At 67.6% G+C, this 55,174-nt stretch carries 56 protein-coding genes (2 of these 56 only partly in view); 35 read left to right on the top strand and 21 right to left on the bottom strand.

The genetic code is table 11. The features are described from left to right. The 3 genes from JLDANKMP_RS13425 to JLDANKMP_RS13415 all read left to right on the top strand — a co-directional run. Positions 1–2,450 carry the 3' portion of an enterobactin synthase subunit F gene (locus JLDANKMP_RS13425; RefSeq protein WP_212561380.1) on the top strand. Its footprint begins 1,441 nt before the window's first position, so only the last 2,450 of its 3,891 coding nucleotides appear in the window; the start codon falls outside the window, past its left edge; its stop codon occupies positions 2,448–2,450. Then, entirely contained in the window at positions 2,441–3,199 is a 759-nt protein-coding gene (locus JLDANKMP_RS13420) for a 2,3-dihydro-2,3-dihydroxybenzoate dehydrogenase (RefSeq protein WP_212561379.1), read from the top strand. The genes JLDANKMP_RS13425 and JLDANKMP_RS13420 overlap by 10 nt, the downstream gene beginning before the upstream one ends. Positions 3,200–3,404: 205 nt before the next feature. After that, the gene (locus tag JLDANKMP_RS13415; protein WP_212561378.1) at positions 3,405–3,851 is read left to right on the top strand and encodes a transposase; all 447 of its coding nucleotides are present in this window, start codon (positions 3,405–3,407) and stop codon (positions 3,849–3,851) included. 495 nt (positions 3,852–4,346) lie between these two features. On the opposite strand, the gene JLDANKMP_RS13410 is transcribed toward JLDANKMP_RS13415, so the two are convergent. From JLDANKMP_RS13410 to JLDANKMP_RS13395, 4 genes are read right to left on the bottom strand one after another with little or no spacing between them, the layout of a single operon-like run. Then, positions 4,347–4,781 (bottom strand): DUF2894 domain-containing protein, encoded by a 435-nt coding sequence (locus tag JLDANKMP_RS13410; protein ID WP_219630332.1) that lies wholly within the window; start codon positions 4,779–4,781, stop codon positions 4,347–4,349. Continuing rightward, positions 4,705–5,343, bottom strand: coding sequence for an OmpA family protein (locus JLDANKMP_RS13405; protein ID WP_005409939.1), 639 nt, complete (start codon positions 5,341–5,343; stop codon positions 4,705–4,707). Before JLDANKMP_RS13405 ends, JLDANKMP_RS13410 begins: the two co-directional genes overlap by 77 nt. Further along, a complete protein-coding gene (locus JLDANKMP_RS13400) occupies positions 5,340–7,604 on the bottom strand; it encodes a DUF802 domain-containing protein (RefSeq protein ID WP_133050452.1) in 2,265 nt (754 codons plus the stop codon). The genes JLDANKMP_RS13405 and JLDANKMP_RS13400 overlap by 4 nt, the downstream gene beginning before the upstream one ends. 10 nt (positions 7,605–7,614) lie before the next feature. Next, a complete protein-coding gene (locus JLDANKMP_RS13395; RefSeq protein ID WP_099498053.1) occupies positions 7,615–8,268 on the bottom strand; it encodes a DUF3348 family protein in 654 nt (217 codons plus the stop codon). A gap of 145 nt (positions 8,269–8,413) precedes the next feature. Here JLDANKMP_RS13395 and JLDANKMP_RS13390 point away from each other — a divergent pair, with 145 nt between their 5' ends. After that, positions 8,414–9,334 (top strand): M14 family metallocarboxypeptidase, encoded by a 921-nt coding sequence (locus JLDANKMP_RS13390; RefSeq protein ID WP_005409936.1) that lies wholly within the window; start codon positions 8,414–8,416, stop codon positions 9,332–9,334. On the opposite strand, the gene eptA is transcribed toward JLDANKMP_RS13390, so the two are convergent. The 11 genes from eptA to JLDANKMP_RS13340 all read right to left on the bottom strand — a co-directional run bounded on the left by eptA (position 9,238) and on the right by JLDANKMP_RS13340 (position 19,153). Beyond that, positions 9,238–11,049 (bottom strand): phosphoethanolamine transferase EptA, encoded by a 1,812-nt coding sequence (gene eptA, locus JLDANKMP_RS13385; RefSeq protein WP_212561377.1) that lies wholly within the window; start codon positions 11,047–11,049, stop codon positions 9,238–9,240. The genes JLDANKMP_RS13390 and eptA overlap by 97 nt on opposite strands. A gap of 73 nt (positions 11,050–11,122) precedes the next feature. Continuing rightward, positions 11,123–11,509 carry a diacylglycerol kinase gene (locus JLDANKMP_RS13380; protein ID WP_212561376.1) on the bottom strand — a complete coding sequence of 129 codons (387 nt, stop codon included), beginning with the start codon at positions 11,507–11,509 and terminating at the stop codon, positions 11,123–11,125. A 59-nt stretch (positions 11,510–11,568) separates the two neighbouring features. Next, positions 11,569–12,801 (bottom strand): HAMP domain-containing sensor histidine kinase, encoded by a 1,233-nt coding sequence (locus tag JLDANKMP_RS13375; RefSeq protein WP_099498049.1) that lies wholly within the window; start codon positions 12,799–12,801, stop codon positions 11,569–11,571. After that, a complete protein-coding gene (locus JLDANKMP_RS13370; protein ID WP_032962486.1) occupies positions 12,798–13,472 on the bottom strand; it encodes a response regulator transcription factor in 675 nt (224 codons plus the stop codon). The genes JLDANKMP_RS13375 and JLDANKMP_RS13370 overlap by 4 nt, the downstream gene beginning before the upstream one ends. 103 nt (positions 13,473–13,575) lie before the next feature. Next, the gene (locus JLDANKMP_RS13365) at positions 13,576–14,106 is read right to left on the bottom strand and encodes a nuclear transport factor 2 family protein (RefSeq protein WP_212561375.1); all 531 of its coding nucleotides are present in this window, start codon (positions 14,104–14,106) and stop codon (positions 13,576–13,578) included. Positions 14,107–14,177: 71 nt separating this feature from the next. Beyond that, positions 14,178–14,525: an RcnB family protein gene (locus JLDANKMP_RS13360; RefSeq protein WP_212561374.1), complete on the bottom strand. Its 348-nt coding sequence runs from the start codon at positions 14,523–14,525 to the stop codon at positions 14,178–14,180. A 134-nt stretch (positions 14,526–14,659) separates the two neighbouring features. Beyond that, on the bottom strand, positions 14,660–16,096 hold the full coding sequence (locus JLDANKMP_RS13355; protein ID WP_212561373.1) for an efflux transporter outer membrane subunit: 1,437 nt from the start codon (positions 16,094–16,096) through the stop codon (positions 14,660–14,662). Then, positions 16,093–16,434 (bottom strand): hypothetical protein, encoded by a 342-nt coding sequence (locus tag JLDANKMP_RS22295; protein ID WP_249336931.1) that lies wholly within the window; start codon positions 16,432–16,434, stop codon positions 16,093–16,095. Before JLDANKMP_RS22295 ends, JLDANKMP_RS13355 begins: the two co-directional genes overlap by 4 nt. Then, the gene (locus JLDANKMP_RS22290) at positions 16,425–16,976 is read right to left on the bottom strand and encodes a biotin/lipoyl-binding protein (RefSeq protein ID WP_249336913.1); all 552 of its coding nucleotides are present in this window, start codon (positions 16,974–16,976) and stop codon (positions 16,425–16,427) included. Before JLDANKMP_RS22290 ends, JLDANKMP_RS22295 begins: the two co-directional genes overlap by 10 nt. A 1-nt stretch (position 16,977) precedes the next feature. Next, the gene (locus tag JLDANKMP_RS13345) at positions 16,978–17,187 is read right to left on the bottom strand and encodes a DUF1656 domain-containing protein (RefSeq protein WP_049471367.1); all 210 of its coding nucleotides are present in this window, start codon (positions 17,185–17,187) and stop codon (positions 16,978–16,980) included. A gap of 4 nt (positions 17,188–17,191) precedes the next feature. After that, entirely contained in the window at positions 17,192–19,153 is a 1,962-nt protein-coding gene (locus JLDANKMP_RS13340) for an FUSC family protein (RefSeq protein WP_249336912.1), read from the bottom strand. A gap of 79 nt (positions 19,154–19,232) precedes the next feature. Here JLDANKMP_RS13340 and JLDANKMP_RS13335 point away from each other — a divergent pair, with 79 nt between their 5' ends. Further along, positions 19,233–20,027 (top strand): helix-turn-helix transcriptional regulator, encoded by a 795-nt coding sequence (locus JLDANKMP_RS13335; protein ID WP_014647399.1) that lies wholly within the window; start codon positions 19,233–19,235, stop codon positions 20,025–20,027. Positions 20,028–20,062: 35 nt separating this feature from the next. Here JLDANKMP_RS13335 and JLDANKMP_RS13330 read toward each other — a convergent pair whose 3' ends face one another. Continuing rightward, complete coding sequence (locus JLDANKMP_RS13330) at positions 20,063–20,884, bottom strand: alpha/beta hydrolase (RefSeq protein WP_212561372.1); 822 nt, start codon at positions 20,882–20,884, stop codon at positions 20,063–20,065. A gap of 1,123 nt (positions 20,885–22,007) precedes the next feature. Here JLDANKMP_RS13330 and JLDANKMP_RS13325 point away from each other — a divergent pair. Together JLDANKMP_RS13325 and JLDANKMP_RS13320 are read left to right on the top strand one after the other, a co-directional pair. Continuing rightward, positions 22,008–22,397 carry a hypothetical protein gene (locus tag JLDANKMP_RS13325; RefSeq protein WP_123958656.1) on the top strand — a complete coding sequence of 130 codons (390 nt, stop codon included), beginning with the start codon at positions 22,008–22,010 and terminating at the stop codon, positions 22,395–22,397. A 10-nt stretch (positions 22,398–22,407) separates the two neighbouring features. Next, positions 22,408–22,743: a hypothetical protein gene (locus JLDANKMP_RS13320; RefSeq protein WP_134709321.1), complete on the top strand. Its 336-nt coding sequence runs from the start codon at positions 22,408–22,410 to the stop codon at positions 22,741–22,743. Positions 22,744–22,788: 45 nt separating this feature from the next. Here the strand turns inward: JLDANKMP_RS13320 and JLDANKMP_RS13315 are convergent, their stop codons facing one another. Continuing rightward, positions 22,789–23,163 (bottom strand): hypothetical protein, encoded by a 375-nt coding sequence (locus tag JLDANKMP_RS13315; RefSeq protein WP_212561371.1) that lies wholly within the window; start codon positions 23,161–23,163, stop codon positions 22,789–22,791. 564 nt (positions 23,164–23,727) lie between these two features. On the opposite strand from JLDANKMP_RS13315, the gene moaA reads away from it, so the two are divergent. From moaA to JLDANKMP_RS13260, 11 genes are all read left to right on the top strand, one after another. Continuing rightward, positions 23,728–24,708, top strand: coding sequence for a GTP 3',8-cyclase MoaA (gene moaA, locus JLDANKMP_RS13310; protein WP_212561370.1), 981 nt, complete (start codon positions 23,728–23,730; stop codon positions 24,706–24,708). Between the two features lie 8 nt (positions 24,709–24,716). Next, positions 24,717–25,712, top strand: a complete 996-nt coding sequence (moaCB, locus tag JLDANKMP_RS13305) for a bifunctional molybdenum cofactor biosynthesis protein MoaC/MoaB (protein WP_212561423.1) — start codon at positions 24,717–24,719, stop codon at positions 25,710–25,712. Next, on the top strand, positions 25,712–26,965 hold the full coding sequence (gene glp / locus JLDANKMP_RS13300; protein WP_212561369.1) for a gephyrin-like molybdotransferase Glp: 1,254 nt from the start codon (positions 25,712–25,714) through the stop codon (positions 26,963–26,965). Before moaCB ends, glp begins: the two co-directional genes overlap by 1 nt. Continuing rightward, entirely contained in the window at positions 26,965–27,225 is a 261-nt protein-coding gene (locus JLDANKMP_RS13295; RefSeq protein ID WP_212561368.1) for a MoaD/ThiS family protein, read from the top strand. Before glp ends, JLDANKMP_RS13295 begins: the two co-directional genes overlap by 1 nt. Positions 27,226–27,228: 3 nt before the next feature. After that, positions 27,229–27,729, top strand: coding sequence for a molybdenum cofactor biosynthesis protein MoaE (locus JLDANKMP_RS13290; protein ID WP_005413670.1), 501 nt, complete (start codon positions 27,229–27,231; stop codon positions 27,727–27,729). A 105-nt stretch (positions 27,730–27,834) separates the two neighbouring features. Next, positions 27,835–28,377: a molybdenum cofactor guanylyltransferase gene (locus JLDANKMP_RS13285; RefSeq protein WP_212561367.1), complete on the top strand. Its 543-nt coding sequence runs from the start codon at positions 27,835–27,837 to the stop codon at positions 28,375–28,377. Further along, on the top strand, positions 28,374–28,739 hold the full coding sequence (locus tag JLDANKMP_RS13280) for a hypothetical protein (RefSeq protein ID WP_005413668.1): 366 nt from the start codon (positions 28,374–28,376) through the stop codon (positions 28,737–28,739). Before JLDANKMP_RS13285 ends, JLDANKMP_RS13280 begins: the two co-directional genes overlap by 4 nt. A 68-nt stretch (positions 28,740–28,807) precedes the next feature. Then, positions 28,808–29,584 (top strand): helix-turn-helix domain-containing protein, encoded by a 777-nt coding sequence (locus JLDANKMP_RS13275; protein ID WP_212561366.1) that lies wholly within the window; start codon positions 28,808–28,810, stop codon positions 29,582–29,584. Positions 29,585–29,607: 23 nt separating this feature from the next. After that, positions 29,608–30,351 (top strand): molybdate ABC transporter substrate-binding protein, encoded by a 744-nt coding sequence (gene modA, locus JLDANKMP_RS13270; protein WP_212561365.1) that lies wholly within the window; start codon positions 29,608–29,610, stop codon positions 30,349–30,351. Between the two features lie 3 nt (positions 30,352–30,354). Next, the gene (modB, locus tag JLDANKMP_RS13265) at positions 30,355–31,038 is read left to right on the top strand and encodes a molybdate ABC transporter permease subunit (RefSeq protein WP_005409908.1); all 684 of its coding nucleotides are present in this window, start codon (positions 30,355–30,357) and stop codon (positions 31,036–31,038) included. Continuing rightward, positions 31,028–31,696, top strand: coding sequence for an ATP-binding cassette domain-containing protein (locus tag JLDANKMP_RS13260; protein ID WP_212561364.1), 669 nt, complete (start codon positions 31,028–31,030; stop codon positions 31,694–31,696). Before modB ends, JLDANKMP_RS13260 begins: the two co-directional genes overlap by 11 nt. A 235-nt stretch (positions 31,697–31,931) precedes the next feature. Here JLDANKMP_RS13260 and JLDANKMP_RS13255 read toward each other — a convergent pair whose 3' ends face one another. Both JLDANKMP_RS13255 and JLDANKMP_RS13250 read right to left on the bottom strand, forming a co-directional pair. After that, the gene (locus tag JLDANKMP_RS13255) at positions 31,932–33,461 is read right to left on the bottom strand and encodes a sulfite reductase flavoprotein subunit alpha (protein ID WP_212561363.1); all 1,530 of its coding nucleotides are present in this window, start codon (positions 33,459–33,461) and stop codon (positions 31,932–31,934) included. After that, positions 33,458–33,886: a PAS sensor domain-containing protein gene (locus tag JLDANKMP_RS13250; protein WP_005409905.1), complete on the bottom strand. Its 429-nt coding sequence runs from the start codon at positions 33,884–33,886 to the stop codon at positions 33,458–33,460. Before JLDANKMP_RS13250 ends, JLDANKMP_RS13255 begins: the two co-directional genes overlap by 4 nt. A gap of 441 nt (positions 33,887–34,327) precedes the next feature. On the opposite strand from JLDANKMP_RS13250, the gene glgA reads away from it, so the two are divergent. Genes glgA through glgX form a run of 7 tightly spaced genes read left to right on the top strand, consistent with a single transcriptional unit; the run spans position 34,328 to position 46,460 of the window. Beyond that, positions 34,328–35,854 carry a glycogen synthase GlgA gene (glgA, locus tag JLDANKMP_RS13245; protein WP_212561362.1) on the top strand — a complete coding sequence of 509 codons (1,527 nt, stop codon included), beginning with the start codon at positions 34,328–34,330 and terminating at the stop codon, positions 35,852–35,854. Then, complete coding sequence (locus JLDANKMP_RS13240; RefSeq protein ID WP_212561361.1) at positions 35,851–38,088, top strand: 1,4-alpha-glucan branching enzyme; 2,238 nt, start codon at positions 35,851–35,853, stop codon at positions 38,086–38,088. The genes glgA and JLDANKMP_RS13240 overlap by 4 nt, the downstream gene beginning before the upstream one ends. After that, complete coding sequence (gene treZ / locus JLDANKMP_RS13235) at positions 38,085–39,803, top strand: malto-oligosyltrehalose trehalohydrolase (RefSeq protein ID WP_212561360.1); 1,719 nt, start codon at positions 38,085–38,087, stop codon at positions 39,801–39,803. The genes JLDANKMP_RS13240 and treZ overlap by 4 nt, the downstream gene beginning before the upstream one ends. Further along, on the top strand, positions 39,800–41,644 hold the full coding sequence (locus tag JLDANKMP_RS13230; RefSeq protein ID WP_114618329.1) for a 4-alpha-glucanotransferase: 1,845 nt from the start codon (positions 39,800–39,802) through the stop codon (positions 41,642–41,644). The genes treZ and JLDANKMP_RS13230 overlap by 4 nt, the downstream gene beginning before the upstream one ends. Next, complete coding sequence (treY, locus tag JLDANKMP_RS13225) at positions 41,641–44,214, top strand: malto-oligosyltrehalose synthase (protein ID WP_212561359.1); 2,574 nt, start codon at positions 41,641–41,643, stop codon at positions 44,212–44,214. The genes JLDANKMP_RS13230 and treY overlap by 4 nt, the downstream gene beginning before the upstream one ends. Beyond that, positions 44,183–44,353: a DUF2934 domain-containing protein gene (locus JLDANKMP_RS13220; protein WP_005413658.1), complete on the top strand. Its 171-nt coding sequence runs from the start codon at positions 44,183–44,185 to the stop codon at positions 44,351–44,353. The genes treY and JLDANKMP_RS13220 overlap by 32 nt, the downstream gene beginning before the upstream one ends. Further along, on the top strand, positions 44,340–46,460 hold the full coding sequence (glgX, locus tag JLDANKMP_RS13215; RefSeq protein WP_212561358.1) for a glycogen debranching protein GlgX: 2,121 nt from the start codon (positions 44,340–44,342) through the stop codon (positions 46,458–46,460). The genes JLDANKMP_RS13220 and glgX overlap by 14 nt, the downstream gene beginning before the upstream one ends. 52 nt (positions 46,461–46,512) lie before the next feature. On the opposite strand, the gene JLDANKMP_RS13210 is transcribed toward glgX, so the two are convergent. Together JLDANKMP_RS13210 and JLDANKMP_RS13205 are read right to left on the bottom strand one after the other, a co-directional pair. After that, positions 46,513–46,827 (bottom strand): AzlD family protein, encoded by a 315-nt coding sequence (locus JLDANKMP_RS13210; protein ID WP_005409898.1) that lies wholly within the window; start codon positions 46,825–46,827, stop codon positions 46,513–46,515. After that, on the bottom strand, positions 46,824–47,555 hold the full coding sequence (locus JLDANKMP_RS13205) for an AzlC family ABC transporter permease (RefSeq protein WP_065177662.1): 732 nt from the start codon (positions 47,553–47,555) through the stop codon (positions 46,824–46,826). Before JLDANKMP_RS13205 ends, JLDANKMP_RS13210 begins: the two co-directional genes overlap by 4 nt. 127 nt (positions 47,556–47,682) lie before the next feature. Here JLDANKMP_RS13205 and JLDANKMP_RS13200 point away from each other — a divergent pair, with 127 nt between their 5' ends. From JLDANKMP_RS13200 to gspM, 10 genes are all read left to right on the top strand, one after another. Then, complete coding sequence (locus JLDANKMP_RS13200; protein WP_005409896.1) at positions 47,683–48,147, top strand: Lrp/AsnC family transcriptional regulator; 465 nt, start codon at positions 47,683–47,685, stop codon at positions 48,145–48,147. 577 nt (positions 48,148–48,724) lie between these two features. Then, a complete protein-coding gene (locus tag JLDANKMP_RS13195) occupies positions 48,725–49,405 on the top strand; it encodes a TonB C-terminal domain-containing protein (RefSeq protein ID WP_111118316.1) in 681 nt (226 codons plus the stop codon). A gap of 16 nt (positions 49,406–49,421) precedes the next feature. Then, positions 49,422–49,952: a sigma-70 family RNA polymerase sigma factor gene (locus tag JLDANKMP_RS13190; protein ID WP_032967204.1), complete on the top strand. Its 531-nt coding sequence runs from the start codon at positions 49,422–49,424 to the stop codon at positions 49,950–49,952. Positions 49,953–50,021: 69 nt separating this feature from the next. Continuing rightward, positions 50,022–51,002, top strand: a complete 981-nt coding sequence (locus JLDANKMP_RS13185) for a DUF4880 domain-containing protein (RefSeq protein WP_005413651.1) — start codon at positions 50,022–50,024, stop codon at positions 51,000–51,002. Between the two features lie 58 nt (positions 51,003–51,060). After that, positions 51,061–51,612, top strand: a complete 552-nt coding sequence (locus JLDANKMP_RS13180; RefSeq protein WP_005413650.1) for a hypothetical protein — start codon at positions 51,061–51,063, stop codon at positions 51,610–51,612. A gap of 144 nt (positions 51,613–51,756) precedes the next feature. Further along, positions 51,757–52,317, top strand: coding sequence for a hypothetical protein (locus JLDANKMP_RS13175; RefSeq protein ID WP_249336911.1), 561 nt, complete (start codon positions 51,757–51,759; stop codon positions 52,315–52,317). A 57-nt stretch (positions 52,318–52,374) separates the two neighbouring features. Further along, complete coding sequence (gene gspG, locus JLDANKMP_RS13170) at positions 52,375–52,812, top strand: type II secretion system major pseudopilin GspG (protein WP_005409890.1); 438 nt, start codon at positions 52,375–52,377, stop codon at positions 52,810–52,812. A gap of 9 nt (positions 52,813–52,821) precedes the next feature. Then, positions 52,822–53,727 carry a type II secretion system minor pseudopilin GspK gene (gene gspK / locus JLDANKMP_RS13165; RefSeq protein WP_212561357.1) on the top strand — a complete coding sequence of 302 codons (906 nt, stop codon included), beginning with the start codon at positions 52,822–52,824 and terminating at the stop codon, positions 53,725–53,727. Then, a complete protein-coding gene (gspL, locus tag JLDANKMP_RS13160; RefSeq protein WP_212561356.1) occupies positions 53,724–54,887 on the top strand; it encodes a type II secretion system protein GspL in 1,164 nt (387 codons plus the stop codon). Before gspK ends, gspL begins: the two co-directional genes overlap by 4 nt. Next, on the top strand, positions 54,884–55,174 hold the 5' portion of the coding sequence (gene gspM, locus JLDANKMP_RS13155; protein ID WP_212561355.1) for a type II secretion system protein GspM. Its footprint extends 237 nt past the window's final position; the window shows 291 of its 528 coding nt (coding positions 1–291); the start codon lies at positions 54,884–54,886; the stop codon falls past the right edge of the window. Before gspL ends, gspM begins: the two co-directional genes overlap by 4 nt.

The following is a 55,174-nucleotide window of genomic DNA, read 5'->3' as shown; positions in this document are numbered from 1 at the left end:
AAGCGCGCAGTTTCGCGCTGGCGGCGCAGCTGCGGGCGATGGATGTCGGCCCGGGCAGCGTGGTGGCGGTGGCATTGCCGCGCTCGCTGGAGCTGGTGATCGCGCTGGTCGCGGTGCTGCGCGCAGGCGCGGCCTATCTTCCGCTGGACCTTGCCCATCCCGATGAGCGGCTGGCGCGTATTCTCGCCTCGGCACAGCCTGTGTGCGTACTGGCTGCGGCCGAGGATTCGGCGCGCATGGCCGGCGTACCGGTGCTCGCGCCGGAGCAGTGGACCGCGCTGAGCTTCGCCGCGCCATGGGCCGATCCGGCGCCCAGCGATGCGGCGTATGTGATCTATACCTCCGGTTCGACCGGCGAGCCGAAGGGCGTGGTCATCGAACATCGTGCCATCGTCAACCGCCTGCTGTGGATGCGCGAGCACTACAGCATCCGTGCCGACGACCGCGTGCTGCAGAAGACCCCGGCCACCTTCGATGTCTCGGTCTGGGAATTCTTCCTGCCGCTGCTGTGCGGAGCCACGCTGGTCGTCGCCGGGCCGGACGGGCATCGCGATCCCACTGAACTGGCGCGGCTGATCCGCGAGCATGGCATCACCACGGCGCATTTCGTGCCATCGATGTTGGATGCCTTCCTCGCTGCACCGGCCTCCGAAGGGCTGCAGCTGCGACGGGTGTTCACCAGTGGCGAGGCGCTGGATGCTTCGTCCCGCGACCGCTTCCACGCGCGTGTGCACGCCGAGCTGCATAACCTGTATGGCCCGACCGAGGCCGCAGTGGATGTCAGCTACTGGCCGGCGTCGGCGCAGGATCGCTCGCGGCCGGTGCCGATCGGATTCCCGGTCTGGAATACCCGCCTGTACGTGCTGGACGCGCGGATGCAGCCGGTGCCGATAGGCGTGGCCGGCGACCTGTACCTGGGTGGTGTGCAACTGGCACGCGGCTATCTCGGTCGCGATGACCTGACTACCGAGCGCTTCCTTGCCGATCCTTTCCTGCCGGGCGAGCGTATCTACCGCACCGGCGACGTGGCACGCTGGCGGCGCGATGGTGCGGTCGAGTACCTGGGCCGCAGCGACCACCAGGTGAAACTGCGCGGCCTGCGCATCGAGCTGGGCGAGATCGAGGCGGCACTGCGCGAGCTGCCTGGCATGGAGCGGGTGGAAGTGCTGCTGCGCCAGGATGCTCCCGGCGATGCGCGTCTGGTGGCCTATGTTCCAGCGGCGCATGCCGACGCCGTGACGCTGCGCAGCCACCTCGCCACGCGTGTGCCGGACTACATGGTGCCCTCGGCCTTCGTTGGTGTGGACCACTGGCCGGTGACCGCCAACGGCAAGCTCGATCGCAACGCGTTGCCGAAGCCACCGCAACTTGAAGTTGCCGGCTTGTCGCCGCGCACGCCGTTGGAACAGGAGCTGGCGTTGCTGTTCGCACAGGCGCTTGGGCGTGAGCCGCCGGTGGCGGTGGATGCGGACTTCTTCAGTCTCGGCGGTGACTCGCTGTCGGCGGTGCACCTGCTGCTGGCGATCGAGCAGCGCTGGCGCTGCGATCTGGGTCTGGGTGCCTTGTTTGCCCAGCCCACCGTGGCCGCGCTGGCAGTTCGCATTGCCGAGCCGCCCGCGCTGGCCGATCACGCACTGGGGCCAGTGATCGCGCTGGCCGCGACCGACGCTGCCGGGCCCACGCCGCTGTTCGTGCTGCACCCGGCCGGGGGGATCGCCTGGAACTACCGCACCCTGGCCCGGGCACTGCAGCCGGCACGCCCGGTGTATGGCCTGCAGTCGCCGGCCCTGGACGCGCGGCTGCCGCTGCCAAGCAGCATCGAGGCGATGGCCAACGACTACGTACAGCGCGTGGTCGCATTGCAGCCGAAGGGGCCGGTGCATCTGCTGGGCTGGTCGGTGGGTGGCATCCTCGCCCAGGCGATGGCGGTGCGCCTCCACGAGATCGGGCGCGAGGTTGGCGAGCTGGTGCTTCTGGACGCCTATCCCAGCGAGTGCTGGCGGACCGAGCCGGAACCCGATGCCATCGCTGCATTGCGGGCACTGCTGGCGATTGCCGGTCATGACCCGGATGCGCATCCGGAACTGGACAGCCGTGAACGCATTCTGGCGTTCCTGCGGCGTGGTGGCAGTGCACTCGGCAGCCTGCCGGATGTGGTGCTCGACGGCGTGGTGCGCGCGGTGACCGGCACCAATCGATTGATCCGCGAACACATCCACCAACCGTTCGATGGCACGCTGGTGCACGTCCGCGCGGGCCGGGATCACCAGGCGCGACCACAGCTGCAGTCGGCGTTGTGGCGGACCCACGCGCGCAAGGTGCAGGCCTTGGAACTGCCGTTCCTGCACGCCGAGCTGACCGGCCGCGATGCGGTGGCGCAGCTGGCGCCGTGGTTGTCGGCGCGGTTGCGCCAATGGGACGAGCAACAGGAGATCGCAACATGCAGTTGACCGGTTTTGAAGGCCGCGTGGCGTTGGTGACCGGTGCCGCCGGCGGCATCGGCGAGGCACTGGTACGGCTGTTGGTCGAGGCCGGTTGCATCGCAGTGGCGACTGATCGCGAGGCACCCATGTTCGCGGATGCACGTGTGCAGGCGTTTGCTCTTGACGTGACCGACAGTGCGGCCGTCGACGCCTTGGTGGATCAGGTCGAATCCAACATCGGGCCGATCACGCTGGCGGCCAGCGTGGCCGGTGTGCTGCATGTGGGCGGCGTGACCGAGACCGGCGATGACGACTGGCGCCGGGTGTTCGCGGTGAACACCGACGGCGTGTTCCATGTCGGGCGTGCCTTGGCGCGGGTGATGTCGCCGCGCGGGCAGGGCGCGATGGTCACCGTCAGCTCGAATGCGGCCGGTGTGCCGCGGCATGGCATGGCGGCGTATGCCGCGTCCAAGGCCGCCGCCACGATGTTCACCCGCTGCCTCGGGTTGGAACTGGCGCCGCTGGGCATCCGCTGCAACATCGTCGCCCCGGGGTCCACGTTGACCCCGATGCAGACCGGCATGTGGCAGGACGAGCGCGGTGCCGAGCGGGTAATCGCCGGTAACCTGGAGACCTACAAGGCCGGCATTCCACTGCGCAAGCTGGCCACCCCCGAGGACATCGCGCACTCGGTGATGTTCCTGCTCTCCGACCAGGCCGGGCACGTGGCGATGAGCGACCTGTACGTCGACGGCGGCGCCACCCTGCGCGGCTGAGCCCCGACCGCCGCCTGCCGGCAATGGTAGGGCCGGCCGCTGGCCGGCAACCCACAGCTCCGGTAGTGCCGGCCGCTGGCCGGCAATCCATAGTCCCGGTAGTGCCGGCCGCTGGCCGGCAACCTCATTCAACTTCAGACATCTCCCAACCTCCATCGAGGCATGGCCCGACAGCCGACGCGCAATGATCGACCCAGCATGGCGCATGAGCAGCCATCGCCTCCGTCTGGGCCGTCACTCGATCATCGGCCAGTCCTACGTTCTGACAACCACGACACATCAGCGCCGCCGGCTCTTTGAAAGCAAAGCTGCCGCAGCATGTGTAATCGACCAGCTCCGCTACATCGAACAGCGCGGGCTCGTACAGTCACACGCATGGGTCGTCATGCCGGATCACGTCCACTGGATGTTCGAGCTGCGCGCAGCTCACCTTCCCGACATCGCGCGCCGGATGAAATCGTCGAGCGCGCTCGCCCTGAATCGCCTGGTGGGGCGTCGATGTACGGTCTGGCAGTCTGGCTACTTTGATCATGCAGTGAGGGCGGAGGAGTCGCTGGCGCAGCAAGCGCTGTACATCCTGGGGAATCCGGTGCGCGCCGGTCTTGCTGGGCAGATTGGCGAGTATCCGTATGCATGGTCGGCCTGGTCGTGATGCCGGCCAGCGGCCGGCACTACCACAGCAAAGCCGAAGCGCAGCGCAGATTGCGTTCCGGCGCACAGAGCACCCTCGATGGTAGTGCCGGCCGCTGGCCGGCAACCTCATGACCTGCGCGGAGATGCATAGCTGCCGGCCAGCGGCCGGCACTACCAGTGAATGTTCAGCGCGGCCATTCGCTGTTCACCGCCGCTTGCGCGCGCTTCGGCCGTGGTCGGTCTGGTTGTGATGCCGGCCAGCGGCCGGCACTACCACAGCAAAGGCGAAGCGCAGCGCAGTTGCGCTGCGGCGCACAGAGCACCCTCGGTGGTAGTGCCGGCCGCTGGCCGGCAACCCCATGACCCGCGCGGAGATGCATAGCTGCCGGCCGGCAGCCGGCACTACCAGTCAATGTTCAGCACGGCCATTCGCTGTTCAGCGCCGCTTGCGCGCGCTTCGGCCGTGGTCGGTCCGGTTTGATGCCGGCCAGCGGCCGGCGCTACCAGTGAATGTTCAGCGCGGCTTGCGTGTCCGCTTCGGCTTCGCGGTATCTGCACCGCTGGCGGCGCCGTCCTGCAGCGCCTGCAACCAGGACAGGGTGTCCACGTAATCGATGAAGTGGCGCAGGTAGCCGGGACTGGTGGCCTGCATCGTGTCCAGCATGCGCTGCACCAGCACCGCCGAGTTCAGCGGGCCGCCGTCGGCCGGGGCCTCGGTGCGCAGTGAGCGGCGCACCTGCAGTTCGCTGCGCAGCTCCGACCACTCGCGCTGCACCTGCTGCAGCATCGGCACCTGCGGGTAATGCGGCAGCGAGCGCGACCCCGCATCGAGGTCGCGCACCAGTGCGCGGAGGCCTTCGAGCGCTGAAAGCTTACTTGGCATCCGGGGCCTTGGGCTTGGGAATCGGCGCGATCTCGACGCGGCGGTTGCGTGCGCGGCCTTCCTCATTGGCATTGGAACTGACCGGCTGCTCGCTGCCGAACGCGGCGGCGAACACGGCGTCAGCCGGTACGCCATCGGCGATCAGGGTGCGGGTCACGGTCAGCGAGCGCTGCGCGGACAGCTCCCAGTTGTCGGCGAAACGCCGATTGCCTTCGCGCACCGGTGCGTCATCGGTGAAGCCGCTGACCATCAGAATTTCCTCGCGGCTGCCCAGGTAGGCGGCCAGCGGCGCGGCCAGGCTGCGCAGCAGCTCCTGGCCTTCCGGCTGCAGCTGGTCGGAGTTCAGCGCGAACAGCACGCTGCCGCTGATGCCGATGCGTCCATCGACCAGGGTCACGCGACCGGCGGCCAGCGGGCCGGCCAGCGCCTGTTCCAGCGTCTGCAGGCGCTTGGCTTCGGCCTGGCGCTGCTTCACTTCCTGGTCCAGCCGCTGCGACAGCTCCAGCTGCACCGCGACCACACCGACCAGTATCAGCACGAACGCGCCCAGCAGCACCGACATCAGGTCGCCGAAGGCGGCCCAGATCGGGGCATGCGAGCCGCCATCGACCTCCAGCTCGTCGCTCATGCGCTACCGGCCTTGCCGCGGCGCGTGGCCAGCTGCTGCAGTTCTTCCATCACCTGCTTCTGCGACAGCAGGCTGAGGTCGACCACCTCGCGCGCCTGCGCCACGTAGTAGGCCAGCTGCTCGTCGCTGCGGGCCAGCGAGGCATCCAGTGCGCCGCCGATCTGTTCCAGGCGGCCGGACAGCTCGGTGGAGGCGCTGCCGAACTGCGCTACCGCTTCGCCGAAGCTGCTGGCCAGCTGGCCGACTTCACCGGCGCTGCCGTGGAGCGCTGCGGCGATACCGTCCAGCTTTCCGGTCTCGGCGGCGATATGGTCGGTGAAGCGGTTGCCAACGCGTTCCAGCAACTCGGCCGAGCCACCGACCAGTGCGTCCACAGCGGTGCGCTGTTCGTGCGAGGCGTGGTTGATCGCATCCAGCAGGGTCTGCACGGTGGCCAGCAGGCGTCCGCGTTCTTCCAGCATCGCGTTGTCACGCACCAGGCTCTCGGACAGCGTACTGCGCAGCTCGTTGATGACGTCGGCAGCGGCCTTGGGCGCGGCGGCGGCGGTCTGCAGCAGGGTGGACACTTCGGCCAGCGTGGCGCTGGCCTGTGCGCGACCGTTCTCGCCGATCTGCTGTGCGGTCTCCGCCAGCGTGTCGCAGACGCGCTGCTGCTGCGCGGCCAGGCGTTCGCCATTGGCCTGCAGGCGCTCGGCCAGCTCGGTGGAAACGTGCTGCAGAGCATCGCTCCAGCGCTGCAGGCGCTGTTCGTCGCCGGCCTGCAGCTGCGCCTGCAGGGCGGCGTGGGCCTGCTGCAACTCGGCGCTGACCGCGTCCCAGCGCGCCTGGCGTTGCTGCTCGCGGCTGTCCAGGCTGGCCTGCAGTTCGGCGTGCGCGGTCGCGGCGCTGGCCTGCGCGGCCTGCCACTGCTGCGAGCGCTGCGCTTCATGATCCTGCAGCAGCGACTGGCTGGCGCTGTGCTGCTGCTCCAGTGCCTGCAGCAGCGCCTGCGCACGCGCGTCCAGATGCTCGCTGGCGGCGATCAACGCCTGCTGCTGACGTTCGACCAGCGCAGTATTCAGGGCCTGCTGCTGTTCGGCGGCAGCACGCAAGGCCTCCGCATTGTCCTGTGCATCGGCCTGCAGGCGCTCGCCGATACGTGTGACCAGCGCTTCGGCATGCGTGGCCTGGCCATCGCTGAAGGCCTGCAGGTGCTGGCGCAGGTCGCTCACCAGTGCCTGCTGTGCCTGGGTCTGTTCACTCACCACCTTGGCCCAGCTGGCCTCGGTTGCGACGCGGCTGCGCTCGAAACCGTCGCTCAGGCCGGCCAGCTGCTGCTGCACGGCCTGCTCGACGCGGGCATGCAGTGCTTCGCCGTGATGGGCCAGGCCAGCCAGGGTGGTCTCGGCCATCGGCTGCAGCGCGCCACCGATGGCGGCGGCGCTGGCTTCAGCTCCTTCGCGCAGCGACTGCTGCAGCGAGACCGCCAGGCGTTCCTGCAGTGCCTGGCTCTGGGTCAGGAACTCGGCCTGGCCGGCCAGTAGGCGCTCATTGGCGGCCGCACTGTGCTGTTCAAAGGTGCTGGTCATCGCCTGCAGGCGGTCGACCAGCGCCGGCAGCGCCGCGGACTGTGCCTGCAGCAGGCGCAGCGACTCGGCGCGCTGCCAGGCCTGCGAGTACGGATGCAGGTCGCCGGAAATGGCGCGATCCAGCTGCTGCACGGCCTGCAGGCGGTCACGACGCAGCAGCGCCGCCAGCAGGCCTAGCATGGCCGAGCTGGCCACACCGGCGATCGAGGTGCCGAATGCCACCGCCAGGCCCTGCACCGGCGAGGCCAGCGAGCCGCGGATCGCGGCCATGTCGGTCGCGCTCTGCAGGGCCAGTCCGGTGCCACGCAGCGTGTCCATCATGCCCAGCAGGGTGCCGAGCATGCCCAGCAGCACCAGCAGGCCGACCAGGTAAGGGGTCAGCACCGGAGCGGGCAGGGCAGTGCGCTCGCCCTCCACGCGCAGGCGCACGGCATTGCGCAGGCCTGCGGGCACGCGCTCCAGCCAGGGAGTGAGGCTCTCCTTCGCACTGGACAGGTCGTTCAGTGCACTGCGCAGGCCGTTGCTGGCCTGGCGGTAGCGGTACAGCTCCACGCCACCGGCGATGTAGCAGGCCGCGATGATCGCCGCCACCGCTGCACCCAGCGGATGCACCGAAACATAGCCAATGCCGATCCAGCACACGGCCAGCAGGCCGACAAGGAAAACAACGACATGGAAAGCAGTTCTGGACATGGTGTTCCGGTCAGTGGGAGCGCAGGGCGTCTTGCAGCCCTTCGATCGGGTGGAAGCGCAGCTGCAGCTCGGCGAGCAGCAGGGTGCGCATGTCATGGCGGAAGGCCGCGCGCCAGCCGGGCTGGCCGTGCACGCGTTCAAAACGGGCGCCGAGCACGGCCGGCGCAGTGGCCAGCAGGCTGTGCTCGCGCGGGGTGAGGGTCTGTTCCATCACCGCGTCGACCTCGGCCAGCCGCGCCAGCTCGGGCGAAACCTGCACCAGCTGGTCGCGCAGGCGGCCGCGCAAGCGCCCGGTGGCGGTCTGGATGGCCTGCTGCAGTACCCGGTAGCGCTGGCGCAGCGAGGCGAAGTTGGGTGCAGCGGCAGCTTCGGCCAGATCCAGCAGGCGCTCGGCCTCGGCGTCCTCACTGATCGAGGCCAGCAGGCTGGCGTGCGCCTGGACGCAGTCGGCCAGCACATCCTCGACGGCTTCGGCGGCTTCACCGGGCTCGGGCAGGCGTCCGCCGAGCGCCCCGGACAGGGCCACGGCACGGCTCCAGTCCACCCACTGGCCGAGCCGATCGGTCAGGGCGGGACTGCTGGCCGGCATCGCGCCGTCGCTGAGACGGGCGAGCAGGCGGAGGAACTCCGGTCCACCCAGGACCGGCTGCGCTGCGTTCGCCATCAAGGGGTGAGGGGCCAAAAACCGTTGATTTTACAACCAGATGACCCGGCCTGGATGAAGGCGGGGCCGGGGGAGGGGACCCGCAGGCGCGACAAGGCTTAGAATGACCGGCTGCACCCATCCCGTTCGACCCCTGGAGTACCCAATGACCGTTGCGCAGTTCTACCCGATCGGCACCCCCGGACAGCCCTGGGGCGACGCGGAACGCGCACAGTGGCGGGCCCGCCAGCAGCGCCAGCGCAGCTACCACGATGACGTTGTGGCAGCGCTCGAGCGCCTGGACGACAGCTTCGATGTGATCCAGTACGGCCAGCTGGACTATGCGCCGGACCATTACCCGCTGTTCGCCGTGGTCAACCACGACTGGAACCCGGCGCTGCCGACCGCACTGATCACCGGTGGCGTGCATGGCTACGAGACCAGCGGCGTGCATGGCGCCCTGCAGTTCCTGGAACAGCAGGCTGAGCGTTACCTGGGCCGGCTGAACCTGATCGTGGCACCGTGCGTCAGCCCGTGGGGCTACGAACGCATCCAGCGCTGGAACCCGGATGCCATCGATCCCAACCGCAGCTTCCGTGACGGCGGCCAGATCGAGGAAGCGGCCGCGCTGATGGCCTGGGTGGCCGAGCGCAAACCGAACCTGCTGGTGCACCTGGACCTGCACGAGACCACCGACAGCGACCTGCACGAGTTCGATCCGGCGCGCTGCGCCCGCGACGGCAAGCCGTTCGAGCGCGACACCATTCCGGATGGCTTCTACGTGATCGGCAACAGCGAAGACCCGCAGGCCGAGTTCCAGAAGGCCCTGATCGCCGCGGTCGCGCCAGTCACCCATATCGCCCCGGCCGACGCCGAGGGCAACCTGGTCGGCCTGCCGCTGCAGTCGCCGGGCGTGGTGTGGGGTGAGTCGCGCTCGATCGGCGCCTGCGCCGGCTTCACCGACGCGCGCTTTGCCACCACCACCGAGGTCTACCCGGACAGCCCGCGCACCAACCCGCAGGAGTGCAACGACGCCCAGGTGGCGGCGGTGTGTGCGGGCCTGGATTTCGCCCTGGCGGCGCAGTAACGCGCCACGTTGCGGGCAGCGACCGGCATCAACCGGCGCCGTTCTTTGGCTGGCGAGGTGGCCACAGCCGGCGAAGCCGACGCGCGGCAGCCGGCGAAGACATCCAGATCGCGCCGGTACACCGTGCTGTTGACCCCGAACAGGCCCAGCAGTGAGTGGAAGACATTGTCGTGGCTGTGCGCCCGGTGCAGGGCATTCCCGCGCAGGCAGGCCAGGTCCACGCCCGCGTTGCGGCTGAACTCCGGTGAGAACCACATCACCATCGGCACCTGGGTCTGCTCGCGCGGCGCGATGAAGTAAGGCGTGCCGTGAAGGTACATGCCACGTTCGCCGAGCGACTCGCCATGGTCGGACACATAGATCAGCGCGACATCACGCTGGTCCGAATAGCCCTGCAGCAGGTCGATGGTCCTGCCAAGCATGCGGTCGGTGTGGACCAGGGTGTTGTCATAGGTGTTGACCAGCGCCTCGTTGCTGCACTGCTGGATCTGGTTGCTGTCGCAGGTCGGACTGAATGCCCGCGACTGTGCCGGGTAGCGCTCGAAGTAGGTCGGGCCGTGGCTGCCAAGCTGGTGCAGCACGACCAGGGCGTCACCGTTCATGGCGTCAATGCGTGTACCGAGCTGATGCAGCAGCACCTCGTCATAGCAGGTGCCGTCGGCATTGACACATTGGCCGGCCACCTTCAGCGCGGGCATGTCCTCGGTCGGCACGCGTTCGCACACGCCTTTGCAGCCACCGTTGTTGTTGTTGCGCCAGAGCACGCTGATGCCGGTGCGCTGCAGGATGTCGAGCAGATTCTCCTCGGTCGCTGCGCGTACATCGTCATACTGGCGGCGGGTCATCTGCGAGAACATGCACGGCACCGAGATCGCCGTTGCGGTTCCGCATGAGGAAACATCACTGAAGCTGATGACGCCTTCCTTGCGCGATAGCCGGGGATTGGTCGCGCGTGGGTAGCCGTTGAGCTGGAAGTTCTGTGATCGCGCGGTCTCGCCGACGACCATGACCACAAGCTTCGGACGCGGGCCCGGTACGCGCCGTGCATCCATGCCGATCGGGCGCAAGGGTTGCTGGCGGGCGCTGTAGAGGCCTTTCAGATAACCGTGGGTATGGCGCACGACATTCAACGGCAGCACCTGGTCACGGAGATAGCGGTTGTTGCGCAGCAGCGAGGAGTAGTCCTTGTAGAACGCGAAGCCGATTGCCAGCAGTACCAGCAATGACGCCAGAGCGCTGGCCGGCCACACCAGCAGCGAACGTATCGAGCCGGCCCCGCTGGTGGTGCGCACCAGGGCGAGCCCGGCAGCAGGCAGCACGCCCAGCGCCAGCAGGGTCAACAGTAGTGGCAGCGACAGATAGGCGTTCAGTTCGGCCTGGTTGGTCTCGAACACGTTCTGCACCATGCTGCGATCGATCAGCACGTTGTAGTGCAGCATGAAGTAGCTGCAGGCGGCGCTGACGACAACGAGCAGCACCAGCAGCGGCCTGCGCAGGAACGGCAGTGCCAGCAGTGGCGTCAGCAACAGGTTGAACAGGCAGAACAGCACCACCGGCAGGCTGGCCAGGAACAGCACGCTGCGCACGCTGTTGAGGTCGACCAGCCCCCACAGCGTCTTCCAGAGGGCGATGTTTCCAATCGTGGTGAAGAACAGTGCGACGGCCCAGACCAGAACGATCGGATGGGGCCGTGGAAAACGGCGGCATTGACGCACGAGCAGGTTCCGTGGAGCGGGAGTGCGCGCAGTATCGAAACCGCTTTATCAGGAAGTTGTCAGGTTGGGCGGACTAGCCCAGCAGGATGACGCCCCACACCGCGCCCACCATCAACAGTGCGGTGGTCTGCGCGGCGCTGCCCATATCCTTGGCGTTCTTTGACAGTGGATGCTGTTCCAGGGAGATGCGATCAACCACCGCTTCGATCGCTGAGTTGAGCAGTTCCACCAGCAGGCTGATGAAGCAGACCGCAAGCACTACCGCGCGCTCGACCGCGCTGATGTCCAGTACGAACGCTGCAATGATCAACAGCGCGTGCAGAAGCAGCAGCTGGCGAAAGGCAGCCTCGCCGCGGAAGGTGGCGACGAATCCATCGCGCGAATGGATGAGGGTGTGGAAGATGCGGCTCAGGCCGGTTTTCCCGTGCGGGTACTTGCCGCTGTCCTTGGGGTGCTGCATGCGGTTTCCGCCGTGAAGTGAGCAATCCCCAGCATGTGCACGCGTGCGTCAGGAAATCGTCAGAGGGGCCACTCCAGGCTGAACCGGCATCCCTGCTGCGATGAATGCACCGTCATCCTCCAACCCAGGTGCTCGACGATGCGCTGCACGATCGACAACCCCAGCCCCTCGCCGCTGTGCACGCTACCGGGCACGAAGCGCTGGAACAGCTGTGGATCGATACTGGAGGGCAGGCCGGGCCCCGTGTCGGCGACGATGAGTGCGGCGTCGTGGAGGGTGATCCGGACTTCGCCGCTTTCGGTGTACTGGCAGGCGTTGCGCAGAAGGTTCCAGATCACGCTGTGCGCAAGATCCGCGTTGGTGTGCAGCACGGTGTCATGCAGGGCATCAAACGCAACGATCACCGGCTTGCCGGAAAGCCAGGGCTGGCACCGCTCCATGCAGCATTCAACCAGCGCACGCAGGGCCACCTCGTTGCGTGGCACGGTGCTGGGGGCGCGAGAGAGCAGCAGCAGGCAGGTCAGCTGGCGCTGCATCTCCTGGGTGGTGCGCAGGATGCGCTCGGCACTGGGAACCAGGTGGCTGTCGGCCGGAAGCTGGCAGGCCAGCGTCTCGGCAGCACCACCGATGATGGCCAAGGGCGTGCGCAGCTCGTGGCTGGCATCGCCGCTGAAGCACTGTTCGCGATGCAGGAACCGTTCGAGCTCGTCACTATGGCGGGCAAAGGCGCGCGCGAGCACGCCGATCTCATCGCGTGCGTCCTGGTAGGGAAAGGGCTTGTGGCCGTCCTGCACCGCATCGGCCAATCGTGTGATGGGCGCGATGACGTGGGTCGCGACCTTGCGACCGATCAGGAAGGCGCCAAGCACGCAGATCGAAATGACCAGTGCCGCAAAGGCATTGATCAGGTATTCCAGATAGCCATAGGGCGCTGCGTCCTGCAGCAGGTAGTAACGTTGGCCGGCACTGTCGAACACGCGCAGGTGCCACTCGTTGGGTGCTGCTTCGCCGTGATATCCCGGGCCATATTGGCGCAGCACGACAGGCACGTCCTGGGCATCGAACAGTGCGCTGCCGGAGGGCAGGTCGGGACGCCGACCACGGGCGAGTTCGTCCTGCAGGCGGCGTACTTCATTGTCCTGGGTCCGCGCGACGACAGCGGCCCGGACCTGATCGTAGTCCACCTGTTCGGCCAGTACGATGAAGCCCATGGCACCGGCCATCAACAGCACGAACGAGATCGTGATGCGGGTGCGCAGGCTCAGGCGGCGGTAGAGGGAGGCACGGGTCACGCCTGCATGCGCCAGCCGACGCTGTGCACCGTGGTGATGAGCGCGGTGTCGAAGCTGCGGTCCACCTGCAGGCGCAGCTCATGGATGTGGGTTCGCAGCGCGCCGCTGTCCGGTGGCTCGTCGCCCCAGACCAGGTACTCCATTTCCTGCTTGCGCACCACGGCCGGCGCCGCACGCACCAGGCACATCAGCAACTTGTGCGACGTGGGCGTCAGCGCAATGCAGCGGCCTTGCCGCCAGGCTTGTGGCGAGCGCGTGTCCACCTGCAGGTCCTTCCACGCCAGCACGCTCTGGACCTGGCGACCCTGCGCCCGTCGTACCAGGGCCTTGATCCGCGCATCCAGTTCCGTCAGCGAGAACGGTTTGACCAGGTAGTCATCCGCGCCCAGGGCCAAGCCCTGCACGCGGTCTTCGACCGGATCGCGCGCGGTCAGCATCAGGATCGGCACCGGGTTCTGGAACTCCTGGCGCAGCTTCTGGCACAGCGTCATGCCGTCCAGCCGCGGCAGCATCAGGTCCAGCAGGATGGCGTCGTAGTCGTGCTGCGTGGCCCGGCGCAGTCCGCTGGCGCCGTCGCGGGCGTCGTCCAGTACGTAACCCAGCGGTTCAAAGAAGGCATACAGGTTGGCAACCAGCTCGGGGTTGTCTTCGATGATCAGCAGGCGGGTCATGACATGCGTCCTTGCGCGTGGCCGAACTCTGCCCGATCGCTGGCCGAATGCCAATGCCCTTGCTGAATGGATCGCGGGTGAGGGCGCCCGCATCAAGCCCTGCTCAATCGGCCGGGCTGCGTGAATCGCGGACCGAGTAGATCACCGAGAAGATCTTCCAGCCCTGTTCGGTGTGGATCAGCTGCCACATTTCCTTGCCCCAGTTAGTCTTCACCCCATCGTCGTGGAAGCTGTAGTCAAACGAGACCGAAGCCACATCACCATCCGTCTCGATCTTCGTGTTGGTGAACTTCTCTTCCTTCGGCTTCGGCGAGGCGACCGCCCCGTCGATCAGCGCGATGAAGTTGTTTGCAGGAATCTGCCGTGCCTTGATTGCATCGGGCTTGGCCTTGCGGATGTCCTGCAGGCGCACATCCTCGGAAACGAACTGCCAGCCGATGTCTTCCGGTTTATCAGAGAAGAACAGGCCCATGTAGGTCGGCTTGTCCTTGTTGATCAGCGAAGTGCGGAACGCTTCGACCACCTGTTCGATCGCTTTTACATCCGCCGCTGATGGCTGCTGGCTTGCGTGGGCCGGCTGGCCTGCGATGAGGCCAACAATGAGAAACGCGCTCTGGAATCCGGTGGTTCGCATCATTCATGTCGGCCGCAGTGTGGTGGGAGCGCGCCAGGGCCACGGCTACAGGGCCCCGGCGCGCTCCGCATTCAACGATGCAGCGCGTCAACAATCAAGCCGGTGGCGATCTCCACCAGCAGGTACTCGCTATCGGACTGGCGCACCCAACGCCGGTCGCGGCCCGGCTCGCGCAGGTCATAGCGCGCGTAGTCGTCCACCCAGTAGCGGCGGTCCACTTCGGCCCACGGCAGGCGCTCGCCACGTCGCCAGGCCTTCTTCTGCCAGCCCGGCGGCGGCGCATCGCGGTGGTGCGGGCCGCCTGCGTGCGGCGGCGGGCCGTTGCCTCGGGCGTGGTGCGGCGGATCGGCGAAGGCGGGGGCCGCGGCCAACGCGGTGGCTGCGCTCAATGCGATGGCAAGCAAACGTGTGGTCTTCATGGGGATGCCTCCGTCATGGCCGCAGCATGCGGCGCTGTGGCGGGAATATAGGGCAATCCATGTGAATGAATGCGGGTGTAGGCGGTGCTTTTCTGAACGGACGGCGCGGCCTGCAGTCGTCGCCAGGCAGCGGATCATTGGACCGCGCCCGGGGCCGAGTCCGTTGCGGCCCAGCCTCCGCCCAACGACAGAAAAAGATCCATTTGCCGGTCAATGCGCTCCGCGCGCGATGCAGCCAATGCGGACTCCGCATCTGCCAGCGCGGCCTGGGCCGAAAGCACGTCGAGAAAATCGATCCTGCCGAAACGGTAGAGTTGCTGTGCCTGCCCGGCGGCCCGCGCTGCGTCCATCCGCGCCTGCGCCAGGCTGTGCTCGCGTTCGAGCTCCTGTGTGCAGGCAGAAAGCGCGGTCTCGGTCTGGCGCAATGCCTGCAGCACGATGCCGTCAAAGGACGCGAGAACTGAATCTGCATTGGCACCGGCCGCTGCGATGCGGGCCTTGGCCGCGCGGCGGTTGGGCCAGTGCCATGACAGCACGGGGCCGATGCTCGCACCGAAGCCGTCAGCCGACAGCAGATGCGCCGGTGTGCCGGCCACGCCCGAAGAGGCGCCCAGGGTGATCTGCGGATAGAGACCCGCCGTCTCAGCGCCGATCATTGCAGTTGCGGCGGCCAGCCTGCGTTCGGCTGCGCGTATGTCAGGGCGCCGCTGGAGCAGTTGCCAGCCGTCACCGACCGGTAGCGCCTGCTCCAGCTCAGGGGGCTGCGGGCATGCTTCGGCCTCCCTGGGATAGTCTGCCGGGAGCCTGCCCATCAATGCGGCCAGTTCGAACAGTGCGGCCTGGCGTTCGGCCAGCAGGCGCGGTATCGCCGCCGCGCTGCGGTTGACGGCGGCACCGGCACGGCTGACATCGAAGTCCGTTCCGCGCCCACCTGCAGCCAGCCGTCGGGTTGCCTCCAGCGTGGCGCGCTGTATTGCCATCACTTGCCGGGTTGCAGTGAGCGTGTGATTGCTTGTGCACACCTGGAGATAGGCACGGGTGACGGCCGCAGCGACGACCACGCGGACCTGGTCCCGTGCCGCAGCGACAGCCTCCGCGTCTGCGTTGGCGGCTTCGATGCCGCGGCGGATGCCGCCTGCGAGATCCAGCGGATAGGAGAGGTGGAGGCCCAGCGCATAGGATTGCGGTGCGGCCGACGCCTGGGTGTAACCACCGGCATGGGTGAGCGTGCCCGATGCATCCACGTCGGCCTGCACGGCACCGCGCGCACGGTACTCCAGCACGGTTGCGCTGGCGCGCCGAAGGTTGGCATCGGCGGCGCGCAGGTCGGTATTGGCCGCCAGTGCTTCGCGTACGTAGGCGTCAAGCTGAGGGTCGCCATACAGTCGCCACCACCGATCCGGTGGCGCGTCGTGGCTGAACGATGCGTCCTGGCCCGAGGCGAACGCCCGCGCCGCTCGTGGGGAGGCTGCGACAGCGCTCGCCGGCAGGTGATAGTCGGGGCCGGACACGCAGGCCGTCATCGGCAGCAGCAGGGCAAACAACCCACAACGTACTGTCCGCACGCTCACTTGCAGGCCCCCTGTGCCGAGGGCGCGATGGTCACATGTGCAGTGCGACCCACGATCAGACGCGTATCCGGCGGAGCATCATCGATACGGATGCGTACCGGGATGCGCTGTGCCAGCCTCACCCAGGTATAGGTCGGCGCCACGGCGGGCAGCAGGTTGTGGGTGCTTGAGCGCTGATCGTCGGCAATGCCGGCGGCGATGGTATCCACGTGTCCGCGGACGTCGTGGTCGTCGCCCATCAGCCGGGCCACGGCGGCATCGCCCTCGGTGATGCAGCCCAGTTTGGTTTCCTCGAAGTAGCCCTCGATACGCAGGCTGCGGGTGTCGATCAGCGCCAGTGCCTGCGCACCGGGTTGCAGGTAGTCGCCCGCGTGCAGGTCCAGGTTGGTGATGATGCATCGGTGGTCGCGCGCACCTCGGTGCGTTGCACGTTGAGCTGGGCAACGCGCTGTTCGGCCCGTGCCTGCGCCAGGGCAGCCAGCTCGGTATCGACCTTGGCGGCATTGCGTTCGCGCGTTTCCGAGGCGACCAGGTTGCCAAGTGCGTTGTCCCGTGTCGATTCGCGGCGGGCCAGCGCCAGCGTGGCGCGAGCGCTGCTGACCGCTGCGTCGGCCTTCTCAAGCGCGGCAGCGAAGCGCGGTTGATCCAGCACCAGCAGCAACTCTCCGGCGCTGACCCGCTGGTTGTCGTGCACCAGCACCTGGGTGACCAGCCCCCCCATGTCCGATGCAACGCGCACCACATCGGCGCGCACCCGTCCATCACGCGTCCACGGGCGCGTTTCGTAACGCTTCCAGATGGACAGTGCGGCGACGACAGCAATCGCGAATACAACCAGCGTAGCGCTCCAGCGCCCGATGACGGCAAGCAGGTGTTTCATTTCATTTCTCGAGCAGGGGCGAGAGCCGGATCATCAGCTCCGCCAGGATCACGAACAGGGACAGGCCCACCAAGGGCCGCGCGGCGAACAGCCGGTACAGGCCGAGGCTGGCGAGCAGGCGCGAGGTCAGCATCGACAACGCCAGCGCGGCGGCGGCCACGGCGAGCAGGCCGGGGATCAGCACGCCATCAATGGAAAGATCAGAGAGCATGTGGTCAGTGCCGATGGGTGAGCGGGGATGCCAGCAGGTCGCGGCGCAACCCGCAGAGCAGGTGCGACAGATGCCTCTGATCAGCCCCGCTGCTGGCCGTCGCGGCCTCGCGCATGCGGTCGAGCAGTTCCAGAAGATGGATGTCGACACTGCGTGCCGAGTGGGCGCGAACCCTGAAATGTGCAGCGATGCGTTCGACCAGCGCCGCATGAAGCGCCCGAACCTGCGGGTTGTGCAGCCGCCTTTCCAGCGCGCGGAGTTGGCTGGATGCACGTACCGCGCGCACGTCCGCAAACAATGCCCGCAGGTCGTGCGCGGCGCTCGAACGGCCCTGCAACCTGGGAGCGAGCAGCCCGATTCGATCCAGCATTCGGCTAAGCCACGCGCGGGTCACATCACCTTGTCCGGCGGCGTGTCGTGCGATATCCCGACGGATGGAACCCTCCAACCGCGTGCGGTTGCGGCCCGCATGGGCGGTCTGGAACAACTGCATGCTGCACAGTGCCATTGCCGTACCGACGAACAACGCAACGCTGTTGTTGAGTGCGCCGACGATGTTGAACGTATTGGTGGCGCCCAGGCCGGCGATGAGCGGAAACGTCAGCACCACGCCCAGCGCAGCCATAATGAAGGGCGGCCGGGCCAGGAACGATCCGCACAGCAGCAGCACCGGCGCCAGCGCGGCCATCAGGCCGACGAAATCGGACAGCGCGGGGAAGATCAGCAGACCGTAGAGCAGGCCGACGGCAACGCCGATGCACGATCCCACCAGATAGCGCATGACATGCGGCGCAGGCGCTTCGATCGTGCCGAACAGCACGCACGCCGTGCCGATGATGGACACCGCCGTGGCGCCCTCCGACCAGCCGGTAACGATCCACAGAACGCAGCTCAGCAGGATGCCTACGAACGCCCCCAGTGCGCTGCGCGCGGCGTTCCTGTGATCCCGGTGAATCACTGCGCCCTGCACATTCCGCGCAAGACGGTCAGGCACATGCAGGCGCCAGTCGGGGCGGGCAGTGTGCAGTTGTGCCTGCAGCACGCGGCAGTCGGCGTGGGCGAGGTCGAGCTCGGCCTGTTGCGCGGCGAGGCTGGCCTGCAGCAGATCGCTCCAGCCGCTTGCATCCATTGTGCCGGCCTGCGGTGAACGCAGCCGAGCGATGGAATCTTCCATCGCGCTGGACAGCATCAGCACGTCCAGCATCCGGTCATGCAGGGCACGTAGGATCTGCACCTGGGCCACGCCGTGGGCGCTGTCGAAGGGCAGGTGGATCGACAGCACATGCAGCTCGAGCAGGTCGGCGGCCACTTTCGAGCGGTCCGTCGCCAGCACCGTGTCCGATGCACTGGCGCGCATGTCGCGTGTCCATCGTTCCGCATCTTCCAGCACGGCAGCAACCCGTGCGTGCACGCGCATCGAAACCCGGCGCGGCAGCACCAACCCATGTACCAGCGTGGCGGCCAGGATGCCGATGGCGATTTCCTGCACCCGCGTGATGGCAATGGTGAACACCTCTCCCGGCACCATCACCGCAGGAAACCCGATCAGGCTGGTGGTATAGCCGGCCAGCAGGAACGCGTACGCACGTGGCGTGCGGTCGAGCATCGCCAGGTACAGGCACAGCGCCATCCAGGTGGCGAGCGCGGCGCTCAGCACCAAGGGCGCATTGGCGAAGCGTGGCACCAGCGCGACGGTGGCGACGGCCCCGCCCACGGTACCGAGCAGGCGGAACAGGCCGCGGCTGAGCGTTGCCCCGGAAAGAGGCTGTGATACCAGATAGACCGTGCCGATCACCCAGAACGGGCGGTTCAGGCCGACCCTTAGAGAGACATAGAGCCCCAGCGACGCGGCGAGCAGGCATTTGAGCGAGAACAGCACCGCCTCCTGGTCGGTCCTGAGGGCAGGGCTTTTAAACCGGGCAAATGCCTGGAGCAGGTGGGGGCGGAGCGGGGTGGGGGAGTGCATGCAGCTCATGCTAGTGATCGGCCGCACTGGCGAATTTCGCTACAATGACAACCAATCGCTAAAACCAGTCAATGTGAGAATGGCTCGCATTTCGCTCCCCGGCTTTGACCTGGACCCGGACGAGACCGATCGCCCGGCGGTTGCCAGCCGCCTGCAGGTGGCCGAGCACGACGCGGAAATTCCGGTGCATGAGCATCGAAAGGGTCAGCTCATTCTTGCGCTGCATGGGGCGGTGACCTGCGAAGTGGCCAATGCGCTGTGGATCGTGCCGCCCCAGTGTGGCGTCTGGATTCCGGGCGGCATGCCGCACAGCAACCGCGCCACCGCCAACGCGCGCCTGTGCTACCTGTTCGTCGAGCCCGGCATCGTCGACCTGCCGGCGCAGTGCGTGACGCTGGCCATCTCGCCGATGCTGCGCGAGATGATCCTGCACCTGGCCGACGCGCCGCTGGACTATCCGCATGGCAGCCACACCGACCGACTGGCGCGGGTGTTGCTGGACGAGCTGGTACAGATGCCGGCCGAGCATCTGTCGCTGCCGGTCAGCCATCACCCGAAGGTGCGTGCGCTGGCTGCGGCGCTGTCGGCGGATCCGGCAGACCGCAGCACCATCGGCCAGTGGGCCGTGCGCCTGGCCCTGGGCGAGCGCACGTTGACCCGCCTCATCGAACGGGAAACGGGACTGTCCTTCGGGCGCTGGCGGCAGCAACTGCACCTGCTCATCGCCATTCGGGAACTCGCCGCCGGTGCACCGGTACAACGCGTTTCCGAGACGCTGGGCTATGAGTCGGTGACGGCCTTCATCACGATGTTCAAGAAAGCGCTTGGCCTTTCCCCGGCGCGGTACTTTGCGGTGCGCCTGCGTGGGCAGTAGCCGGGAACAACCCGGGAAGCGCCTGCCTGGAACAGCTACTTCAAGGCGCCGGAGACCGATTGAATCGCGGCCACCACCGCAGCAGGATCCTCGCGCTGGAGGGTGTGACCGGTTGCCAGGTAGCGGTGCGAGCCGCGCGTGAATCCCGAGAAGAGCAGGGCCTGCTGTGCTTTCCAGAGCGCCTTGCCCGCTGCGGTTTCTTCGAAGAACAGCGGTTCGGCAGCCAGCTGGGTTGCAGTCAGCAGCGCCACCGGCACGTCCGGCATCGTGCGCGGGGTTTCCGCACCGGGTGCATCCAGCTGTTCGGTCAGCACGGCGTAGTCGGCGGCCATGGCTGGCGGCAGCATCGCCCGCAGCCGGGCATCATCTGCCTGCACGCGGGCACTGTCGGCCTGCTTGAACGCATGGCGCTGACCCATCGTGGCCGGGTCCACCAGCACCAGGCCCTGCAGGCGCTCCGGATGGCGGCGTGCAAACTCCGTGGCCAGCAGGCCGCCATAGGAGTGACCCACCAGCACAACGCGGCGACCGGGGGCGAGCGTATCGATCACGGCCGTGAGGTCGGCCAGATGCGCATCGATGCGCTTGGGGTGACCGTCGCTGCCGGACTTGCCGAGTCCCGCACGGGCGTAGGTGATGCTGTGGTAGTCGCGCCCCAGACCGGCAACCACCTCCTTCCAGGCGCCCGCGCCCTGCCCGAAACCGGATTCAAAGACCACGGTGATCGGGCCGGCCCCGGTCTCTTCGGCCTGCAGCGCGTAGGCGCCGCGATCCACCTGGATTTCCCCTGCGTGCGCGGTGCCCACTGCGACCATCATGGCGGCCAGCGCCCACAACGTCACTCGGCTGCTCTTCATTGCCATTCCCCTGGGCCGTGACGCGTGCCAGCCCTTCCGATGGGTCAGGCCTGCAGCGGAGTGCCACAGCCTGCCGACCTCGCGACAGGTCGTGCTGGTAATGTAGTGAGGTATAACACCTAATCCCTGTGTAGGAAGTCATGGTGCATGAGGTCGCTGCGCCTGTGCTGCGGGTTGTTCCGCCCGTCTATCAACGCGGCTGACCTTGCCGGCATCTGGTGCGTCGGATCTGACGCTGCTTTTGCCCTTTGTCGCCGGCGTTGCAGCATTTGGAGGAAGGGATGCCGGCAATCTATTAGGTTGCATTGGCTATCGTCTGCGCTATGGTTGGAATTCAAACTGTGTATGGGCCCTATGAAGCTGACGCGCGGATGGTTTCTTGCACTATCTGTAATGTGGCTGGCCATTTCCGCTTTGATGCTGTGGCTGGGCCGAATCTGGGATGCGTGTGGTGCCTTCCTGGCTGCGACAGCCTTCGTTCTCGTTGCCTTTAGGAGAAAGCGGCATTTTGCAGATGGGTCCCCGGAGTAGCGGGCCTTCTCAACCACCTCTTTGCAAGGGGGCTTGAGATCATGACGTCATAGGTAATCGCATCGCGCTGGTCACCTCGGCAGGTACCGCCAGCTACACCATCCGGCAACTGTTGACCGTGGTGAATGCGAACGTCAGTGCGTTCAACAGGTGCATTAACAATGCGGAGAAGGGGCGAAGGTGAGGTATGCCGCAGCTGTCATTGCCGGTCTGGTTCTGGCCGGCTGTGCAACATCGGGTGGCGATATGATCGTGCGCGTCTCGGGAAGCGTGCCGCCAGGTCAGGGTGACGTTCGCGCTCTCGATTGTGAGCTGAGCATGCTCGGGGAGGGCGAAGGTGTAGTTTCGTCGAAACCGGTTGGAAGCACATTCTCGGTCCCCATGATGGTCGTTGCAGGGCCGGAACCCAGAAGCTACCAATTCGCAGTCGAATGCAGGGACGGTCGAAGGTTCGCATCCAAGGAAGTACGGATCAGTAGTCGGCGGTCCTATGCCCGGGACCTCAACCTTGGGGAGCTTCAGGAGTGGTGAGAGAGAGGAAGGGGCGACCGGGGGCGCACCTCCGTCGTATGCATCTGACGGATTCCAGTAGATGAATGGAGATTTCAACGCGCTCGAATGGTGTGACGCCACCTTGCTGGCCATCAACATTGACAGAAGCAATCCTGGCGTATGCGATGAGGTAAAGGTGCGGGTACGCTGGCCGGACGGCCGGCGGGCAACCGTCTGCTTCTCGGAAGCCTACGGGTGCTCGGCGCTCATGAACTTCGGCGTACTGGGGGAGGAGGGAATAGAGTTCGCCAGGGCCGAGGACGACGAGCCGGGACTCGCTGATCTCGTTGATCGTTGGAAGGCGGTCGGCTATCCGTTGTCCGGCCTGAAGTGTTTCCGTATCGAGACCACCTCGACCGGAAGCGTCATTCTCATCTACGCCAGGACATGGCGGATCGAGCATCTGCTGATGGCGGATGCAGTGCCCTGAAGGACATTCCGTGCCCAGATTCCTCACCCCCGACGAGGTCTCCCTCATCCACAGGCTGCTGCCCGAGACGACCGAACTGTCCGAACGGTTGTTGAAGGATCTGGCACTCGCCCAGGTGGAGGACGTGGAGGTCGTCGGATTCGGGGGCGTGGTGTTCCTGTCCAGCACGACCCAGGTTTTCGGAAGCGACATTGCCACGGCCATGCTTGCCGATGCCGACGGCGTACCGGTGAGGGTCACCTTGTGCCTGGACAATCACGATCAGCTCTTCGAGCTGGAGCTGTGCAAGGTGGACTTCTCGCCGATCATCGGCGTCGATCTGAGGAGCGCTTTCAGCGAGCACTGACGCCTGCTGAAAGCGATCCTCCCTGAAGGGCGTGGCACATGGCATTCACCCTTCGGGCTGCAACCGCCCCACCGCCTGCGCGCACAACGACTGGCAGGCCATGACCAACCCCTCCATCACCCGGTCGCCCACGTACTCTTCCGGTTCGCCATTCTGCCGGGTGCGCTCCGCCGCCAGTAGCATTTCCAGCACCACCCGCAATCCACTCAACGCGCAATCGGCATCGGCCAGGGCCAGGCAGCGGCCGGGCAGTTGATGCCGCTCGGGCCAGGGCTGTCCATCGGACGCCGCACCAGAGCCGATGCGGTGGAGATTGGCAATGAAGGTGTTCCTGTCCACTGTTGGCGCAGCCGGAGGCGAACCGTCGTCGCCGGCGGTGCTGCGGTAGGCGTGCAGATGCGGGAAGTCCGATTCGTTCATGGCAAGGCTCCGTGCAGGGCGATCGGTAGCCGCCACCCGAAAGGTGGCGGGCGGTACGTGGTTCGAATCCGGGTTGGCTTCAAGCCGGCGGGCGCGAACGCCCCCAACGCACCGCCCGCCGTAGCCGGCAGACGGATTGCCAGCCGGCGCCACGCATGGTGACGCCGGCTGGCAAGCGCACTTACTCAAAGCCAACACGGGATTCGAAGCCCGGCCACCCTTTTCCGGTGGCACGCCATCTGAGCCCCTGGCGCTGTGCAATGCCAATCAGAAGAGTTGCAAACATCACTCGATTGGAGACGCATTTGACATTGTCCTACGCTGTTAAGCCCCGCCAGTGCTGGCTGGCGTAGTGATCCGCCCGCAACGTGCAATCTGCGACAGGTGTCGAGGTTGTCACGGCGAACGGGACGCGCGCGGAGGGCCTATCGCGACAGGCGGTGCCAATTCAGGCTGCGTACCTCCCGGGTTGACGCTTTCAACGCCCCAGCGCACTCTGCAGGTTGGGGTCGACAACCCGTTCAGGGGCAGGGCTGCAGGGTGGTACCAGGAGGCGGAACAGCCATGAGCCAACTCACCGACAGCTTCGGACGCAGCTTTCCGTACCTGCGCTTGTCGCTCACCGAAGCCTGCAACTTCCGGTGCAGCTACTGCCTGCCCGACGGGTACCAGGCCGATGGCCACCCGCGTTTCCTGCAGGTGGATGAGATCGGCCGCCTGGTGCGGGCCTTCGCGGCGTTGGGCATGAGCAAGATCCGCCTGACCGGCGGCGAGCCCAGCCTGCGCAAGGATCTGGACGAGATCATCGCCACCGTGGCGGCGGTGCCGGGCATCCGCAAGGTGGCCATCACCACCAATGGCACGCTGCTGCCGCGGCGCCTGCCGGGTTGGCACCGGGCAGGCCTGACTGCGCTGAACGTGAGCATGGACAGCCTGCAACGCGAGCGTTTCCACACCATCACCGGGCACGACCGCCTGCCGGAGATCCAGCAGGGCCTGGCGCTGGCGCAGGCGTTGGGCCTCCCGGCGATCAAGCTCAACGCGGTGCTGCTGCGTGGCCTGAACGACGACGAGCTGCCGCAGTGGATGGATTACCTGCGTGACCGCCCCTTCAGCGTGCGCTTCATCGAGTTGATGCGCACCGGCGACAACGAAGCCTATTTCCAGCGCCACCACCTGCGCGCCGACGTGGTGATCGAGCAGCTGCTGGCTGCCGGTTGGCACGAGCGCCCGCGCGCCGGCGATGCCGGTCCGGCGCGCGAGTTCGGCCACCCCGACCATCGCGGCAGCATCGGCATCATCGCCCCGTATTCGCGTGACTTCTGCAAGGGCTGCAACCGCCTGCGGGTGACCGCCAAGGGCGACCTGCGGCTTTGCCTGTTCGGCGAGTTCGGCGTGCCGCTGCGCCCGCTGCTGCAGCGCGATGAGGACCACGACGCGCTGCTGGCACGCATCACGACCCAGCTTGGCCTGAAAGCGGCCGGGCATGGACTGCACCAGGGCCAGACCGGGCTGACCCCGCACCTGGCCTCGATCGGAGGATGAGCAACACGATGAGTGGGGAATTGAACGCGGCCTTCCACATGGCCGATGTGCGCAACAAGCGCATCAGCCGCCGCCGTGCGGTGGCGGTGGGCGAGTTGCATGCCGGTCCAGTGGCCTATCCGCTGATCGTCGAGCGCCGCCTGCCCAAGGGCGATGCGCTGGTGATGGCCGAGATTGCTGGACTGCAGGGCGCCAAGATGGCGTCGATGCTGATGCCGCTGTGCCATCCGCTGCCACTGGAACTGGTGCAGGTGTTCTGCGCGCCGGTGCCGGAACGGCAGGCGATCCGCGTGTGGTGCGAGTGCGCCAGCGAGGCGCGCACCGGCGTGGAAATGGAAGCGTTGGCCGGCGTCAACGCGGCGCTGCTGACCCTGTACGACCTGAGCAAGCCGGTGGAGCCGGCGTTGCGCATCGAAGGCATCCGCCTGCTGTTCAAGGAAGGCGGCAAGCGCGGGGTCTGGCTGCACCCGGATGGCATGGACGAGGACGAGCGCGCGCGTTTCAACCCGCGTGCACCTAAGGGGTTGGAGGGTGCGGCCTGCGCGGTGATCACGCTGAGTGATCGCGCCAGCGAAGGCACCTATGAGGATATCTCCGGCCCGACCCTGGTGGCCGGGCTGAAGAAGCTGGGGGGCGAGGTGGTAGCCGCCGAGGTACTGCCCGATGGCATCGAGCCGTTGGCGGGCCGCCTGCAGGCCTTGGCCGCCGGCGGCGTGCGCCTGTGCCTGTGTACCGGTGGTACCGGGCTGGGCCCGCGTGACCTGACCCCGGAAGCGCTGCGTTCCTTGAACGCGCGGCCGGTGCATGGCCTGGCGCAGATGGTGCGGGCACTGAGCGCACAGCACACGCCGATGGCCTGGCTGAGCCGCGCCGAAGTGGTGCAGCTGGGCAATATGCTGGTGTTTGCATTGCCGGGCAGCCCGAAGGCGGCGGCGCAGTGCCTGGACATCCTGGCGCCGGTGCTGGGCCACGCCTTGGTCATGGTCGAGGGGGATGGCCACTGATGATTGCCTACAGCGATGCCTTGCAGCACCTGCTGGACGCGGCCACGCCGCTGCCGGCCGAGCATCTGCCGCTGCATGAGGCCGCAGGCCGCACGCTGGCCAGTGACATCCACAGCGCGCAGTCACTGCCGCCGTTCGACAATTCGGCGATGGACGGCTTCGCGCTGCGCGCCGACGGCGCGACGTTCGAGGCCGGTACCGAATTTGCCGTGCAGGGTTGGCAAGCGGCCGGCGATGCCGGTGCCGACGGCGGCGAGGGCGCCTGGGAGATCATGACCGGCGCGCGCATGCCGGTTGGGCTGGATACGGTGGTGCCGGTCGAGAACGTGGAGATCCTCGCCAGCGAGGACGGCCGCCCGACCCGCATCGCCCTGAAGGCATCGGTGAAGCCGGGCCAGAACGTGCGCCTGCGTGGCGAAGACGTTAGCGAAGGCGAGCGCGTGCTGCAGGCCGGCCAGGTGCTGGACATCAACGCGCGCACCTTGCTGCATGCGATCGGCGTGGGCGAGGTGGCGGTGGCGGCGCGGCCGAGGGCGGCGGTGATTGCTACCGGCAAGGAGCTGGTGACCGAGGCGGCGCATACGCTGGAATCCGGGCAGATCCGTGACAGCAACCGGCCGTACCTGGTCGGCCGCCTGCAGGCCGCCGGTGCCGAGGTGGTCTGGCAGGGCACGGTGGGCGATGAGGTGGCCGCGTTCAATGCGGTGCTGGATGCAGCGCTGGACGCGGGTGCGCAGCTGTTGATCAGCACCGGCGCAGTGTCGGCCGGCCGCTACGATTTCATTCCCGACGCGCTGCGCGGCCGGGGTGCGCGCATCGTGTTCCACAAGGTGGCGATCCGCCCCGGCAAGCCGTTGCTGTTCGCGGTGCTGCCCAATGGCGCGCTGTATTTCGGCCTGCCGGGCAACCCGGTGTCGGCTGCGGTGGGCCAGCGCTTCTTTGTCGAGCCGGTGCTGCGCCGCCTGCTGGGGCTGGCACCCGAGCAGGTGCTGACGTTGCCGCTGCAGGCCGACGTGCGCACGCCGCCGGGCCTACGCTTTCATGCGCGGGCCCGGGTGGAAGTGGACGCGCAGGGCCGCCTGAGTGCGCGCGTGCTGGCTGGGCAGGAGTCGTTCCGTTTGATGTCCATGCTGCAGGCCAATGCCTGGGTGGTGCTGGAAGGCGAGGGCGGCGTGGCCGCTGCCGGCACGCCGGTGCGTGTGCAGGGCTGGGGTCATCAGGACCCGGTGCAGCTGGCGAGCCAGGAGCCGTGATGAGACAGGTGAATCTGCAGTTGTTCGGTGCGTTTTCCGATCTGGATGCCAGCCGTGAGATCGCGGTGGAGGTGGCCGGTGGCACCGTGGCGGATCTGCGCGAAGCGCTGCGCGAGCTGCTGCCGCTGCGTTGGCCCGGTTTCCGCGCGGGCCTGCTGGACTATTCGGCATTCGCCGACCAGCAACGTGTGCTGCGCGACCATGACGCGCTGCCAGACGATGGCCGGGTGGCGATCCTGCCGCCGGTGAGCGGGGGCTGAGCGATGAGCGAGAAGATCATCGCGAAGGTGGTGGACCGCGCGCAGGCGGCAATCGATCCGGCCGAGGGCATCGCGGCGGTTTCCGATCCGGGCTTCGGCGGCATCGATGTGTTCATCGGCAAAGTGCGCGACGTCAATGTGGGCCGGCGGGTGACCGGGATCACCTACGACCTGTTTGAACCACTGGTGCTGAACGAATTCAAGCGGCTGGCCGCCGAGGTCGAGGCCACGTTCGGGCCGAAGCTGAAGCTGTATGTGGCACATGCCAAGGGGCGGTTGGGCATTGGTGATGTGGCGGTGGTGGTGGCGGCGGGCAGCCCGCATCGAGACGAGGCGTTCCGCGCCTGCCGGCAGTTGATCGAGGTGGTGAAACACCAGTGCCCGATCTGGAAGCAGGAACATTACGAGGACGGCGACAGCGAGTGGAGCGAGGGGTGCAGCCTGTGCCATGCGGACAGCGAAGCTTCGCACTCCCATGACCATACGCATGACCACGGGCATTGACCGCGCCCTTCAGGGCGCGGGACTCAGTAGATCCACGCCATGCGTGGATGAGGCTTTCCCGATGCACCCGGCCGACGCAGCCACGCATGGCGTGGCTCTACTGCGATGAGCATCAACGGCATCGTGCTGGCCGGTGGCCTGTCCACCCGGATGGGCCGCGACAAGGCACTGCTGCCGTGGCAGGGTCGAACCCTGCTGGAACACGTGCGGGGCCTGTTGATGCAGGCCGGCGCACGCGAGGTCTGGGTCAGCGGAAACTACCCGGCGTTTGGCGGAATCCCGGATCGGGTTGCACGCTGCGGCCCACTGGGCGGCCTCTACAGTGTGGCGATGCAGATGACGGATGGCCCTGCCTGGGTGGTGCCGGTCGATACGCCGCGGGTGACACCCGCGCTGTTGCAGCGCCTGCAGGCCGATCAAGCGCGCGCCTGCACGGTATTCGACGATGAACCGTTGCCGATGCGGTTGCAGATCGATGATCATTGCCGCCGCGTGCTGCAGGCCTTGATCGATGACCCGACGGCGCGCCGTTCACTGCGCGCCCTGCAGGAACGCCTGGGCGTGACACGGTTGCCACTGGCGCCGGAGGATCAGGCGTTGCTGCTCAACTGCAATACCCCGTCGGAATGGGAGTCCATCACAGCATGAAGGTCCAGCTGCAACAGCAATCGATGCGCCTGCGCGTGGATGAAGAAGAACTGGCTCGATTGCTGGCAGGTGAATCGGTGGAGAACCTGACGCGCTTTGGTGGCAGCGGTGGCTGGGGCGTGGCGCTGTCGCTGCATGCCGGCGACCAGGCCGTGCTGCTCGATGGCGGTACATTCTGCCGGTTGGTACTGCCGCGCCAGGCCGTCGAGTCGCTGGCGGGGAGGCTGCCCTGCCGCGATGGCCTGGGCTTCGGTATCGCGTTGGATGACGACAGCATGCTGCAGCTGCAGTTCGACGTGGACGTGCGCGACAGCATGCGGCAGCGTGGCCCGCAGCGGCGTTCTGAACCTGCGCCCGAGTAGGCGCAGGTTGCGCAGGGCCGGGTGGTGCGCTGTCGTATGATGAGGGCCTTCGTTACTGCGTCGCTGCAATGCCCCTGAACCCCTCCGCTCCGCCCGCGTCCCGACCGGCCACGCCCAATCCGGCAGCGGCCGACGACGGAGACGCGCTGCACTTCTGCAGCACCTGCGCGTTCTCCGATGCCTGCATGTCGCAGGGCTACGACAAGACCGCGCTGGGCGAACTGCATGTGCTGGTCGACCACGTCGGCCCGTTCCAGGCCGGCGACTACCTGTTCCGTGCAGGCGATCCGTTCGACTCGATCGCAGCGGTCCGCGCGGGCATGGTCAAGACCTTTGTCGATGACAGCCAGGGCAATGAGCAGGTGCTGGGTTTCAGCCTGCCGGGCGAGGTGATCGGGCTCAATGCCATCCATGGCGCGCGCTTTCCCTGCAACGCCGTGGCCCTGGACACCGTCTACCTGTGCCGGATCTCGTTCCCGCGATTGAGCCTGCTGGCCAGCCGCATGCCGGGGCTGCAGGCGCGGCTGTTCAGCCTGCTCAGCGCCGAGATCGGCAAGGTGGCCACGCTGGCCGCCAACCATCGCACCGAGGAGCGCATGGCGGCGTTCCTGCTGGATCTTTCCGAGCGCTATGCCCGGCGGGGCTTCTCGGCGACCCGATTCAACCTGAGCATGGCACGCACCGATATCGCCAACTACCTGCGGATGGCGCCGGAGACAGTGAGCCGCGTGCTGCGCCGTTTGAGCGAAGAGGGTGTGATTGCGGTGAACCAACGTGAGATGCTGTTGCTGCAACCCGAACGGCTGGCGGCGTTGGCCGTGGCTCGGGAATCCGGACTGGACTGATCAGGCAAGCGAGGGGCCGACCCATGATGCGAGCGGGGCTGTTGGTGCTGGGAATGCTGGCTGCAGTACCGGCCTGGGCGGCCGACCTGACGGTGTCGGCGGCATCGAGCCTGACCGAGAGCTTCCGCGAGCTGGGCGCGGCGTATGAGAGGGCGCACCCGGGAACCAAGGTCGATTTCAACTTCGCCGCATCCGGCGTGCTGCTGCAGCAGATCAGCCGTGGCGCACCGGTGGATGTGTTCGCGTCGGCCGATGAAACCACGATGGACCAGGCCCAGCAGCAGGACCTGCTGGCGGCCGGTACCCGCGAGGTGTTCGCGGTGAACGCGCTGTGGGTGGTGGTACCGCCGCAGGCCAGGGCCGCGCCGCGCACCTTGAAGGACCTGGCCGGTGCCGGTGTGCAGCGCGTTGCGCTGGGCAACCCGGACAGCGTGCCGGTCGGTCGCTATGCCAAGCGTGCGTTGGAAGCGGCCGGCCTGTGGCCGTTGGTACAGGGCAGGATCATCACGACGCAGAACGTGCGCCAGTCGCTGGATTACGTGGCGCGCGGTGAAGTGGATGCCGGCTTCGTCTATGCCACCGATGCACAGGCGATGCCCGACCGGGTGCGCCGCGCCTTCGCGGTTCCGGTGGCGGGGCGCATTGCCTATCCGCTGGCGGTGACCAAGGCCAGCGCGCAGTCGGCCGAAGCCAGGCGCTTCACCGCCTTCGTGCGTTCGGCGCCGGGCCAGGCGATCCTGGCCAAGCACGGGTTCGGCAAGCCCTGACGCATGGATCTGGACTGGAGCGCACTGGGGTTGTCGCTGAAGGTGGCCGGCTGGGCCACCGCGATCAATCTGGTGCTGGGCGTGGCACTGGGCGCGCTGCTGGCGCGGCGGCGCTTTCCCGGCCGCGAGCTGCTGGATTCGCTGCTGACCCTGCCGATGGTGCTGCCACCGACGGTACTGGGCTATTACCTGCTGGTGCTGATCGGCCGCAACGGCCCGATCGGCGCGTGGCTGCAGTCGTGGTTCGGCATCAACCTGGTGTTCACCTGGCAGGCCGCGGTGATCGCCGCGGCGGTGGCTTCGCTGCCGCTGGTGTTCAAGCCGGCACGCGCGGCGTTCGAAGAAGTGGACGGGCAGCTGGAGCAGGCCGCGCGCACGCTTGGAGTTTCCGAAGCAGCGGTGTTCTTCCGCGTCACGCTGCCGCTGGCGTGGCGCGGCATTCTTGCCGGCCTGCTGCTGGCCTTCGCACGCGCGATGGGTGAGTTTGGCGCGACATTGATGGTGGCCGGCAGCATTCCGGGACGCACGCAGACGCTGTCGATCGCCATCTACGAGGCGGTGCAGGCGGGCCAGGATGGCAAGGCCAATGCGCTGGTGATCCTGACTTCGGTGGTGTGCATCGTGATCCTGTTGCTGGCAGCGCGGCTGGTGGGCGGGCGTCGCCGGGAGCTGCGTGATGTGGCTTGACCTGCAGGTGCAGCGCCGCCTGCAGGCGGCCGGCCAGGACTTCGTGTTGGACGTATCGCTGCAGTGCACGCAGCGGCAGGTGGTGCTGTTCGGGCCTTCAGGCGCCGGCAAGAGCCTGACCCTGAAGGCGGTGGCCGGGCTGCTGCGGCCGGGCCAGGGCCATGTGCGCCTGCAGGGGCAGACCCTGTTCGACGCGGCCACCGCTGTGGATCTGCCGCCGCAGCGCCGCCGGCTGGGCTACGTGTTCCAGGATTACGCGTTGTTCCCGCACCTGAGCGTGCGCCAGAACGTGGCGTTCGGGCTGCAGAAGGGCTGGTTGAATCCGCGGGTCGGCCAGCGTTTCGATGCGGTGGAGCAGTGGCTGCACGCATTCCGCATCGACACGGTGGGCGATCTGCTGCCGTCGCAGGTCTCCGGTGGCCAGCGCCAGCGCACTGCATTGGCGCGCGCCCTGGTGACGCAGCCGCAGGCGCTGCTGCTGGATGAGCCGTTCTCCGCACTGGACCATGACCTGCGCCAGCATCTGCGCCAGGAGCTGGAGACCGTGCTGGACAAGACCGGCATTCCGCTGCTGTTGATCAGCCACGATCCACAGGACGTGGCCATGTTCGGCCAGCAGGTGGCGCGCGTGGTGGATGGTCGCATCGTCGGCGGTTGACCCGTGATGGACGCACCGGCGATGGTTGGTCACATCTGATGGTAGTGCCGGCCGCTGGCCGGCAACCTCGGTATCCTGGGCAGCCGGCCAGCGGCCGGCTCTACCGTGATGCACGGGCGATGGTTGGCTACATGTTCTGGTAGTGCCGGCCGCTGGCCGGCAACCAAGGGATACTAGGCAGCCGGCCAGCGGCCGGCTCTACCGGTCCAGGATTCGTGCAGTCCAGTGGGAGGGATCAATACAACTCACAGTGCGTGCGGCCTTCACCCCGCAGCGCGTCCCAGTGTCCTTCGCCACCGATGGCATCGATGGCCTCGCGCACCGCGCCTTCCAGATGGTGCTTGTTGCCGCACAGGTAAAGATGCCCGCCACGGGCCAGGACGTCGCGCACTTCGCTGGCGCGCTGCTGCAGCACGTGCTGCACATAGATCTTTTCAGCGCCATCGCGCGAGAACGCGGTATGCAGGCCGGCCAGCACGCCACGCGCGTGCCAGTCCTGCAGCTGGTCGCGATACAGGTAATCGTGCTGGCGGTGCTTCTCGCCAAACACCAGGTGCACCTCGCGTTCGCAGCCGTTGGCCTGCAGCTCCTGCATCAGGCCCATCAGCGGTGCGATGCCGGTGCCGGTGCCGACCAGCAGCAGCGGCGCCTGGCCGGTATCGGGCAGGTGGAAGCCAGGGTTGGAGCGGCAGTACACACGGGCGTGGTCGCCGCCATGCAGCAGGCTGCCGGTGGCGGTGCCGAAGCGCTCGCGGCCGCGCAGGATGTAGCGCACTTCGCGCACGCACAGGCTCAGCTGGTCGTCGCACGGGTGTGAGGCGATCGAATAGGCGCGCGGCAGCCGCGGTGAAAGCAGCTCGCGCAGCCGGGCCAGCGGCACGCTGTCCGGCGTGGCGTGGTCCTGCAGCACGTCCAGCAGGTCCAGGCCGTGCAGGTAGGCTTCCAGCTCGCGCTTCTGGCTGACCTTCAACAGGCCCTTCAGTACCTCGCTACCGCCGAGCCTGGCCAGTTCGCGCAGCACGCCCTTGCTCAGCAGGCGCAGCTCGCGGTCGTGCAGGGCGGCCACGGCGGCGGTGTCGCCGTACCAGGTAGCCAATGCCTGCAGCAAGGCAGGGTCGTTCTCGGGTACCACGTGCAGGGTGTCACCCGCGCGGTAGGCCATGCCACTGCCGGCAATGTCCAACTGCAGGTGCCACGCCGCCGGGTCGCTGCTGTTCAAGCGGCGGCGTTCGAGGATGGGAGCGGCAAAGGCATTGTCTTCGCCATAAGCGGTGACCTGCAGGTGCAGATCCTGGCCAGCGCTGAGGTCGCCATCCAGCACCTGGCCGAGCACCGGCTGCCATTGCTGGAAGAACTGCTCGTAGCCCAGGTCGGCGTCCACCCGATGCAGCAGCGGCTGCGCCTGGCGCTCGCTCAGCGCGGCATCCAGCGCCTTGGTGAAGCCGCAGAAGCTCGGGTAGCCGGTATCACCGAGCCCGAACACTGCATAGCGCAGGCCGCTCAGCGTCGGGATCCGGCGCAGCGTTTCGAAGAACTGCTCGCCATTGGCTGGCGGCTCACCGTCACCGAAGGAACTGGAGATCGCCAGCAGCACATCGCCTTGGCCGAGACTGGCTACGTCGATGTCGTTGAACGGGAGCACCTGCGGCCCATGCGGCTGCAGCTCCGCGCCCAGCCGCTGGGCCAGGGCGCGGGCGTTGCCCGACTCGGACGCGAAACCCACCAGCAGACGGCTGAAGGGCGTACTGGTCGGGAGAGCGTTCACGCGGCCTCGTAGAAGTCGTCGAACTTTTCCTTGCTGAACTCGACCAGGTCGTAGTTCTGCATCAGGTCGTTCACCACGCGGCGGATGCTGATGTAGGAGGTGATGTTGCCGTCTGCGTCGAACAGCGGCTGCACGGTGGTGTCGACCACGTAGAGCACGCCGCCCTTGCCGAGGTTGGGCACGATGCCGGTCCAGGTCTTGCCCGCCTTGATGGTGTCCCACATGTCCTTGTAGACGGCCTTGGGAACATCCGGATGGCGCACGATGCTGTGCGGCTGGCCGATCAGTTCCTCGCGGGCGAAGCCGGTGAGCGTGCAGAACAGGTCATTGGCGTAGGTGATGTTGCCCTGCAGGTCGGTGGTGGAGATCACCATGACGTTCTGCATGGCGTTCAGCAGCTGGGCGTTGTCGGGGGTGTAGCTCATCGCAGGGTCCTTGTGGATGCCGGCCGCGCCGGCGTGTTCGGGTCCTGCATAGGAATACGCCCGCGCGGCGGCGGGCGGTTTGACATTGGTCAAGCGCGTAGCGCGAAGGCCTGCGACCGGGTGTCGCAGGGTGAGTCTCTTAAAGACCAATCCAGCTCGGCTCAGGCGGCACGTGGGATTGCCAACAGCCGGGCGTGGGCTCGGCCCCATCGCAGGAGACACGGGCAGGACGCGGGCGCATGTCATGTGTACTGAGCTCATGACGTGTTGTCACAAAGAAATCGCCATGGCTTCACGGTTGATTGATCGCATGCAGGGCTATTGTCGTCCTGAGCCTCTCGCTGACGTCCCCCACGTCCTGCGTCGACTTCCTTCCCACCATCAGCGCCCGTCCGGGCGCCGCTGGCGTCCGTCTGCCTGAAATACCCGAGAGACCCTCCCATGGCCCGCGCTGTCCAGTCCGCTTCATCTGTTGCGACCTCTCCTGGTTCGCTCGTGCCGATCGGCACCCGGCGTGGCCACTCGCAGCCACTGCAGCTGCCGGAACTGGTACAGCGTGTGCTGTTCGTCGCGAGCGAGATGGCCGACTTCATCAAGGCCGGGGGGCTGGGCGACGTGGCCGCAGCCCTGCCGCGTGCGGTACGCGGCGCCTGTGATTCGCGCGTGCTGCTGCCCGGCTACCCGGAGGTACTGCAGCGCCTGCCACAGCTGCAGCGGGTGGGACAGGTCAGCGCGAGGGCGGGCCTGCCTGCGTGCGGAATCGGCATGGCAGTGCAGGCAGACGGCCTTCCGATCTACGTGCTGCTCTCGCCAGAGCTGTACGAGCGCGAAGGTTCGCCATACGTCGATGGGCATGGCCAGGAGTGGAAGGACAACGCGGTTCGCTTCGCCACGCTCTCACACGCGGCGGCGGAGATTGCGGCCGGGCGTGCCGGGCTGGACTGGTCGCCGCAGCTGCTGCACCTGAATGACTGGCCTGTGGCCATGGCCGCAGCCTACGTGCGTTGGGATCGGACCACCGTGCCGACCCTGCTGACCATCCACAACCTGGCTTACCAGGGGCTGTTTCCGTATGCGCTTGCACCTGTGCTGGGCGTGCCGGTCGAGCACCTGGATGAACTGCACTTCCATGGGCAGATGTCGTTCCTGCAGGGTGGCATCACCAATGCCACGCGGCTGAACACGGTCAGCCTGCGCTACGCGCAACAGATCACCGCCCCGGACGATGGTTGCGGACTGCATGATCTGTTGGCCCGCCGCGCCGCCGGTGGCCACCTGAGTGGCATCGTCAACGGCATTGACGCCAGCTGGGACCCCCGTCGTGACATCCATCTCAAGGCCCATTTCGGCATCGGCGAATGGACCGGGCGCGCCACCAATGCGCACGCGGTGCGCAGTGCATTCGGCCTGGCGCCCTCGGCCGGCCCGCTGTTCGCGGTGGTCTCCCGGCTGGTGCACCAGAAAGGCCTGGACATCACATGCGACGTGGCGCCGCAGATCGTGGCGGCTGGCGGCCAGCTGGTCATCATCGGTGGCGGCGAGCCGCAGGTGGAAGCGCAGGTGCAGGCGCTGGCCCGGCGCTACCCCGGACGGGTGGGCGCATTCATCGGCTTCGAAGAGGCGCTGGCCCGCCAGATGTTTGCTGGCGCCGATTTCCTGCTGATGCCCTCACGCTTCGAACCCTGTGGGTTGAGCCAGATGTACGCGCAGCGCTTCGGCTGCCTGCCCATCGCGCACGCGACCGGCGGGCTGGTCGATACCGTTGAGGATGGCGTGACCGGATTCCTGTTCCACGGCGCGAATGCCGATGGCCTGCGCCGCTGTGTGGAACGGGCGATGCGCACCTTCCGCCTGCCCGGCCTGCTGCAGGCCATGCGCCGCGCGGCCATGCTGCGGCCGGGCGGTTGGGATGCGGCGGGGCGCGCATATCTGGCCCTGTACCAGCAGACCTGCCAGGTGGCCGCATGAGTCACGACAGCCTGCAGCCGGTCGCCCTCGAGGACGAGCCCATGGCGACTGCCGGACGGGAGGAGGGCGTGGTGGCTCCGGCCCTGGACGACCTGGTTCATGCACGGCCGGCCGATGCGTTTGCCTGGCTCGGGCCGCACCAACAGCCCGATGGCCAGCGCCAGCTGCGCGTTCTGGTGCCCCACGCGCGTCGCGTGGAGGTGATTGCGGGCCCGGAGCGGCGCTGGGATCTGCAACCGGGTCCCTTGCCCGGCCTGTTCGAAGGTGCAGCAGGTGAAGCGCCCGTGCCGCTGCTCGCCCTGCATTTCGAGCAGGGTGTGGAGCAGGTGCACGATGCCTATTCCTTCGGTCCGCTGCTGGATGAGGCGCTGCTGCAGCATTTCCATGCCGGTGATGCTGATGCAGCGCGGCAGTTGGGCGCAGTAGCGATGCAGGTACAGGGTATCGACGGCGTGCGCTTCGCGGTGTGGGCCCCCAACGCACGAAGGGTTGCCGTGGTCGGCGATTTCAACGGGTGGGATGGCCGGCGCCATCCGATGCGGCTGCGCCACACCGCTGGCGTGTGGGAGCTGTTCCTGCCTGGCGTGCAGGCCGGTGCCCGTTACAAGTTCCGCATTGTCGGCGCCGAGGGCCGGGTGATGCCCGACAAGTTCGATCCGATGGCGCGCTGGGCCGAGCTGCCACCGGCCACCGCCTCGCGGGTGCCTTCGGCCGCGCCGATGCAGTGGCACGATGATGCATGGTTGGCGGCGCGGCGGCAGGCCGGAACCTGCACGCCGCTGTCCATCTACGAAGTGCATGCGGGCTCCTGGCAGCGCAGCGACGATGGTTCGCCGCTGGACTGGGATGCCTTGGCCGACCGGTTGATTCCGTACGTGGCAGGGCTTGGTTTCACCCACATCGAGCTGCTGCCGGTCAGCGAGCATCCCTTTGGCGGTTCCTGGGGCTATCAGCCACTGGGGATCTACGCGCCAACGGCGCGCCATGGCACGCCACAGGCGTTCGCGCGCTTCGTGGACCGCTGCCATCAGGCCGGCATCGGGGTGATCGTGGACTGGGTGAGCGCGCACTTCCCCAACGATGCTCATGGCCTGGCCGGGTTCGATGGGACCGCGCTGTACGAGCATGCCGACCCGCGTGAAGGGGTGCACGCCGACTGGGACACGCTGATCTACAACTATGGCCGCAACGAAGTGGCCGCCTACCTGATCGGCAGTGCATTGGAGTGGGTGGAGCGGTTCCACATCGACGGTCTGCGCGTGGATGCCGTGGCGTCCATGCTGTACCGGGATTACAGCCGTGCCGAGGGCCAGTGGATACCCAACGAGCAGGGCGGGCGCGAGAACCTGCAGGCGGTCGCGTTCCTGCGGCGGATGAACCAGACGCTGCGCGAGCGCTTTCCGGACGTGCTGGTGATCGCCGAGGAATCCACTGCATGGCCGGGGGTGACCGCGCCGGTGGAGCAGGGCGGGCTTGGTTTCACCCACAAATGGAACATGGGCTGGATGCACGACACCCTGCAGTACCTGGGGCGCAATCCGGTTCATCGCCCGCATCACCATAGTGAGATCAGCTTCGGCCTGGTCTACGCCTTCTCCGAACAGTTCGTGCTTCCGCTTTCGCATGACGAGGTGGTGCACGGCAAGGGAGCGCTGCTGGCCAAGATGGCGGGCGAGCCGGCGCAGCGGCTGGCCCAGCTCCGCGCGTACTACGGTTTCATGTGGGCGCACCCGGGCAGCAAACTGCTGTTCATGGGCGGCGAGTTCGGTCAGGGACAGGAGTGGTCGCACGATGCGGCACTGGACTGGGCACGGGCGGCCAGCAACGAGGGCCAGGGCCTGTCGCGCCTGGTGGGCGACCTCAATGCCGTGCTGCGCTCCGAACCCGCGTTGCACCGCGACGAACGCGACGAACGCGGTTTCGACTGGAGCGTGGCCGACGACAGCCGCAACAGCGTCTACGCCTTCATCCGCCGGGATCCGGCCGGTAGCGGCCGCACCCTTTTGGTAGTGAGCAACTTCACTCCGGTACGTCGCGACGGCTACCGGGTCGGTGTGCCGCAACCGGGGTGTTGGACCGAACGGCTCAACACCGACAGCGGTTACTACGGTGGCGGCAACGCGGGAAACCTCGGCGCAGTGCATACCGAGCCGAGGCCGATGCATGGTCACGCGCAGTCGCTGCGGCTCACACTGCCGCCGCTGTCCACGCTGTACCTGCAGGTTGATGCATGACCGCAGTGGCGCCGCGCCTGGGCGCATGGCCGGTGGCCGGTGAAGGTGTCGAGTTCCGCGTGTGGGCACCGGACGCAGGCACCGTGGCGCTGTGCCTGCAGGGCGTGCTGCGGCCGATGCACCGCGACCCGGACGGCTGCCACTGGCTGCGGACACAGGCGTCGCATGGTGACCGCTACCGGTTCCGCCTGCCGTCCGGTCAGGACGTGCCCGACCCGGCCTCGCGCTGGCAACCGGACGGCGTCGATGGTGACAGCGCGGTGGTGCTTGGCACGGATGGAGCACATCCCACGTGGCAGGGGCATGCCTGGCAGGACCTGGTGATCTATGAAGTGCACATCGAGGCCGGCGGCGGGTTCGCGGCGTTGACCGCGCAGCTGCCGATGCTGGCGGCCCTGGGCATCACCGCCATTGAACTGATGCCGGTCGCGCAGTTTCCCGGTGGCCGCAACTGGGGCTACGACGGCGTGTTCCCGTATGCACCCGCGCAGGCCTATGGCGGTCCGTCCGCGCTGAAGGCCTTTGTCGACGCCGCGCACGATGCAGGGCTCTCGGTGCTGCTGGATGTGGTCTACAACCACTTCGGGCCGCAGGGGAACCGTCTGCGCGACTACGCGCGCGGGTTCTTCCGTGACGATCGCAGCACGCCGTGGGGCGAGGCCATCGACTTCCGCCAGCCCTGGGTGCGGCGCTTCTTCATCGACAATGCGCTGATGTGGCTGCGCGACTATGGCGTCGACGGACTGCGCCTGGATGCTGTGCACGCCATTGACGATGACCGGTTCCTGCAGCAGCTGGCCGATGAGGTACGCTCGGCGGTGCCGCAGGCGCACCTGGTGCTGGAGAACGAACGCAACCAGGCGCGGTGGCTGCGCGGCGCCTATCAGGGGCAGTGGAACGACGACTTCCACAACGCGCTGCATGTGATGCTGACCGGCGAGCAGGAAGGCTATTACGCGGCCTATGCCGGGCGCGCCGAAGCACTCCTGGCGCGCTGCCTGGCCGAAGGATTCGCCTGGCAGGGCGAGCCGGACCTGCACGGCCATCCCCGTGGCGAGCCCAGCGTCGACCTGTCGCCCGCGCGTTTTGTGGTATTCGCGCAGAACCACGACCAGGTGGGCAACCGCGCCTTCGGCGAGCGCCTGTCGATGCTGACCGATCCTGCCCCGCTGCGCGCGGCGCTGGCCCTGACCCTGCTGACGCCGATGATCCCGCTGCTGTTCATGGGCGAACCGTGGCAGGCGCAATCGCCATTCCTGTTCTTCACCGACTACGCGCCACCGCTGGACGAAGCCGTGCGCGAGGGACGTCGCCGTGAATTCGCGGGTTTCAGCGCCTTTGCCGGTGTCGCCTCGCGCGCGCGCATTCCGGACCCGAACGATGCGGCGACCCTGCAGGCCTCGTACACACTGCCACCCGGCGATGATCCCTGGTCGCAGCACTGGCTGCGCTGCACGGGTGAGTTCCTCGGCCTGCGCAGGCGCTATCTGCAGCCTGGCCTGCTGCAGGCGCGGTCGCTGGGCGCGCGCGTGCTGGGCCAAGGCGCGGTGCAGGCGGGCTGGCAGTTGCCCTCGGGCCAATGGTGGATCGCGATCAACGTGGGCCCTGTGCCGGTGGCGCATGCGGTGCCGGCCGGCGAGTGCGTCGTTGGGCCGGACGCGGCCGCGATGCTGCCGGCAGGCGGCGGTGCGCTTGCGCGCTGGATCGCCGCATGAATACGGATGCGGCGGTGCGGGAGGCGGCTCGCCGTGTGGGCCTGCTGGTCCGCTGGACCGACGTGGCCGGAGCAGAGCGCGAGGTTGCGCCGGACGTGCTGCGCGCCGTGCTGTCGGAGTTCGCGTGCGACGGTGCGCCGGTGGCCCACCCGTTGCTCACCGCCTGCTGTGGTCAGCTCCTGGCCATGCCTGAGGCAACGGGCGCGGCGTGCTGGGTGGATGAGCAGGGCGCAGCGTTGCCTGCACGTGCGGATGCGCAAGGGCGCTGGCGGGTTCCGGATCAGCCAGGCTATTGGCAGTGGCGCCAGGGCGGGCAGCAACAGGCGGTTGCGGTGGCACCGCAGCGTGCCTGGTGGCCGCAGGGCCTGCTGCGCGGTTGGGGTCTGTCGGCGCAGGTCTACAGCCTGCGCGCGCCCGGTGATGCCGGCATCGGTGACAGCGCCGGCTGTGCGCGGTGGCGCGAGCTGCTGCACCGTCACGGCGGCGATGCACTGGCGTTGAGTCCGCTGCACGCCGGCCTGGCACCGGGCACGGGCTACAGTCCTTACTCGCCCAGCGACCGGCGCTGGCTCGATCCGCTGCAGGTGTCGCTGCCGCAGGTTTTGCCGGAGGCCGCCGGCAGCGTGTTGCGCGAGGACGAAGCACTGGCGATGGCCGTTGAAGCGGCTACCGCAGCACGCCGCATCGACTGGCCGCACTCGGCGGCAGTGAAGTGGCGCTGGCTGCGCCAGGGGCGCCAATGGCTGCGGCAGCAGGCGCCGGCACAGTACGAACAGATGCAGACGTGGTGCGATGCGCAGGGCGAACCCCTGCTGCAGTATTGCCAGCACGCCGCCGACCGATTCACTGGAAGCGCCGACGACCATGCGTTTGCGCAGTGGTTGGCGCGGCAAGGCTGGGCGCAGGTGCAGGCGGGACTGCGCAACGACGGCGCGTCGATCGGACTGATCGCGGATCTGGCAGTGGGTTGTGCACCGCAGGGCGTCGAGGCCCGGACCGGCGGCGACCGCCTGCTGCAGGGCCTCGAGCTGGGCGCGCCGCCGGATGCGTTCAATCCGCTGGGCCAGGCCTGGGGTATCACCAGCTGGTCACCCTCTGCGTTGCAGCGCGAGGGGTTTGAACCGTTCATCCGCGTGTTGCGCGCCGTGATGGCGGGTCGCGGTGGATTGCGCATCGACCACATCCTGGGCCTGCAGCGGCTGTGGGTGCTGCCTCGTGGCGCGGGCGCCGGGCAGGGGGTGTATCTGCGCTATCCGTTCGATGATCTGATCAACCTGCTGGTGCTGGAATCGTGGCGCCATCGCTGCGTGCTGATTGGCGAAGACCTGGGCGTGGTTCCTCCGGGTATCCGCCAGCGACTGGCAGCCCGTGGCGTGCTGGGGCTGGAGGTGCTGCCGTTCGCCCGCAACGGTGAGCGCTTCCTGCCGGCGCCACGGTGGCGCCGCGATGCGGTGGCCATGCCCTCCACCCATGATCTGCCGCCGCTGGCCGGCTGGCTGCGTGGGCGCGACCTGCGCTGGCGTGCACGCCTGGGTGAGCTGACCGAGCTTCCCGCGGCGCTGCACGCGCGTGCCAGCGAGGTACAGGCGCTGTCCGCAGTCGCCCGGGGCGAGGGCGCGACGCTGGAAGCGCGTGCGCTGTCACTGGTGGCGCACGCACCTTCACGGCTGGCGCTGCTCCCGCTGGAAGATGCGCTGGGCAGCCGCGCGCAGGTGAACCTGCCGGGTACCGTCAACGGTCACCCGAACTGGCGCCGACGCTTGCCGCTTGCGTGGGATCCGGACGCGGCCGACGCGCGCATTGCCCGGTTCAGCGCCACGCGGCGCAAGGCGGGACGATGACCCGGTTGCGTGCCACCGCACGCCTGCAGCTGCATGCAGGCTTCAACTTCGAGGCCGCTGCGGCGCAGCTGCCGTACTACGCCGCGCTGGGCGTCAGCCACCTTTACCTGTCGCCGATCAGCGCTGCGATGCCAGGGTCCATGCATGGCTACGATGGCATCGACCCGGCCCGCATCAATCCGGAACTGGGCGGCGAAGAAGCCTTCCAGCGGCTGGCGACAGCGGCGCGTGCGCATGGCATGGGCCTGATCCTGGACATCGTACCCAACCATCTTGCGGCATCCCCGCAGACGCCCTGGTGGAACGATGTGCTGCTGCACGGGTGCAGAAGTCCCCATGCAGGATGGTTCGACATTGACTGGGAGGCGCCGGGTTGCGAGGGCCGGCTCTGGCTGCCTGTGCTGGACCGGCCACTGCACGACGCCGTGCGCGATGGCGTGTTGCGCGTAGCAGTGGACGATGAGCGGCCGACGCTGCGTCATCACGGGCTGGCATTGCCGTTGTCTCCGCGCAGCCATCCGCTGGCACCCGCGCAGTGGCCGGCATGGGCGGAACGCTGCAACCGCAGCGTCGAACGGTTGCACACGCTGCTGCAGCGGCAGCACTACCGGCTGGCTTGGTGGCGCACGGCGGCCGATCAGGTGAACTACCGGCGCTTCTTCGACATCAACGAACTGGCCGCACTGCGGGTGGAGCGCGACGATGTGTTCGCGGCGGTGCATGCGCTGCCGTTGCGGCTGGTGCGTGCGGGGTGGGTTGACGGCCTGCGCATTGACCATGTGGATGGCCTGTCGTCACCCGGGCCGTACCTGCAACACCTGCGTGCGTCGCTCGACGCGGCCTGCGCGGCAGGCGGTCGCGACCCACAGGCAGTGAGCGTGCATGTGGAGAAGATACTGGCGGAGGACGAACAGCTGCCCGATGGCTGGGCCTGCGACGGCACGACGGGCTATGACTTCATGGACCAGGTTGGCGCCTGGCTGCATGATCCGGCTGCTGCACCCGCGCTCTCCCGCACCTGGCAAGCGGCGAGTGGCGACGCGCGCAGCTTTGACGACTTGCAGCAGGATGCCCGCAGCATGCTGCTGCGCACGTCGCTTCACACCGACTTCCAGCGACTGCTGCGCAGCGCGCAGCGGGTCCTGCAGCCCCGGCTGGCGGAAGCCGATATCGGAGCCGCTGCGCTTGCCCGTGCATTGGCCGCGCTGCTGCGGCACTACCGTACCTACCGCCCCTATTCGCTGCAGGATGCAGGTGAACGGAAGGCCTTGGTGGACGCTGCCGCGGCAGCACGCGAGGCACTGGACGGTACGGCACACGCGGCACTGGATCTGCTGCTGCGGGCACTTCCCGGCGAGGCGGAGGCCGAGCGCGCGCTGCGGGTGAGATTCGGGCAATTGGCCGCGCCGTTGAATGCCAAGTCGGTGGAGGACACAGGCTTCTATCGTTACTTCAGGCTGCTGTCGCGCAACGAAGTCGGAAGTGATCCGCAGCGGCTGGGCATGGAGGGACGCGAGCTGCTGGAACACGCAGTGAGACGCCTGCAGCGCCATCCGCGGGCATTGCTTGCGCTGGCGACCCACGATCACAAGCGCGGGGCCGACAGCCGGGCGCGGCTGGCGGTTCTCAGCACCTGCACGGTCGAGTGGCGGGACGCCGTGCGGCGCTGGAGCCGGATGTCGACCCGCGCGGGCGCGCCGATGCCGTTGCCGGGTGCCGAGGCCTATGCGCTGTGGGAGGCGCTCGTGGCCGCGTGGCCGATGCACGGTAACCCGGGCGCCGACTTCGCATCGAGGATGGTGCAATGGCTGACCAAGGCGTTGCGCGAGGGCAAACGGGTCAGCAGCTGGTCCGATCCCAACGTGGCGGTGGAGGAGGCCGCCGCGCAGTGGCTGCACGCACTGCTGGATGGAGCGCCATTGCAGCCGGTGCGGGAGGCGCTGGCGACGTTCGTGGCGCGCATTGCGCCGGCCGGCGCCTGCAACGGCCTGGCACAGCTGTGCCTGCAGCACTGCCTGCCCGGCGTGCCCGACCTCTACCAGGGCGGAGAAGGCTGGGACCTGAGCCTGGTGGACCCGGACAACCGGCGTGCCGTGGACTATCCAGTGCGGCAGGCGTGGCTGCGCGATACGCGCGGTTGGCCCGCCCTGCTGGAGGACTGGCGGGACGGTGGCATCAAGGCATTTCTGCTCAGGCGCTTGCTGGAGTGCCGCCGCAGGCACCCGCAGCTGTTCCTGCACGGCCAACTGCAGCCGCTGTCCGTACCGGCGCGTTCGCCCTGGCTGGCATTCGCGCGCAGGCATCAGGCGCAGGTGCTGCTGGTGATCGTGCGGCGTGGTTCGCCCACCGCCGTGCCCGGGCCCAGCCTGCACGCAGCACACGACGTCGGCACTGGCGTGATGCTGCACGGGCTGCCGACAGGCCCCATGCGCAACCTGCTGGACGGGCGCATCGAACATTTCAAGGCAACCGGGGACGCGGCACGGCTTCTGGCTGGCAGCCCGTTGGCGGTATGGATCAACGAGGAGACGGACAGGAATGGACAGCAGGGAACGACGGCAGCGGATTGAGGCATTGGCCCACCAGATATGGGAAGCGGAAGGGCGGCCGGACGACCAGCAGCAGCGGCATTGGCACATGGCCGAGCGCCTGGTGGAAGCCGAGATTGCCGCTGCCCGCGACGAGGAGGGAACCGATGGCCAGCCGTAAGTGGACGCAGACCTCGCGGGTGCGCGAAGGCCGGCCTTTCCCGCTGGGGGCGACCTGGGACGGATTGGGTGTGAACTTCGCGCTGTACTCGCGGCACGCCACCCGGGTGGAACTCTGCCTGTTCGACGCGCGCAACCGTGAAGTCGAGCGTATCGCGCTGCCCGAGTACACCAACGAGATCTGGCACGGCTACCTGCCGGACGTGCGGCCCGGGCAACGTTACGGCTACCGGGTGCACGGCCCGTATGCCCCGGAAGAGGGCCATCGCTTCAATCCCAACAAGCTGCTGCTGGACCCCTACGCCAAGCAGATCGTCGGCGAACTGAAGTGGGCCCCACACCTGTTCGGCTACACCCTGGGTCACCGCGATGGCGATCTCAGTTTCGACCGCCGCGACAGCGCCAGTTACATGCCACGCTGTGCCGTGATCGATCCGGCCTTCAGCTGGGGCGTCGAGCGTGCACCTGCCACGCCCTGGGACCGGACCGTGATCTACGAAGCCCACGTGCGCGGACTGACCATGCAGCATCCCGACGTCCCGCAGGCCGAGCGCGGTACCTTCTCCGCGTTGCGGCACGATGCGGTGGTCGACCACCTCAGCCATCTGGGGGTGACCGCCATCGAGCTGCTGCCGGTGCATGCCTACGTGGATGACCAGCAGCTGCTCGAGCGCGGGCTGCGCAACTACTGGGGATACAACACCATCGGCTTCTTCGCGCCGCAGGCACGCTATCTGTCGCTGGGCACCGTGGCCGAGTTCAAGCAGATGGTCGCGCGCCTGCACAACGCGGGCATCGAGGTCATCCTGGACGTTGTGTACAACCACACGGCCGAAGGCAACGAGCTGGGCCCTACGCTGTCGTTCAAGGGCATCGACAACGCCAGCTACTACCGTTTGGCCGATGATCGCCGCTATTACATCAACGATACGGGTACCGGCAATACCTTCGACCTGACCAATGCCGGTGCGCTGCGCATGGTCATGGACTCCCTGCGCTACTGGGTGACCGAGATGCGGGTGGATGGGTTCCGCTTCGACCTGGCAACCATCCTCGGCCGCGAACGGCATGGCTTCGACGCCTCGGGCAGCTTCCTCGATGCGGTACGCCAGGACCCGATTCTCAGCCAGGTGAAGCTGATTGCCGAGCCATGGGACATCGGCCCGGGCGGCTACCAGCTGGGCCAGTTTCCGCCGGGCTGGGCCGAGTGGAACGACCGCTTCCGCGACACGGTGCGCGCGCTGTGGCGTGGCGATGGCGGGCAGCTGGCGGAGTTTGCCACGCGCTTCACTGGCTCGGCCGACCTGTTCGAACACCACGGCAGGCGACCGTCGGCCAGCATCAATCTGGTGACGGCGCATGATGGATTCACCCTGCACGATCTGGTCAGCTACAACGATCGCCACAACGAGGCCAACGGCGAGGACAACCGTGACGGCCACTCGCACAACCTCTCCAGCAACCACGGCGTGGAGGGAGACACCGATGATGCGGCGATCCTTTCGTTGCGTGCGCGGCAGATGCGCAACCTGCTGGCCACGCTGCTGCTGGCGCAGGGAACGCCGATGCTGCTGGCAGGCGATGAGTTCGGCCATTCGCAGCAGGGCAACAACAACGCCTACTGCCAGGACAATCCACTGAGCTGGATCGACTGGGAGCGCGCAGCATTGCCGGCTGCACAGGCGCAGGTGGCGTTCGTGCGGCGGGCGCTGTCACTGCGCCGGCGCTACGGCCTGCTGCGCCGGAACCGGTTCCTGCGCGGCGAGTACGATGAGGCGCTGGGCCTGCGCGATATCGACTGGCGGCATCCCGATGGTCGCGGCATGGAGGAAGCGGACTGGCATGACGCAGGGCTGCGTGCGCTGGCGATCGTGCTGGACGGTCGCAGTCCGGACAGTGGCCTGCGCGAGCCCGGGCGGCATGTCAGCCTGGCCCTGCTGTTGAACGCGGGGGAGCAGCCGCAGCGGTTCTGTGTGTCAGACGACGCCCTGTCGTTCCGGCGCGTGCTCCTGCAGACCGACGAAACGCCGTTGGAGCCGGATGAGAAAGGCGCCTGGACGCTGCCGCCGCGCAGCCTGTGCCTGCTGGCGGCAAGCAGCAGCGCGTGATTGCACTGCTGCGCCACTACGGTACGCCGGGCATTGCCCGGCGGACCGGTAGCTACCCCATCAGATAGCGCAGCACACCCGCCGAGACCACGCCGATCAGCACGGTCGGCAGCATCGACAGCCGCGTGGCGGCCAGCAGGGTGATCGCCAGCGCGGCCAGGTCGGCCGGCTTGTCGGCGACGAAGTCCGGGGCGATCACCGAGATCAGCACGCAGCCCGGCGCGGCTTCCATCACCGTCACTGCGCGTTTGCTCAGTGTGCGGTTGCGCAGCGCGAGGAAGCCGACGATGCGGGTCAGGTAGGTGGCGGCGGCCATCAGCACGATGGTCAGCACCGAGGTCCAGTGGATCAGTCCGTTGAAGATCATGCTGCGTCCTCCGCCAGCAGCCAGGCGGCCGCCAGGCCGGCCAATGCGCCGCTGGCCACGTACCAGGCACCCGGAATCAGCAGGTAGGTGGCAGCGGCCACCACCAGGCTGACCAGCCACGGCCGTGCGGCCTTCATGCCCTGCCACATGCCACGCAGCAGCACCAGGAACACGGCGGGGAAGGCCATGTCGAAGCCGTAGGCGTGGATGTCGCCCAGCATCGGGCCGACGATCGCGCCCAGCGCGGTGCAGGCCACCCAGACCGTGTACAGGCCTGCCGAGACGCCCAGGTAGTAGGCCAGGCTGAAGCCAAGCGCGCGTCGGCGCGCGTCGGCCACGCCCATCGCCCAGCTCTCGTCGCACATGAAGAACAGGGCTGGCAGCACGCGGCGGCGCGGCAGGTGCTGCAGCAGCGGGGCCAGGCTGGCGCCCATCAGCAGGTGGCGGCTGTTGACCAGCGCGGTGATTGCCACAATCAGTGCGATGTGCGGTGGCGAGGTCCACAGTTCGACGGCAGCGAACTCCGAGCCGCCAGCGAAGTTGAGGCCGGTCATCAGCGGCACTTCCAGTGCGCTCAGGCCTTTCTGGGCTGCCTGCGCGCCGAGCACCAAGGCGAAGGGAATGAAGCCGATCATCACCGGCACGGCGGCGCGCAGGCCGCGCAGGAATTCGGCACGCGGCGCGGTATCGCAGGTGTCAGGCAGGGGGAGGGTGGTACGGGCGTCCATCGAACGGCACAACAAGGTGGGGGTGGCCCATGCTAGCGGTCCAATCGCGAAATCGGGTTGCGTTGATACCACTTGATTCTGGATGATTGATATTTCATGCGGCCAGAAGTGAAAGGGGTGAAATTCCATGCAGTACCAGCTGGACAACCTCGATCGGCGCATCCTCGACGCCCTGCAGCGCGACGGCCGCCTGCAGAACCTGGAGCTGGCTCGCCAGGTCGGGCTGTCGCCGTCGGCCTGCCTGCGCCGGGTGCGTCTGCTGGAGGAGGGCGGCTACATCGACCGCTATGTGGCCTTGTTGAACGAGGCCAAGGTGGGCCGTGGCTTCACGGTGTTCGTGCGGGTGTGGCTGCGCGGGCAGGACGAGGACACCACCAATCATTTCATCAACAGCATCAAGTCGTTCCCGGAAGTGCTTGAATGCCATCTGATGGCCGGTGACTGCGATTTCCTGTTGCGGGTGGCGGTGGCCGACCTGGATGCCTACCGGCAGTTCCAGATGCAGCACCTGAACCGGATTGCGGGGGTGCAGAACACCAAGACCGAGATTCCGATGCAGCGGATCAAGCAGACGACCCAGCTGCCGCTTTGAGGGATGGGGTTTGCGGCCGGGTTGCACCCGGCACCCGCGGGTAGTGCCGGCCGCTGGCCGGCAACCTCAGAAGCAACAGCAACAGCAACAGCAACAGCAACAGCAACAGCAACAGCAACAGCAACAGCGGGCCTGCTGAGGGATGGCGGGGTGGGTCCGGTTGCGGGGGACGCTGCAAGTACGTCCATGTAAGCTCGGTCGCCGCATCCATGCGGCTCACGCCCCCGCAACCGGACCCACCCCGCCTTCGACAGATTTCCACGATCTGCCGGAACGGCATGAGCTGCTCCTGGTGGGTGTCGACCTTGGTCGACACGTTTGGGTCGGTACGGGGTCGGATCCCGTTGCTGCGCAACGGGCTCTTACCCTGTGAGCAAATGAACAGGTCTGTTCGATTCATTGATTCCTGATGCGTGACTGGCTTTACGGAGCCTGGCTCGATGCCAGGCCGTGGGCGGCGGTCATCGCAATGACATGTACCCCCAGTACGGTTTGAGCCCGCTTGCGGGTCGCGCGCGGGCCGGGCTTCCGGTGGTGGCGCGCGTCCACTGCAGCTGCTGTCGCTGCCGAGGGTCATGTGTTCTACGTCAGGGGGCTGAATGGACACCATGCGGTCAGAATTTGGAAGGTGGCCATCGCCGCATGGCTGCTGCTGTCCTTTGCCGCTGCCGCGCAGGACGCTGTTCATGCCTACGACATTCCCGCGCAGCCGCTGGAACAGGCGGTCGAGCGCTTCAGCGTCATCAGTGGGTGGTCAGTGATGTACCCGGGTGACCTGGCCGCCGGCCGCAGCAGCCATGCGCTGCGCGGCAGCCTGGCGCCGCTGCCTGCGTTGCAGGTGCTGCTGCAGGACTCCGGTATCGAGGCCGAGGTGATCGGCGAGCAGCGCGTGGTGCTGCGCCGGGGTGCGCCCTCGGCCGCCGCATCGGGAGTTGGCGCCGAACTTCCCGAGGCCGAACGTCGGCGTCGCTACGGCGGCCTGCAGCAGCGGCTGCGTGCGGCGTTCTGTGACGACCCGGAGATCGCGCCCGGCCGCTATGCCGCGACGCTGCGCTTCCGCATCGACGGCGCGGGCCAGGTGAGCGAGCCCGAGCTGCTGTCAGGCAGTGGCAGCGCCCGCCGCGATGCGCGCCTGCTGCAGGCGCTGCAGGGCCTGGTGCTGGCGCCCGATGCCGCTGCGCTGCCGCAGCCGGTGACGCTGCAGATCCGTCCTTCCGGCACCGACCATGACTGTGGCCGGCGCGCGCCCCTTCCATGACTTCAAGGATTCGAACATGAGCAACGGTACGGCTGGGGCAATTGACCTGATGGACCACCTTCTGGGTGCCTACGATGAGCTGAAGCGCCGGCTGGTGCGCAAGCTGGGCTCGGAGGAGCTGGCCGGCGACGCGCTGCAGGACACGTGGATGCGCCTGAGCGCGCGGCGTGACCGCCTGGATGCCGTGCAGAACCCCGCGGCCTACCTGCTGCGCATGGCAATGAATACCGTGATCGATCGCCAACGTGCTGACCACCGCCTGCTGAGCCTGGAGGAGGTGGATACGCTGATGGACATGGCCGACCCTGCACCCGGCCCGGCGCAGGCGGCCGAACTGGACTTCGCGCTGGAAGACATGGTTGGCCTGCTGCAGCGCATGCCCGAGCGCCGTCGCCGCATCCTGCTGGCGATCCGCGTCGATGGCCTGCAGCAGCGCGACGTGGCCGACCACCTCGGTGTGTCGCTGCGACTGGTGCAGCGTGAGCTGAAGGCGGCCCAGGACTACCTGGCCGAGCGCAGCGGGCAGGGGCGCCAGGTGCGGTTCTGAACGGCGGCATCCGTCTACACTTTGACGCCGAGCAGAACCCCGCAGCGTGCGGGTCCGGCATGAGCCCCCATGGATCCTGACGATCGCCCGCAACGCCCGCTGGATGCCGTCGAGCGTCAGGCGCACGCGTGGGTGGTGCGGCTGACCTCGGGCGAGGCGACCGCCGCCGACGGGCGCAGGTTCCGTGCGTGGTGCGAGTCGGATCCGCGTCATCGTGAGGCGTTCGGCCGTGCGCGCCGGCAATGGGAGCAGGTACGGCTGGCCGGCGAGCAGCTGCCCGCCGCCGCGCGCCAACCGGTGGCGCCGACGCCGGCCCAGCGCTGGAGCCGGCGCGCCTTCCTGGGCGCGGCGATTGCCGCCCCGGCCAGCCTGGTGGTGGTGGCGGCAATCCGCCCGCCGCTGGGGCTGTGGCCTTCGGTGACGGCGATGACGGCCGATTTCCACACCGGCACCGGTGAACGTCTGCAGATCGCGCCCTTGCCACAGCTGAAGATCGAACTGGATACGCAGAGCAGCCTGCGCCGCCGCGCCGACAAGCAGGGCGAAGGCTTCGAGCTGGTGCAGGGCCAGGCCGCGATCGAAACCGGGGCTGGCCTGCGCCTGGCGCTGTTCGCGGGCCCGGGTTGCGTGATTGCCGGTGAAGGCGCGGTGCGCCTGGATGTGCGCAACACCCACGGCCAGGTACGGGTGACCTGCCTGCAGGGCAGCGCCCGCATCGAGCATCCGCAGGGCCGGCTGCAGTTGCAGGCCGGCCAGCAGACCCACTATGACGAGCGCCTCAGTGGCGTGGTGGCCGAGGCCGTGGCTTCTGAGGTGAGCGCCTGGACCGAAGGCATGCTGGTGTTCCGCCGCGCACCGCTGCGTGAAGTGGTGGACGAGATCAACCGCTACCGCCGCGGCAAGGTGCTGCTGGGAGAATCGGCGTTGGCGCGCGCGCCGGTCAGCGGTCGCTTCCGTATTGATGATCCGGACGCGGCACTGGAGCAGCTGCGACTGACGATGTCGCTGGATCTGCGTCGCTTTCCGGGTGGCATTGCCGTCCTTGGATAGATGAAGACGCTGGCCGTGCGCGCCGCGCAGGGCTGTTGCAAGCGAGGAGAGGCCAAGGATGCGCAACGAGACCATCGGTGTGCTGGATCTGCGTCGCAATCTGTCGGCGCTGCTGGAAACCACGCAGCGACGGCCATTGATGGTGCATCGCTATGGCTCACCTTGGGTGTGCGTGGTGTCCGATGCACAGTGGCAGCAACAGGCGGTGCTGCTGGACTTTGATCCGCAGTCGCACCCGCTGGCGATGCTGCTGCGCCTGCAGCAGCAGTCGCTTCCGCTGCCTGAAGCCGGTGCGTTGCCGCCCGCGGCGGTTGCACGCGCACTGCTGTTGATGGACATGCATGGCATTGAGGATCTCGCACAGCTGCACGACCAGGTGCTTCACCATCGCCTCTGGCATTGGTTCGTAGCAGGCACCCATGGTGTGATGGACGGTTGGCAGCTGCCGGCGCTGCGCGTTGCGATGGCGTCATGGTTCGATGACGTGGACATGTCCAATGCGCTGGCAACATTCGCCGCGCGCAGCGACGTGGCGATACTGGCGCGCCGTTGTGGAGGCGAAGCGCCGCGGCTGGAACGCGAAGCCTGCAGGCAGATGACGCTGCGATGACGTTGTCGATGAAGCGCCACGCAGTGCACAGAGCTGCATGCGCGCTGTCGCTTCACCTGCCTTGCTGACGTCTTCTCCAGAGTACGACGCACCACGCGTCGTGGAGCACGGGCGGCGCCGATGGCAGACAGTCGCAGGATCAGCATGCTGGAGCTGGATCGTCACCTGAGCCAGTCACTGGAGCAGGCACGGCATGCACCATTGAACGTGCAGCGCTATGGGCGCTCGTGGGTCTGGGTGCTGTCCAGCGACGCCTGGGCGGATGCGGCGCGCTGGGCGGCACTGGATGGTAGTGCGCACCCACTGGCGGCGCTGCGAAAAGCCCTCGACCTGCAGCTGCGGCCCTGGCCCGAGGCGGCGATGAGCCCGCTACCGCTTGATGCAGGCGATGCGCGGCTGCTGCAGCGCGCGGCTCTGCTGGTGGTCGTGCGCGATCTCAACAGTGCCCAGCGCGTGTACGACGACCTGCGCTATCACCAGGCCTATCGGTTGTTCATCGGCCTCGATCATGGAACGGCATGGTCGCCGATGCAGTGCGTGCGCCTGCTGCAGGCCTGCGCGCACCCGTTGCTGCGCGGCTGCATCGACGATGCGCTGGCCAGCGTGCCGCAGCACCTGTTCGAGTCCGCATGTGCCCCGGCTGCACGTACTGCGCCTGCACTGGGACACGCGCAGCGGATTTCCAGCGGATGTTTATCGTACTGACACATGCACCGCTGACCATGGCGCAGCGGTCTCTTCCAGGATGACGAGGGCGGAACAATGGCAAGGCAGGTTCGTGGTCGCAGGGCTCGGCAGCAGGGTTTCAGCCTGATCGAGATCATGGTGGTGGTGGTGATCATCGGCATCCTCGCCGCATTGATCGTGCCGCGGTTGATGGACCGCCCCGACCAGGCGCGCGTAGTGGCGGCGCGCCAGGACATCGCTGCATTGATGCAGGCGTTGAAACTGTTCAAGCTGGACAACGGGCGCTATCCCAGTGCCGAGCAGGGGCTGCAGGCGCTGGTGAAGCCACCGCAGGGTGGTGGCGCGATGCCGGTCACGCCCTATCTGGATCGCCTGCCCAATGATCCATGGGGCCATCCGTACCAGTACCAGATTCCCGGAACCCATGGCGACATCGATGTGTTCTCGCTGGGCGCGGACAGCAAGCCCGGTGGCGACGCCGGGAACGCGGACATCGGCTCCTGGCAGCTGTGAGGCAGGCCGATGTCAGCCCGGATGCGTTCTGTTTCGAGTGTCCGCCAACGTGGCATGGCGGTGATCGTCGCCCTGCTGGTGGTGGCGCTGGTGGCGGTGATTGCCACGGCACTGCTGACCCGGCAGTCGGCCCAGCTGCGTGCGCTGCGTGGCGACCAGCTGCGCGCACAGGTACGCATGGCGGTGGACGCAACGCTGGAGCGTGCGGCGCAACAGCTGCGTGAGGATGTAAAGGAACAGCTGACCACGGTGCGCAGCGGGCGCTGGGCGCGCCCATTGGAGCTGCAGGCGCCGTTGCCGGTGCAGCTGCAGCTGGTCGATGCGCAGTCGATGTTCAACCTGCGCAACCTTCTTGCGCATGGCAGGCCGGACCCCGAGGCGCGGCGCGCGTTCATCGCGTTGTGTGCCGGGCAGGGGCTGGGCCAGGGCGCCTGCACATCCGCCGCCGACCACATCCAGGCGCGCCTGCGCGATGGCGACATGCAGGCGCAGGCGCCGCTGCCGCGCGAATCACTGATCGAACAAGCGCTACCTGGTGCCGATCCGGTGGCGTTGCAGGCGCTGGCGCGGCGCACCGTGGTGTTGCCGGCGCAGACCCTGGTCAACGCCAACACCAGCGACCTGCGCGTTCTGCAGGCGGTGACGCCCGTGGTCGAGCCGGCACGGCTGCAGGCGCTGCTCGGTGAGCGCGATGCTGGCCATTGGCTGCTCAATCGCGGCGACATCGCCAACCGACTCCAACTGAGCAACGAACAGATGGCCGTGCTTCCCCTGGGTATCCATAGCGAATGGTTCCTGGCCGTCGGCCAGGTGCAGGCTGACGGCAGTGCGGTCGATTTTCGCGCGCTGTTGTGGCGCGAATACCGCGACGATGGGGTGCGTGTGCAACGGGTGTGGACGAGGATCGGCGCATGAACGTGCAGCTTCGGGTGCGCCTGCCGGCGCTGGAGCGCCTGCGCGCCGACAGCGCGGTGGACTGGGCGCAACTGCACAAGGGCGATGTACTTGCTCACGGTCGCGACACGCTGGCGGCGCTGGGCCTGCGGCATCCGCAGGCCGCGGTGCATGCCTGCCTCGATCCGAACGACCTGATCCTGCTGGAACTGCAGCTGCCGCCATTGTCCGGGCGCCGCCTGCAGTCGGCGCTGCAGGGTGAGGTGGAGGCGATGCTGCTGGATGACCTGCAGGAGGTGGCGCTGGCCCACGGCGCGCAGGCGGCAGACGGCACGGTTCCGGTGGCCTGGCTTGGCCAGCAGGCCATCGCGCAGGTGCAGCAGATGCTGGCCTCGTGTGCGCTGCAGCTGCAGGCGCTGTATCCGACGCCACTGCTGCTGCCCTGGCAGGACGGCCAGGCCACGCTGCAGGTCAGCGGCGAGCATCTGCTGGTACGCAGCGGGCGCGATCGGGGTTTCGTTCAATGGTATGGCGGACGTGATGCCTGTGCGGTGATGCAGGCGCTGGCCGTGCGCCTGCAACAGGCGGGCGTGCTGGCCGTGCAGTGGATCGATAGTGTGCCGCCGACGTGGCCGGACAGCCTGCCGGCCACCGCCGTCACGCATGAACGGCAGACCTCTGGCCCCTTGCCAGGCTGGTCATTGCCGCTGCCCGGCGCAGGCCGGCAAGCACCGCGACTGGCGATCGGCCTGGCACTGGCAGCAGTGCTGCTGGCTGCACTCGGCCTGCAGCTGCAGGTCTCGCGTTGGCGGATCGAGGGCGAGGCCCTGCAACAGGACATGGCGCGCCAGTTCAGCGCGCGCTTCCCGGAGATCACCGATGTGGTGGACCCGGTGCTGCAGGCAAGGCGAGCACTTGCCGTGCCGCTGCCGGCGCCGCCGTTGCCGGCGCTGCAGCGTCAGGTTGCCAGCACGCTGCAGGCTGTTCCGGAGCTGGCCGGGCAAGTGCGCAGCCTGCATTACCAACCCGGGCAGCTGGACATGGAGCTGGATGCCGATGCCCAGGCATTGGCCGACGATCCGCAGCGGCTTGAGCACTGGCAGCAAGCAGTTCAGGCACAGGGCCTGCAGCTGGCGCGCCAAGCCGGTGGACACCTGCGAGTGAGCGGAGCTGGGCAGTGACGACCCGCACCCTATGGCTGGGCGAGGGGCTGGTGGGCCTGCAGCACCGCTGGCAACGCCTGCCACCGCGCGACCGGCTGATGCTGTGGGTGATGGTGGTGGCGCTGCTGGTGGCGGGCCTGTGGTCGTTGTGGCTGGAGCCACTGCTGAAGCAGCGCACGTATTGGCAGGCCGAGCTGCCGCGGCTGCAGGCGCAGTCCCGCGCACTGGCACCGCTGCTGCGCGCCCGTGAGCGCCAGCAGCTGGCGCAGAGCCAGCACCCGACACTGGCCGGGCTGCGCGATGGC

This window comes from Stenotrophomonas sp. PE591 (genome assembly GCF_018320795.1).
Taxonomy (GTDB): Bacteria; Pseudomonadota; Gammaproteobacteria; order Xanthomonadales; family Xanthomonadaceae; genus Stenotrophomonas; species Stenotrophomonas maltophilia.
This window is presented reverse-complemented; position numbering and strand designations above follow the sequence as displayed.

Excerpts from the sequence above, each read along its gene's own strand:
- JLDANKMP_RS13420 (WP_212561379.1), top strand. The coding sequence starts at position 2,441 with ATGCAGTTGACCGGTTTTGAAGGCCGCGTGGCGTTGGTGACCGGTGCC.
- JLDANKMP_RS13415 (WP_212561378.1), top strand. The coding sequence starts at position 3,405 with ATGAGCAGCCATCGCCTCCGTCTGGGCCGTCACTCGATCATCGGCCAG.
- JLDANKMP_RS13410 (WP_219630332.1), bottom strand. The coding sequence starts at position 4,781 with ATGAGGAAGGCCGCGCACGCAACCGCCGCGTCGAGATCGCGCCGATTC.
- JLDANKMP_RS13405 (WP_005409939.1), bottom strand. The coding sequence starts at position 5,343 with ATGAGCGACGAGCTGGAGGTCGATGGCGGCTCGCATGCCCCGATCTGG.
- JLDANKMP_RS13400 (WP_133050452.1), bottom strand. The coding sequence starts at position 7,604 with ATGTCCAGAACTGCTTTCCATGTCGTTGTTTTCCTTGTCGGCCTGCTG.
- JLDANKMP_RS13395 (WP_099498053.1), bottom strand. The coding sequence starts at position 8,268 with ATGGCGAACGCAGCGCAGCCGGTCCTGGGTGGACCGGAGTTCCTCCGC.
- JLDANKMP_RS13390 (WP_005409936.1), top strand. The coding sequence starts at position 8,414 with ATGACCGTTGCGCAGTTCTACCCGATCGGCACCCCCGGACAGCCCTGG.
- JLDANKMP_RS13380 (WP_212561376.1), bottom strand. The coding sequence starts at position 11,509 with ATGCAGCACCCCAAGGACAGCGGCAAGTACCCGCACGGGAAAACCGGC.
- JLDANKMP_RS13370 (WP_032962486.1), bottom strand. The coding sequence starts at position 13,472 with ATGACCCGCCTGCTGATCATCGAAGACAACCCCGAGCTGGTTGCCAAC.
- JLDANKMP_RS13365 (WP_212561375.1), bottom strand. The coding sequence starts at position 14,106 with ATGCGAACCACCGGATTCCAGAGCGCGTTTCTCATTGTTGGCCTCATC.
- JLDANKMP_RS13360 (WP_212561374.1), bottom strand. The coding sequence starts at position 14,525 with ATGAAGACCACACGTTTGCTTGCCATCGCATTGAGCGCAGCCACCGCG.
- JLDANKMP_RS22290 (WP_249336913.1), bottom strand. The coding sequence starts at position 16,976 with ATGAAACACCTGCTTGCCGTCATCGGGCGCTGGAGCGCTACGCTGGTT.
- JLDANKMP_RS13345 (WP_049471367.1), bottom strand. The coding sequence starts at position 17,187 with ATGCTCTCTGATCTTTCCATTGATGGCGTGCTGATCCCCGGCCTGCTC.
- JLDANKMP_RS13340 (WP_249336912.1), bottom strand. The coding sequence starts at position 19,153 with ATGCACTCCCCCACCCCGCTCCGCCCCCACCTGCTCCAGGCATTTGCC.
- JLDANKMP_RS13335 (WP_014647399.1), top strand. The coding sequence starts at position 19,233 with ATGGCTCGCATTTCGCTCCCCGGCTTTGACCTGGACCCGGACGAGACC.
- JLDANKMP_RS13330 (WP_212561372.1), bottom strand. The coding sequence starts at position 20,884 with ATGAAGAGCAGCCGAGTGACGTTGTGGGCGCTGGCCGCCATGATGGTC.
- JLDANKMP_RS13325 (WP_123958656.1), top strand. The coding sequence starts at position 22,008 with ATGAATGGAGATTTCAACGCGCTCGAATGGTGTGACGCCACCTTGCTG.
- JLDANKMP_RS13315 (WP_212561371.1), bottom strand. The coding sequence starts at position 23,163 with ATGAACGAATCGGACTTCCCGCATCTGCACGCCTACCGCAGCACCGCC.
- moaA (WP_212561370.1), top strand. The coding sequence starts at position 23,728 with ATGAGCCAACTCACCGACAGCTTCGGACGCAGCTTTCCGTACCTGCGC.
- moaCB (WP_212561423.1), top strand. The coding sequence starts at position 24,717 with ATGAGTGGGGAATTGAACGCGGCCTTCCACATGGCCGATGTGCGCAAC.
- glp (WP_212561369.1), top strand. The coding sequence starts at position 25,712 with ATGATTGCCTACAGCGATGCCTTGCAGCACCTGCTGGACGCGGCCACG.
- JLDANKMP_RS13295 (WP_212561368.1), top strand. The coding sequence starts at position 26,965 with ATGAGACAGGTGAATCTGCAGTTGTTCGGTGCGTTTTCCGATCTGGAT.
- JLDANKMP_RS13290 (WP_005413670.1), top strand. The coding sequence starts at position 27,229 with ATGAGCGAGAAGATCATCGCGAAGGTGGTGGACCGCGCGCAGGCGGCA.
- JLDANKMP_RS13285 (WP_212561367.1), top strand. The coding sequence starts at position 27,835 with ATGAGCATCAACGGCATCGTGCTGGCCGGTGGCCTGTCCACCCGGATG.
- JLDANKMP_RS13280 (WP_005413668.1), top strand. The coding sequence starts at position 28,374 with ATGAAGGTCCAGCTGCAACAGCAATCGATGCGCCTGCGCGTGGATGAA.
- JLDANKMP_RS13275 (WP_212561366.1), top strand. The coding sequence starts at position 28,808 with ATGCCCCTGAACCCCTCCGCTCCGCCCGCGTCCCGACCGGCCACGCCC.
- modA (WP_212561365.1), top strand. The coding sequence starts at position 29,608 with ATGATGCGAGCGGGGCTGTTGGTGCTGGGAATGCTGGCTGCAGTACCG.
- modB (WP_005409908.1), top strand. The coding sequence starts at position 30,355 with ATGGATCTGGACTGGAGCGCACTGGGGTTGTCGCTGAAGGTGGCCGGC.
- JLDANKMP_RS13260 (WP_212561364.1), top strand. The coding sequence starts at position 31,028 with ATGTGGCTTGACCTGCAGGTGCAGCGCCGCCTGCAGGCGGCCGGCCAG.
- JLDANKMP_RS13250 (WP_005409905.1), bottom strand. The coding sequence starts at position 33,886 with ATGAGCTACACCCCCGACAACGCCCAGCTGCTGAACGCCATGCAGAAC.
- glgA (WP_212561362.1), top strand. The coding sequence starts at position 34,328 with ATGGCCCGCGCTGTCCAGTCCGCTTCATCTGTTGCGACCTCTCCTGGT.
- JLDANKMP_RS13240 (WP_212561361.1), top strand. The coding sequence starts at position 35,851 with ATGAGTCACGACAGCCTGCAGCCGGTCGCCCTCGAGGACGAGCCCATG.
- treZ (WP_212561360.1), top strand. The coding sequence starts at position 38,085 with ATGACCGCAGTGGCGCCGCGCCTGGGCGCATGGCCGGTGGCCGGTGAA.
- JLDANKMP_RS13230 (WP_114618329.1), top strand. The coding sequence starts at position 39,800 with ATGAATACGGATGCGGCGGTGCGGGAGGCGGCTCGCCGTGTGGGCCTG.
- treY (WP_212561359.1), top strand. The coding sequence starts at position 41,641 with ATGACCCGGTTGCGTGCCACCGCACGCCTGCAGCTGCATGCAGGCTTC.
- JLDANKMP_RS13220 (WP_005413658.1), top strand. The coding sequence starts at position 44,183 with ATGGACAGCAGGGAACGACGGCAGCGGATTGAGGCATTGGCCCACCAG.
- glgX (WP_212561358.1), top strand. The coding sequence starts at position 44,340 with ATGGCCAGCCGTAAGTGGACGCAGACCTCGCGGGTGCGCGAAGGCCGG.
- JLDANKMP_RS13210 (WP_005409898.1), bottom strand. The coding sequence starts at position 46,827 with ATGATCTTCAACGGACTGATCCACTGGACCTCGGTGCTGACCATCGTG.
- JLDANKMP_RS13205 (WP_065177662.1), bottom strand. The coding sequence starts at position 47,555 with ATGGACGCCCGTACCACCCTCCCCCTGCCTGACACCTGCGATACCGCG.
- JLDANKMP_RS13200 (WP_005409896.1), top strand. The coding sequence starts at position 47,683 with ATGCAGTACCAGCTGGACAACCTCGATCGGCGCATCCTCGACGCCCTG.
- JLDANKMP_RS13190 (WP_032967204.1), top strand. The coding sequence starts at position 49,422 with ATGAGCAACGGTACGGCTGGGGCAATTGACCTGATGGACCACCTTCTG.
- JLDANKMP_RS13185 (WP_005413651.1), top strand. The coding sequence starts at position 50,022 with ATGGATCCTGACGATCGCCCGCAACGCCCGCTGGATGCCGTCGAGCGT.
- JLDANKMP_RS13180 (WP_005413650.1), top strand. The coding sequence starts at position 51,061 with ATGCGCAACGAGACCATCGGTGTGCTGGATCTGCGTCGCAATCTGTCG.
- JLDANKMP_RS13175 (WP_249336911.1), top strand. The coding sequence starts at position 51,757 with ATGCTGGAGCTGGATCGTCACCTGAGCCAGTCACTGGAGCAGGCACGG.
- gspG (WP_005409890.1), top strand. The coding sequence starts at position 52,375 with ATGGCAAGGCAGGTTCGTGGTCGCAGGGCTCGGCAGCAGGGTTTCAGC.
- gspK (WP_212561357.1), top strand. The coding sequence starts at position 52,822 with ATGTCAGCCCGGATGCGTTCTGTTTCGAGTGTCCGCCAACGTGGCATG.
- gspL (WP_212561356.1), top strand. The coding sequence starts at position 53,724 with ATGAACGTGCAGCTTCGGGTGCGCCTGCCGGCGCTGGAGCGCCTGCGC.